The sequence below is a fragment of the Roseomonas gilardii genome, from assembly GCF_001941945.1.
Classification (GTDB): domain Bacteria; phylum Pseudomonadota; class Alphaproteobacteria; order Acetobacterales; family Acetobacteraceae; genus Roseomonas.
In genome coordinates, this window is record NZ_CP015583.1 from 572,517 (window position 1) to 628,967 (window position 56,451).

Here is a 56,451-nt window from a genome sequence, read left to right on the forward strand (position 1 = left end):
AGCACCGGCGTTCCGGGCTGGACGGTTTCGGTGCTCATCGGCTTCCTCCCTGCGCGGCGTGGGGTATCCCTTGAGCGGTCCCCTGAGCTGTCCCCTGGGCCGTCCCTTCCTCGCTTCTGGCGGCGTAGGGCAGGGTCCCGCGCAACTCGGCCACCGTGCCGAGATACTTGCGCGCGGCCGTGACGGCATGTTGCACCGCCTGGTGCATCGGTTCCACGCCCCGCAGCTTGGCGAGCTTGACCAGCAGGGGCAGGTTGACGCCGGCCACCACTTCCACGTCGCCTTCCTCCAGCATGGAGGTGGCGAGGTTGGCGGGGGTGCCGCCATACATGTCGGTCAGCACCACGATGCCGTCGCCCTGCCGCACCTCGGCCACGCGGGCGCGCAGCTCCTCGCGGCGGTTCTCGGCATTGTCCTCCGGCCCGATGCACAGGCAGGCGACGTTCTTCTGCGGGCCCATGACATGCTCCATGGCGAGGCGAAGTTCCTCGGCCAGGCGCCCATGGGTGACCAGTACCATTCCAATCATGGCGAGAACACTCGGGCCTCCGGCCCCGGCGAAGGCGCGGCGGGCTCGACCGTCAGGCGCAGTTCGCGATGCGAAAGATCGACCCGCCATCCCTGGCGGGCCAGATGGGCGGCCAGCCGCTCGGCGGTCAGCACCGAACGGTGCTTGCCGCCCGTGCAGCCGAGCGCGATGGAGAGGTACTTCTTGCCCTCGGCCTGATAGCGCGGCAGCAGCGGGTCCAGCAGCCCGGTCAGGTGGGTCCAGAACGGGGCAAAATCCGGGTCGGCCTCGATGAAGGCCGCCACGGGGGCGTCTCTCCCTGTCATGGGGCGCAATATGGGGTCGTAGTGCGGGTTTCGCAGGAAGCGCAGATCGAAAACCAGATCCGCGTCCCGCGGCAGGCCCTTGGGGAAGCCGAAGGACTTCACCGAGACCGACATGCCCGGCGCCCGGTCGGGGCGGAAGCGGGCCTCCACCATCCGCCGGAGGTCGGGCAGGGGCAGGCCGGTGGTGTCCACCACCCAGTCCGCTGCGTCGCGCAGGGGGGCCAGCAGCTCCGCCTCCCGCGCGATGCCCTCGGCGGCGCTGCCCTCGGGGGCCAGGGGGTGGCGCCGCCGCGTCTCGGAATAGCGGTGCATCAGCGTGTCGGCATCGGCGGCGGCGAAGACGATCTGCAGGTCCATGTCCGGCCGGTGGCGCAGGGCCTGCAGCCCGGCGGACAGGATATGGGCGTCGAAGCCGCGGCTGCGCGTGTCCACGCCCACCGCCAGGGGGGGACTGCCGGGAGTCTCGCCGCCATCGGTGAGCAGGCTGCCCAGCACGGAGAGGGGCGGGTTGTCCACGGTTTCGTGACCCAGATCCTCCAGCACGCGGAGGATGGAGGCCTTGCCGGCTCCGGACAGGCCGGTGACGATGACGACCGGACGCGGGACGCTCATGCGGCCCCGGGAGACGGCGGGGGGGCGAAGGCCCCGGCATGGCAGGACAGCAGGCCCCGGGCGGCGAGCAGGCCGAGTTCCACCTTGCGGGGCGCCGAGGCGTCGAAGGGATGCAGCGCCACCAGGGGCACCGCGCCGCCGGGCGGGACGGCCGCGGCGGAGGGGCCGGCCGGCCTCCAGAGCTGCGGGAGCGGCAGCCGCGGCACCCGCGGGCGCGGGACGCAGGCCACCGCGAGGGCGACCGTCACCTGGTCCAATGTTTCGAAGCCTTCCAGCACACCCAGCCCACGAACCTCCAGCATGCCCTTCAGGGCGGGCGGCGCCTGGGCGAGCAGGGCACCGTCATGGTGACGCAGCAGAACCTGGTCGTCGGCGACCAGCTTCCATCCTTCCCGGTCCAGGAGCCGCAGGAGAAGGTCCGACTTCCCGGCCCCGGGCGGGCCGAGCAGGAGGACCCCCATACTCCGGTAGGCGGCGCAGCCGCCGTGCTGGAGCCGCCACTCCCCGTTCTCGTCCATCTGGAGGCCGATCATGGCGAAAAGGACAGGCGGCGAAAAGGGCCTCGCGGCCGGCCCGCCCCCGGCGCCCTTTGGCCTCCCCTGCGGCGGCCGGGAAGCGGCGAGGGAATGGGAGGGTTTCCGGGACGGGCGGGGCGGCTTGCCGGCCGTCACGGCGCGGCCTAAAGCCCGCCTGGAATGGACGCGCTGATCAGCGGCTTCGAGGCCTGGATCCGGGAGAACGCCGCCTGGGCGCCCTGGGTCGCCATGCTGCTGGCCTTTTCCGAATCGTTGCCGGTGATCAGCCTCCTGGTGCCGTCCACCGCCCTGCTGCTGGGAATGGGCCTGCTGATCGGCAATGGCACGCTGCCGGCCTGGCCGGTCCTGCTGGGCATCGTGGTGGGCGGCGTGGCGGGCGATGCCGTGGGCTTCTGGGCCTTCCGCTGGCAGGGACGGCGCCTGCTGCGCCGCTGGCTGCCGCGTCGCCAGTGGCGGAACTATGCCAGCGCGGTGCTGTTCTTTCGGCGCTGGGGCTGGATGGCGGTCTTCGCCAGCCGCTTCGTGGGTCCGGCCCGGGCCTTCGCTTCCGCCATCGCCGGCCTGTCGGGGATGCGGCAGAGCCATTTCCAGGCCGCCAACCTGTGTTCCGCCATCGTCTGGGCGCCGCTGCTGGTGATGCCGGGCTATCTGCTGGATGCGCTGGGCGCCCTTTTCCTGCGGCCGGGCGGCTGGGTCATCCTGCTGCTGGTCGCCGTGCCGGCGATCGGGGGCTGGAGCCTGTTGCGGCGGCGCTGAGGCCCGTGGGCGGCGTTTCCAGGGCTGGGCCGGGATGCGGGTGCCGCGCGGGACGATGCTGTGTTGAAATGGTCTCGGCCGGCAGAATTCCCGCATGAAGTGTCCAGGCGGCATTGAACTCCTTTCTGGCGTGTGCGCGTCTTCGCGGCGCCCGAAGCCTGTTCCGTGTCCCGCTTTCTCGTCTTCCTCATCCTTCTGCTCGCCGCCACAGCCACCGCCGAGGAAGTGCCTGCCACCGGTGGGGATTTCGGCGGGGTGGGGCTGCTGGAAACACGCAATGCGCGCTTCCGGGAGGACGGGGTCCTGGAGGCGGGGACGTCGCTGCGGGCGGACCGTCGCTTCTGGTTCCTGGGTTTCCAGGCGCTGCCTTTCCTGGAAACCACCTTCCGCCTGAGCGAGCGGCTGAACGGCACGACGGGGCAGGGCACCACCACGGACCGCTCCTTCGACCTGAAGCTGCGGCTGCTGCGGGAAAGCGCCTGGCTGCCGGCCGTGGCGGTCGGCCTGCAGGACATGATCGGCACGGGGATCTATGGCGGCGAGTATCTCGTCGCTTCCAAGCGCTGGCATGGCTGGGACTTCAGCCTCGGCCTCGGCTGGGGGAGGCTGGGCTCCGCCGGGGGGATACGCAACCCGCTACGGCGGATCTCCAGCCGGTTCGACGAGCGGGAGCGCGAAGTCGGGCGCGGCGGCACGCTGCGCACGGATTTCTTCCAGGGCGCGGATGTCGCGCCCTTCGGCGGCGTCGAATACAGCCTGCCGCCCCTGCCCACGCCCTGGGGCGACGTGGAGGGGCTGCGGGCCAAGCTGGAATGGTCGGGCGACGAGCTACGGGACGAGCGCGGCGGCTATCCCGGCCGGACCAGCGGGCTGCGCGGCCGGGCCCGCTCGCAACTGAACGGCGGGCTGCAATGGTCCAACGAATGGCTGGATGCGGGGCTGGCCTTCGTGAACGGGACCGACCTGCTGGCGCGGCTTTCCCTGCGCCTCGACCCGAACCGGATGCCGGAGATTCCGCTCCCTGCGCCGCCGCCGGTGCCGGGCCGCGCCGCGCAGGCCGGAGGGGACGGGGCGCTGGCCTCGCGGGTCTTCGCCGCCCTGAGCGCGGCGGGCTTCCAGCCCAGGGTCTTCGCGCTGGAGGATGGGGAAGCGCGGATCGCCGTGTCGGGCGGGCGCTTCCGCACCCTGCCGCAGGTGCTGGCGCGGATCGTCCGGGCCACCGAGGGGCTGCTCCCGCCGGAGGTGCGGGTGCTGCGCCTGTCCTGGTGGCTGGGCGGGGCGGAGGTTGCCCGGGCGCTGGCGCCGCGCGACATCCTGGCCGATGCGGCGCGCGGCCGCGTCAGCCCGGAGGAAGCCTTCGCCGCCGTGACCCTGCTGCCCGCGACCGGCGATCCCTGGCCCGGCGAGAGCCGCGCCCCGCCGCAGCGGCTTTCCTATGGGCTGGAGCCGAGGCTGGGGCTGATCCTGGGCGATCCCACCCGCAGCCTGCGCTGGCAGGCGGCGATCGCCGGGACGGCGCGGCTGGATCTGGGGGCGGGCTTCGCCCTCGCCGGATCGGTGCAGCAGCGCCTTCTCGGCAATATCGGCGGCGGACTGCCTTCCGACAGCCGGTTGCCGCATGTGCGGAGCGACTACGCCCGCTATGCCAGGGAGGGAGAGACCTCCATCCCGTCGCTCTATGCCGAGCGGATCTGGAACCTCGCCCCCGATGTCTTCGCGCGGGCCACGGCCGGATGGCTGGAGCCGATGTTCGGCGGCGTTTCCGGCGAGGTGCTGTACCGCCCGCACGAACGGTCCTGGGCGGTGGGGCTGGACCTGAACTGGGTGCGACAGCGCGACTATGACGGGATGCTGGGCTTCCGGAACTACGCTGTCGTGACCGGCCAGGCCTCGCTCTATGCCGACCTGCCGGTCTGGAACCTCTACGGCGTGCTGCGGGCCGGGCGCTACCTGGCCGGGGACTGGGGTGGCACGGTCGAGCTGGGGCGGCGCTTCGCCAACGGCATCGAGGTCGGCGGCTTCGCCACCTTCACCAACGTCTCCTTCGCGAAGTTCGGCGAGGGCTCCTTCGACAAGGGCATCTATGTCCGCATCCCCTTCGACCTCTTCGGAGCGCAGACGCGCAGCACCGCCCAGACGGTGATCCGCCCGGTGCAGCGCGACGGCGGGCAGAGGCTGATGGTGGACAATCCCCTCTGGGGGCTGACCCGCGACGGGCGGGACGAGGCGTTCGAGCGGAGCATCGGCGGCTTCGCGCGCTGAACCGCCGCGACGGGCCCGGCCTTTCGGCGATCCGGGGCGTTGCAGTGCCAGCACAGCCTGGAGAAGCGGGTCTTCCCCGGGAGCGATCTTCGGGGAAAGCGGAATGGCCGACGAGCAGCCGGGCGGGATGACGGAGTCCGAGCAGGAGAGCGCGGAGGAGCTGGCGGCGCCCCGCTCCCGCGTCATCCATGAGGTGATCCGGCGGCAGGGCGAGGAGGAGCTGGCCCGGCCCGTCGGCTCGCTCTTCTGGTCCGGCATCGCGGGCGGGCTGGCGATCACGACCTCGGTCTTCGCCGAGGGTGCCCTGCGCCACAAGCTCCCCGCCGGGATGCCCGGGCGGGAGGCGATCTCCGATCTCGGCTACAGCCTGGGCTTCCTGATGGTGGTCCTCGGGCGCATGCAGCTTTTCACGGAGCAGACGATCGTCACCGTCCTGCCCGCCATGGCGGCGCCGGGCTGGAGGCGTCTCGGCCTCGCGGCCCGGCTCTGGGCCGTGGTCTTCGCCGCCAACATGGTGGGAACCTGCGTCGCGGCGGCGGTCAGCCTGTGGCTGCCGCTGGCGGAACCGCCGGTGCTGGCCTCGATGGTCGAGATCTCGTCGGAACTCCTGCGCAAGACACCGCTCGACATCCTGCGGCAAGGCATCCCGGCGGGTTTCCTGATCGCGTCCGTGGCCTGGATCCGGGGAGGCATCAGCAGCGGCGATTTCTGGGTCGTGCTCGCGCTGACCTATGCCATCGCCCTGGGCGGCTTCACCCATGTGGTGGCCGGCAGCGCCGAGGCCTTCCTCCTGCTCTTCGCGGGGCAGGCCGGGCTGGGTCAGGTGCTGGGCGGCATCATCCTGCCTGCCCTGCTTGGCAACATCATCGGCGGGACAGGCCTCTTCGCGCTCCTCGCCCATGCCCAGGTCAGGCAGGAAATCTGATCCGGCCGGTGGTTCGCTTGCGGGTCTGGCGTCGCTCTGTCCCGGGGGGACAAGGCTCCGCCTTTTCCCCCCGGACCCCCCTTATCCGCCAGGACCCTGCGGGCCCTGGACCCCATTCGTTGGTTCCGGGCGACGCCGGACCGCGCCGGAGAGCATCGCTCTCCGGCGACTGCGGGCGCCGCCAGTGCGGACAGGGTGATTTGCTTCTTCGGGAACCCCGTCGATCCACCTGCTCACAGGGATGGGGCCGCAGGCTGACGGCCGCCACCGGAACCAACGAAAGCCTGGGGTCCGGGGACCGGCTTCGGTCCCCGGCGGAGAGGGTGTGGGAGAGGCGGCGCCTCTCCCACGGCGGGCGGCCACGCAGCGCACTCCCCGCACCAGGGGGCAAAGCGCTTGCGGAAAGGCCTGCGGTCCGGGAGCATCGGGGCGGTCAAGGAGAGGGGGCTGCGGCGATGCGGCGTGTGCTGGAAAGGCGGATCGACCAGGCCCTGGGGCGCGAGAAGGCCGATCTGGCGATCAGGGACGCCCGGATTCTCGACCTGGTGACGGGGACGGTCCGGCGGGGCGACATCGCCATCTGCGGCGACCGGATCGTGGGGACGCGCGAGAGCTATGAGGGCGTGCGGGAGATCGACGCGGCCGGGCGCTTCGCCGTGCCGGGCTTCGTGGACAGCCATGTCCATTGCGAGAGCACGCTGGTCACGCCCGGGGAGTTCGACCGCTGCGTGCTGCCGCGCGGCACCACTACGGCGATCTGCGACCCGCACGAGATCTGCAACGTGCTGGGCGAGGAGGGGCTGCGCTACTTCCTCGATGCCTCGCTGGCCACGGTGATGGACCTGCGGGTGCAACTGTCCTCCTGCGTGCCGGCGACGGGGCTGGAGACGGCGGGGGCGCGGCTCGACGCGCCGGAGCTGGTGCGGCACCGCGACCATCCGCAGGTGATCGGCCTCGCCGAGTTCATGAACGTACCCGGCGTGCTGAACAAGGACCCCGTCTGCCTCGACAAGCTGGCGGCCTTCGCCGATGGGCATATCGACGGGCATTCGCCGCTACTCTCCGGCAGGGCGCTGAACGCCTATCTCTCCTGCGGCATCCGCAACTGCCACGAGACGACAAGCTACGAGGAGGGGCTGGAGAAGCTTTCCAAGGGCATGCAGGTGCTGATCCGGGAGGGCACCGTCTCCAAGGACGTGACCGCGCTCGCGCCGCTGATCGGGGAGTTCACCTCGCCCTTCCTCGGCCTTTGCACCGACGACCGCAACCCGCTTGACATCTTCGAGCAGGGGCACATGGACTATCTCGTGCGCCGGGCCATCGCGCTCGGCGCGCCGGTGGCGGCGACCTATCGCGCGGCGAGCTGGTCGGCGGCGCGCGGCTTCGGGCTGCGCGACCGCGGGCTGATCGCGCCGGGCTACCTCGCCGACATCCTGCTGCTGGAGGATCTGGAAAGCTGCGCCGTCAGCCTCGTGCTGCGCAAGGGCGTGCCGGTGACGGCGGAGAGCTTCGCGGGGCGCGCCCTGCCGGCGCCGCCGGGCGGCAATTCCGTGCGCCTTGCCCCGGTGGGGCCGGAGGTGTTCCGGGTTCCGGAGAGCGCGGCGGGGTTGCCGGCGATCGGCATCATCCCGGGCAAGATCATCACCGCGCGGATCGACGATGCGCGGCCCCTGGTGCGGGACGGGCTGTGCGAGGCCGATCCGGCCAGCGACCTGTTGAAGGTCTGCGTGCTGGAGCGCCACGGGCGCAACGGCAATGTCGGGCGCGGCTTCGTGCGCGGCTTCGGCCTGCGCGGCGGGGCACTGGCCTCCTCGGTCGGGCATGACAGCCACAACATCTGCGTGGTGGGCGCCAGCGATGCCGACATGGCCGTGGCGGTGAACCGGCTGATCGCCCTGGGCGGCGGCTTCGTGGCGGTGCGCGACGGGGCCGTGCTGGCGGAACTCGCCCTGCCGCTGGCCGGGCTGATGAGCCTCGATCCCTTCGAGACGGTGCGGCATGCGCTGCACGGGCTGCGCGACACGGTGCAGGGGATGGGCTGCGCGCTGGAGGAGCCCTTCCTGCAGCTTGCTTTCCTGTCCCTGCCGGTGATCCCGCACCTGAAGATCACCGATCGCGGGCTGGTGGACGTGGACCGGTTCGCGCTGATCGGCTGAGGCGCGGCGGCAACAGCGAGGCGCGGCCGGCCGATATTGCACGCGGAGCCCCTTGGCGCGAAACAGGGGCGGCTGGAACGAGGAGCTTCGCGACATGCGCGTCACCGTGCTGGGGGCCGGGGTCATCGGCGTCGCCACTGCCTATTGGCTGCTGGAGGCCGGGCACGAGGTCACGGTGGTGGAGCGCCGCGAGGCCGCCGGGGTGGAGACGAGCTGGGGCAACGGCGCCATCATCCATGTCAGCTCCGTCCAGCCCTGGGCGGCGCCGGGCGTGCCGATGAAGGTGCTGCGCTGGCTGGGGCAGGAGGATGCGCCGATGCTGCTGCGCCCCTCCGCCCTGCCGCGCATGTGGCGCTGGGGGCTGGGCTTCATGATGGCGGCCCGCCCGGCCCGCTATCAGGACACCTGCGTCGCCAACCTGGAGCTGGCATTGCAGAGCGCGCGCTGCATGGCGGAGATCCGGGCCCGCACCGGCGTGGCCTATGACTATGCCGGGCATTGCGTCGTGAAAACCTTCGCCGATGCCGCGACGCTGGAGGCGGCGGCGCGGGCGCACGAGGCGCTGGCGCCCTTCGGCCTGGAGACGGAGCGGCTGGACCGGGCCGCCTGTGTGGCGCGGGAACCGGCGCTGGGGCCGGTGGCGGAGCGCATCGCCGGCGGCCTGTACTTCCCGCAGGACGAGATCGGCGACTGCAACAAGTTCAGCCAGGGGCTGGCCGCCTGGTGCGCGGCGCGCGGCGCCCGCTTCCACTACGGCACCACGGCGGAGGAGCTGGTGCTGCGCGGCGGGCGCGTGGCGGCTGTGCGGACCAGTGCCGATGGGGGCAAGGGGGAGATCGCGAGCGACGCGGTGGTGGTGGCGCTGGCCAGCCAGAGCCCGATCTTCCTGCGCCGCCACGGCATCGCCCTGCCGGTCTATCCGGTGAAGGGCCTCTCGGTCACCGTGCCGCGCCGCGCCTGGCCGGAGGGGCCGCGCAACGCCATCCTCGACGACATGCGGAAATTCGCCCTGACGCCGCTGGGCGACCGCTACCGCATCGTGGGCTCGGCCGAGGTCGCCGATTACGACACGACGCCCTCCCCCCGGCGGATCGGGGCGCTGATGCGCGGCGTGGCGGAACTCTTCCCGGCGATGGCCGGCACGGAGACGGCGGAGGGCGCGGTGCAATGGGCCGGGCTGCGGCCCATGGTGCCGGACGGGCGGCCCCGCATCGGCCCGACGCGCATCCCCGGCCTGTTCCTGAACACCGGCCATGGCCATACCGGCTGGACCATGGCGGCCGGTTCCGGCCAGCGGCTGGCGGCCCTGATCGAGCGGCCGGAGCGCGTGCCCGTCGCGGCCTGAGCGCGGAAGCGCCGCGCCCTATGGGGCGGCGCCGTCCCCGCTGTCGCCCCAGGGCGCGGCGGCGCGTTCGGACAGGTTCACATAGGTGTCCTCGTGGCGATCGACATGGACCATCAGGCCCATGGCCCGCGCTGCGAGGATGAACATGCCTTCCCCCACATAGCAGTCGCCCGACGGGTCCATGGCCTTGTGGAAGCGCTCCGCGACATGCTTCCAGCCATAGGTGGAGCGCCGGCGGTTGATGCGGCGGCTGGGGGGCGCCTGCTCGATGAAGCGGGCGGCCCGGAGGAGCTGGGCGACGCAGCGGGGGGAGGTCATCTCGGCACGGCGGGCGGCGTGCCGGGCGGTCGCATCGCGGTCGATCACCCGGTCGATCGGGCGGATGATGCCCTTCCAGCTCAGGAAAGGATCGGCTTCCCGCCCCTCGGCGATCACGGCCAGGGGGTCGGCCTCGAGATCGGTCAGGGTCCGCGGGCAGGCCACCACGCATCCCGTCTCCCGCCCTTGTTCCTGTTCCGGGCCGGCCGATGGCCTTTGGCGCGTGAGCTCTTCCATCCGGGGAACCTCTAAGGGTTCCAGTGGGCCGCGACCGGGGGCGAGGTCAAGCGGCAGGATGTCCGCCTGCCATCGCCGGAGGTCGGGCCTCGCCCCGTGCCCCGCCCCACGCGATGGCGCATGGGGCTTCCGCCGTCACGCATCCTCCTCGATGGCGGCCTGGGCGATCTGCCGGGCGCCGCCGTTGACATGGGCCGCGACGGTGTGGCCCACGGCCACCGCCCCGATGCAGAGCAGCAGGGAGGCCACGATGTTGATCGACGCGCGGAGCACGGCGCCGCTCCTCAGCAGGTCCAGCGTCTGGAGGCTGAAGGAGGAGAAGGTGGTGAAGCCGCCGCAGAGTCCGATCATCACGAAGAGGCGGATGTTCTCCGACACCGGGAAGCGGCCATGGGCCAGGGTCAGCGTGCCGAAGAAGCCGATGACGAAGGAGCCGGCGACGTTGATGAGGATGGTGCCCCAGGGCAGGTCGCGGCTGATCGGCAGCGCCAGCACGGAAACGGCATAGCGCGCCAGGGTGCCGAGGGCGCCGCCGATCATGACCAGAAGGCAGGTGGTGAATGACATGCTCGCTCCTTGCTTGCAGGGCGAGCGAAGGAACCCGCCCAGCGGCAGGCGTGGTCCGGACGCACTCCTACCGCATTCCGTGGTTGCGGTAGGAGTCATCAGCCCGTCCGGGCGGTTTCGGGGGAACCCCATCCCCATCGGGAACAGGGATAGGCCCGTGGAATGCCGAAGGCAACGGGCCCATCCGGGCGGGCTGGGGAAAGGCTCAGGGAGGGCCGGGACGGACCGCTCCGGAGGCTTGCGGCGTCCCTTCCGGTGATCCCTCCGCCCCGTCTTCCGGCGGCGGGGGCGGGGTCTGGCGGGGGCGGAGCATGATGACGCTGCGGATGTGGTAGCGCATCTCCGCCGCGGCGATGTCCGCTTCCCGGCGCCGCATGGCATCGAGGATGCGGCAGTGTTCGGCGACCACGCGTCCGGCCCAGTGGGGACGGCTGCCCTCCATCGCGCGCACCAGCGTCGCCTTGTCGTGCAGCATCTCCATCTGCCGCAGCAGCGCGGCATTGCCCGCGCCCTGGCCGATGCGGAGGTGGAAGGCGCCGTCGAGGGCGTGGAAGGCATCGAGGTCGCCCCGGGCGAAGGCCGTCTCCTGCTCGGCGATCAGCCTTTCCAGCACCGTGGTGCAGCCCGGCTCGCGCGCCACGGCGAGGCCGACCGCCATGCATTCCAGGGCCTCGCGCAGCTCGCAGAAGTCGCGGATCTCGGCTTCCGTCATGCGGATGACGCGGTAGAACCGGCCGAAGCGCTCCACCAGCCCGTCATGCAGCAGGCCCTGCAAGGCTTCCCGGACCGGCGTGCGGCTGACGCCGAAGCGCTGGCCCAGCGCCACCTCCTGCAACTGCGTGCCGGGGGCGAGGCGCAGCGAGACGATCTCCGCCTTCATGGCGGCATAGAGGTCGGGGCTGCGCGCCATGCCGGTGTCGGTCAGGAGGGTGGCCATCTCGTCCACGCCCGCGTCTCCTTGGATGCGCCGGGGTTGAGTATGCCGAAATTTGCGGCTTTGTGGATCAAAGCACCGGCACTTCCGGAACGCTGAGGCATTCTTGCGGCGAAAATCACCCTTGCAAAGCCCGAATATCGTGGATGTATACTGAACGACGAAATCCTTCGCCGATCCATCCGACGGGAACCAGCATCATGACCGAGGCTTCGCCTGGCGCCGGGCTTTCCCGGCGCGCTCTCCTCGCCGCGGGTGGCTTCGGGGCCCTGGCGCTGGGCGGGTTCCCGCGGATCGGCATGGCCGCGCCCGGCACCCTGCGGGCGGCCATTTCCGGCTATGGCGTCGTCAACACGCTGGACCCGGCGAAGGCGGCGCTGATCCCGGAATTCTACGTGATCTGGGCCCTGTATAACGGGTTGCTGAAGCTCGACGCGCAGATGCGGCCGGTGCCGGACCTGGCGGAGAGCTTCCGGACCACCGAGGACGGCGCGCTGGAATTCCGCCTGCGCCAGGGCGTGAAGTTCCATGACGGCGGCATGCTGACCTCGGACGACGTGAAGTTCACGCTGGAACGCCTGCTCGACGAGAAGACGCAGTCGCCCAACCGCAGCAAGGTGTCCGCGGTCAGCGCCATCGAGGTGCCGGACCTGCTGACGGTGCGGCTGCGCACCGACCAGCCCTTCGCGCCGCTGCTGACCTTCCTGTCCAATGCGCGCACCGGCACGCAGATCCTCTCGCGCGCCGCGGTGTCCGCCGATCCGGAAGGGTTCGGGCGCAAGCCGGTCGGCACGGGCGCCTTCTCCCTGCGCGCCTGGGAGCCGAACCAGGCGCTGAAGCTGGCCGCCTTCCCCGGCTATTTCGGCGGCGCGCCGAAGCTGTCCGAGGTCGAGATCCCGCTGATCGCCGAGGAAAGCAGCGGCGTCACCGCCCTGCTGGGCCGTCAGGTGGACCTGACCAGCACCGCGCCCTTCGCCGACATCCCGAACCTGCAGAAGCGCACCGACATCAAGGTGCTGAAGCAGCCGGGGCTCAACACGCGCTTCCTTTGCCTGAACAACCGCAAGCCGCCTTTCGACGACGTGCATTTCCGCCGCGCCGTCTCGCTGGCCATCAACCGCGACGTGCTGGTGCGCGTGGTGCTGTTCGGCGAGGGCGTCGCGACGCCGGGGCTGATCCCGCCCTCCCTGACGGAATCCTACGACCCGAAGCCGAAGCCGCTCTCCTCCTTCAACGCGCAGCGCGCCAAGGAGGAGCTGGCGAAGTCGAAATACGGGCCGGGCACCGAGGGCACGATCATCACCTGGGGCTCCGGCTGGTGGAAGCGCATCGGCGAGGTCGTGGCGGCGCAGGTGAACCAGGTGCTGGGCACGAAACTCACCGTCGAGGTCAACGAGGCCAATACCGTCTTCTCCCGCATCCGCGCCGGCGACTACCAGGCGGGCACCTGGGGCTGGCTCGGGATGATCGATCCGGACGAGTATTCCTACGATCTGCTGCACAGCGAGGGCTGGCGCAACTTCACCGGCTACAGGAACCCGAAGCTCGACGAGATCCTGGTGCGCGCCCGGCGGGAGCTCGACCCCGCGAAGCGCGGCGTGCTGTACCGGGAAAGCGAGGATCTCTGGATCGAGGACATGCCGGTGATCCCGCTCTTCTGCTCCAACATCCACAACCTGCTCGCGGCCAATGTTTCCGGCTTCACGCAGCTGCCCTATTCCAGTTTCGGGGACCAGTTCGCCGGCATGACGGTCGGATAGGGAATTGGGCGCCACCCACCTGCGGCGGGCCGGCCGCCGCGCCGGCATCCTGCTGCTGACCGTGCTGGCGGGGGCGCTGCTGGTCTTCCTGGCCATGAAGGCGGTGCCGGGCGATCCTGCCCTGGCCGCGCTGGGCGAGAATGCGCGGCCGGAACTGGTGGAAGCCTTCCGCCGGACGCACGGGCTGGACCGGCCGGTCTGGTGGCAGTTCGCCTCCTGGCTGGGCGGCGCGGCGCTGGGCGATTTCGGCCGCTCCCTGACGCTCGCGGGCGGCGTGCCGGTCGGATCGCTGATCGCCAGCCGCCTGCCGGTCACCGCCTTCGTCGGCCTCTACGCGCTGCTGCTGGCGGTGGCGATCTCGCTGGTGACCGGCACGGTGGCGGCCTTGCAGCGGGGCCGGGCCCTGGACACGGCGATGACCTCCTTCGCGGTGCTGGGCGTCTCCATGCCGGATTTCTGGCTGGGCTATGTGCTGGTCTTCTTCCTGGCGCTGAACTTCCCGATCTTCCCCTCCTACGGCTTCGTCTCGCCGGTGGAATCCCTGGGCGGCGCGCTGCTCTCCGGCTTTCTGCCGGCGCTGGCCATCGCCGCGCCCATGGCCGCCGTCTTCTCGCGCGTGCTGCGGGCCTCGCTGCTGGAGGTGATGCACCGGCCCTTCGTGCAGGTCTCGCGCTCGCTCGGCTTCTCCGGCCCCTTCGTCTTCTTCCACGCCGTGCTGCGCAACGCGCTGATCCCCTATGTCACGGTGATCGGGTTGCAGGTGCGCTACCTGCTCGGCGGGGTGGTGGTGATCGAGCGCGTCTTCGGCATCCCGGGCCTCGGCTCGCTGATGGTGGATGGCGCCTTCGGGCGGGACTATCCGGTGATCCAGGCCTGCGCGCTCACCTTCCTGGTCGTGGTGCTGCTCACCAACCTGCTGGTGGACCTCGTCTGCACCCGCCTCGACCCGCGGGCGCGTGCCTGATGGGGGAAATCCTGCGCAGCCGCACCCTGGCCCTCGGGCTGCTGATCACGCTGGTGGTGGTGCTCGGCATCGCCATCGGGCCGATGGTCACGCCCTTCCCGGCGGAGGAGATGGATTTCGTCAACGTGCTGACGCCGCCGGATGCGACGCACTGGCTCGGCACGGATTCCTATGGCCGCGACGTGCTCTCGCGCATCCTCTCGGGCGGCCGCATCTCCTTCCTGGTCAGCTTCGCCGGCGTGCTGGGCGGTGCCGCGATCGGGACGGCCATCGGCATGACCGCCGCCTGGCGTGGCGGGCGGTGGGAGACGCTGTTGATGGCCGGATGCGACCTGCTCTTCGCCTTTCCCAGCTTCGTGCTGGCGCTGTTCATGATGGTGGTGCTGGGCTTCGGCACGCAGAACGTGATCCTGGCCATCGGCCTCACCTACCTGCCGATCTTCGCGCGCCTCGCCCGCAACCTGACGCGCACGCTGATGCCGGAACCCTATGTGCAGGCGGCGCGGCTGATGGGGCAGGGGCCGGCGCGCATCCTGGTGCGGGAGATCCTGCCCAACATCCTCTCGCCGCTGATGGTGCAGGTGAGCGTCGGCGTGGCCTTCGGCATCGTGATCGAGGCCGGGCTCTCCTTTCTGGGCCTCGGCGTGCAGCCGCCGACCCCCTCGCTGGGCGTGATCCTCGCGGATGGGCGGGAATACTTCCAGAGCGCGCCCTGGGTGCTGACCCTGACCGGGCTGGTGGTTTCCGTGGCGCTGCTGGGGCTGAACCTGCTGGGCGACGGGCTGCGCGACCTCGCCGATCCGCGCCTGCGCCGGGCGGCCGGGCCATGAGCGCCGCGATGCGGGAACACCCCGTGCCGCCGCCCGAGGCCGCCGCCGCCCGCCCGCTGCTGGAGGTCCGCAACCTGCGCATCCAGGCCGGGCCGGTCTCCGTGGTGCGGAGCGTGGACCTTGTGCTGCATCCCGGCGAGACGCTGGGCATCATCGGCGAGTCCGGCTCCGGCAAGACCATCACCGGCCTGTCCCTGCTGCGCCTGCTGCCCGAAGGGCTGCGCGCCGAGGCGGATGTGCTGGTCTGGCGCGACCGCGACCTGACCGGCCTGTCGGACCGGGAGTTCCGCCCCTATCGCGGACGGGAGCTGGCCATGGTCTTCCAGGACCCGGTCGGCTCCTTCAACCCCGCCAAGACGATCGGCTGGCACCTGCGCACCGCGCTCGCCCGCCGCGACGAGGGGCGGAAGCCGGAGCCCTGGCATCCGCGCGCCGTGTCGCTGCTGGAGGGTGTCGGCATCCCGCGCCCGGAGGCGGTGCTGGAGCGCTATCCGCACCAGCTTTCGGGCGGCATGCTGCAACGGGCGCTGATCGCCATGGTGGTGGCGCTGGAGCCCGGCCTCATCGTGGCCGACGAGCCCACCACCAATCTCGACAACATCGTCGAGCAGCAGATCCTGACGCTGTTCCGCGACCTGCGGCACCGCCTCGCCGCCGCCTTCGTCTTCATCACCCACGATATCGGCATCGCCGGGCAGATCAGCGACCGGCTGGCGGTGATGTATGCCGGGGAGATCGTGGAGACCGGCCCGGCGGCGCAGATCCTGGCCGCGCCGCGCCATCCCTATACGCGCGGCCTGATCGCCACCGCCCATGCCCTGGCGGCGCGGGCGGAACGGCTGGCCGAGATTCCCGGGCAGTTGCCGCCGCCCGGGGCACGGCCGGAGGGCTGTGTCTTCCGCCCGCGCTGCGCCTGGGCGCGGGAGGGCTGCGAGGCCGTCCAGCCCCTGCGCACCGTCGCGCCGGGGCGCCAGATCCGGTGCCTGCTCGATGCCTGAACCCATGCCGGGCGAGCCCCTGCTGCGTGTCGAGGACCTGGTCGTCCGCTTCCCGGACCCGCACCGCCCCGGCGGCGTGCTGATGGCGCTGGACGGCATCAGCCTGGATCTCGCGCCCGGCGAGATCCTGGGGCTGGTGGGCGAATCCGGCAGCGGCAAGACCACGCTCGGCAAGACGGTGCTGCGCCTGTACGAGCCGCAGGGCGGCCGCATCCTCCTGCACGGGCGGGACATCGCCCATGCCACGGAATCCGAGCTGCGCCCGCACCGCCGCGCCATGCAGATGGTCTTCCAGGACCCGCTCTCCTCCTTCAACCCGCGCCACACGGTGGGCGAGGCCATCGCCACGCCGCTGCGCCTGCACCGGCTCTGCCCGAGGGCGGAGGTCTCCGCCCACGTCGCGGCGATCCTGGACGAGGTCGGCCTACCGGCGGGCTTCGCCGCCCGCTTCCCGCACCAGATGTCGGGCGGGCAGTTGCAGCGCGCGGCGATCGGCCGCGCCCTGGCCCTCTCGCCCGAGTTGATCGTGGCGGACGAGGCGGTGTCCAAGCTCGACGTCTCCGTGCGGGCGCAGGTGCTGAACCTGCTGCGCGCGGTGCAGGCGCGCAGCAACCTCGCCATGCTCTTCATCACCCATGACCTGCATGTGGCGCGCTTCCTGTGCCACCGGATCGCGGTGATGCATTTCGGCAGGCTGCTGGAGATCGGACCGACCGAGCAGGTCTTCACCCAGCCCCGCCACGACTATACACGCGCGCTGATCGGCACCCTGCATGGCGTGCCGGAACGCGGCGCCGCCTGAGGAGATCCGCCATGCCCGCCCGCAAGATGATCAGCATGGGCCTGTCGATGCGCTATCTCGGCTACCATGCCGCGGCCTGGCGCCACCCGCAGGTCGATCCGGGCGGGGCCTCGGACTTCTCCCACTTCCTGAACGTCGCACGGCTCGCCGAGGCCGCGAAGTTCGACATGGTCTTCCTGGCCGACGGCATCGGCATCCGCGCGAAGGACGAGCCGCCGGGCTCGCTGTGCCGCTCCGCGCAGACGGCGGAGCTGGAGCCGCTGACCCTGCTTTCCGCGCTGGCGCCGATGACCACGCATATCGGCCTCGTCGCCACGGCCTCCACCACCTACAACGAGCCGTACCACATCGCCCGGAAATACGCCTCGCTGGACCGGATCAGCGGCGGCCGCGCGGGCTGGAACATCGTCACCTCCTGGTCGGATGCGGAGGCGCAGAACTTCAACCGCGACCAGCACCTGGACTACGGCACGCGCTACGAGCGCGCCGCCGAGTTCGTCGAGGTGGTGAAGGGGCTCTGGGATTCCTGGGATGCCGATGCGCTGGTCCGCGACAAGGAGAGCGGCGTCTTCTTCGACACGGCGAAGCTGCATGTGCTGAACCACCAGGGCAAGCACTTCAAGGTGAAGGGGCCGCTCAGCGTGGCGCGCAGCCCGCAGGCGCGTCCCGTCCTGGTCCAGGCCGGGGCCTCCGAGGCGGGCATGGAGATCGGGGCGGAGAGCGCCGAGGTCATCTATGCCGTGCCGCACGAGATCGACACCGGCCGCAGCTACTACCGCGACCTCAAGGAGCGCGCCGCGCGCAAGGGGCGGGACCCGGAGGGGATGAAGATCCTCCCGGGCATCACCCCCTTCATCGGGGCGACCGAGGCCGAGGCGCGCGAGAAATACGACCTGCTGAACGCGCTGGTCGCGCCGGAGCTGGGGCTATCCTACCTCTATGGCCAGATGGGCGACCTGTCCGCCTATCCGCTGGACGGCCCGGTGCCGGAGCCGAACGACCCCAAGGTCCGCAGCATCGCGAAGAACCTGCTGAAGCTGGCGCAGCGCGACAACCTCACCATCCGCCAGCTCTACACCACCATCGCGGCGGGCTTCGGCTCGCGCATCCTGATCGGCACGGCGCGGCAGATCGCCGACGAGATGGAGGCCTGGGTGGAGGCGGAGGCGGCGGACGGCTTCAACATCTGCCCGGCCGCCCTGCCGGTGGGGCTGGAGGATTTCGCGGCGCAGGTGGTGCCGGAACTGCAGCGGCGCGGGATGTTCCGCACGGAATACGCCGCCCGCACCCTGCGCGGGAACCTGGGCGTGCCCGTGCCGGCGAGCCGCCATGGCGGGGCGGTCGTCCCGGAGCGCTGAGCCGGGCCTTTTACCTGCCGCCGTCCCGGGGGGAGCGTCGTCGCTCCGGGACGGCGGCGGGCCAGCCGGTCAGAGGATGCTCTGGCCGGTCTTCTTCCAGTCGGCCATGAAGCCTTCCAGGCCCTTGTCGGTCAGCGGGTGCTTGACCAGGGCGCGGATGACGCTGGGCGGCAGGGTGGCGACATGGGCGCCGAGCTTGGCGCACTGGAGCAGGTGGACCGGGTGGCGGACGGAGGCGGCCAGGACCTCGGTCTTGAGGTGCGGGTAGGCCTTGTAGATCTGCATGATGTCGGCGATCAGCTGCATCCCGTCCTGGCCGGTGTCGTCGAGGCGGCCGATGAAGGGGCTGACGAAGGTGGCGCCGGCCTTCGCCGCCAGCAGGGCCTGCACGGCGGAGAAGCACAGGGTCACGTTGACCATGACGCCGTCGTTCACCATATGTTTGCAGGCGCGCAGACCGGCTTCGGTGAGCGGCAGCTTGATGACGACGTTGGACGCGATCTTCCGGAGGACCTCGCCCTCCCGCATCATGCCGTCATAATCCAGCGCCGTGACCTCGGCCGAGACGGGGCCGGGGGTGATGTCGCAGATCTCGGCGATGATGTCGCGCATCGGCCGGTTGGCCTTGGCGATCAGGGAAGGGTTGGTGGTGACACCGTCGAGCAGGCCGGTTTCGGCCAGGGAGCGGATCTCGGAGACATCCGCGGTGTCGACGAAGAATTTCATGGGTCACGATCCCGTTCTGGTTGTGCAGGCATAGCCCATGGCGGCCCCCCGCAGAAAGCCTGACCAGCATAGGCCGGTTGGACCCGTCCGCCCACGTGTGAAGGTGCTGCTGCCCCTGCCGCTGGACGGTGCCTATGACTATGGGGTGCCGGAGGGCATGGCCGTACCCCCGCCCGGCAGTTTCGTGGAGGTGCCCTTCGGTGGGCGGGAGCTGCGCGGCGTGGTCTGGGACGGGGCACCGGACCCGACGCTGTCGGAAGGCAAGCTGAAGAACCTGCTCGGCACGTTGATCGTGCCGCCGATGACCGGCAGCCTGCGGCGGTTCGTGGACTGGGTGGCCGCCTATACGATGGCGCCGCCCGGCGCGGTGCTGCGCATGGCGATGAGCGTGCCCTCGGCGCTCGACCCGCCGGGGCAGCAGGCGGGGTGGCGGCTGTCCGCGGCGGGGGAGGCGGCGCGGAACGGGGCGCCCGGCTACCGGCTGACCGAGGGGCGGCGGCGGATCCTGGACGTGCTGCTGCCGGGCGAGATCCGTTCGGGCGCCGAGATCGCGGACGAGGCGGGGACCTCGGCCGCCGTGCTGCGGGGGCTGGCGGATCACGGGCTGGTGGAGCCGGCGCTGATGCCGCGCCCGGTGGCCTTTCCCGCGCCCGACCCGGCGCATCCCGGCCCGTCGCTGATGCCGGAGCAGGAGGAGGCGGCCGCCTCGCTGCGGGAGCTGGTGGATTCGCGGCAGTTCGGCGTGACGCTGCTGGCCGGGGTGACGGGCTCGGGCAAGACCGAGGTCTATCTGGACGCGGTGGCGGAGACCCTGCGGCAGGGGCGGCAGGCGCTGGTGCTGCTGCCGGAGATCGCGCTCTCCACCCAGTGGCTGGAGCGGTTCGAGGCGCGCTTCGGCTGCGAGCCGGCGATGTGGCATTCGGAGCTGGGCGGGCGGCGGCGGCGCAACACCTGGCGCGCGGTGGCGGAGGGCGAGGCGAAGGTGCTGGTGGGCGCGCGCTCGGCGCTGTTCCTGCCCTTTCCCGATCTCGGCCTGATCATCGTGGACGAGGAGCACGAGACCGCCTTCAAGCAGGAGGAGGGCGTGATCTACCACGCCCGCGACATGGCGGTGGTGCGGGCGCGCTTCGCCCAGGCGGGCTGCGTGCTGGTCTCCGCCACGCCCTCGCTGGAAACGCTGACCAATGCGGAGACGGGGCGCTACACGGCCCTGAACCTGCCGCGCCGGCACGGGGCGGCGGGGCTGCCCGAGGTCACGGTGCTGGATCTGCGGAAGACGCCGCCGGAACGGGGGCGCTTCATCGCGCCGCCGCTGGTGGCGGCGGTGAACGAGACCCTGGCGCGGGGCGAGCAGGCGATGCTCTTCCTGAACCGCCGCGGCTATGCGCCGCTGACCCTGTGCCGGACCTGCGGCCATCGGATGCGCTGCCCCAACTGCACCGCCTGGCTGGTGGAGCACCGGGCGCAGCGACGGCTGCAATGCCACCACTGCGGCCATACTGAGCCGACCCCGCAATTCTGCCCGGAATGCGGGGCGGAAGGCAGCCTGACCGCCATCGGACCGGGGGTGGAGCGGGTGCAGGAGGAGGCGGCGCTGCTCTTTCCCGAGGCGCGGCGGCTGGTGATGGCCTCGGACACCATCCCCGGCCCGGCCGCCGCCGCCGAGGCGGCGCGGCAGATCGCCGAGCGCGAGGTGGACCTCGTGATCGGCACGCAGATCGTGGCCAAGGGCTGGCACTTCCCGCACCTGACCCTGGTGGGGGTGGTGGATGCCGATCTGGGGCTGGCCGGAGGCGACCTGCGGGCCGCGGAGCGGACGGTGCAGCTTCTCCACCAGGTCTCCGGACGCGCCGGGCGGGCGGAAAGCCCGGGGCGGGTGATGCTGCAATCCTGGGTGCCGGACCATCCGGTGATGATGGCCCTCGTTTCCGGCGACCTGGAGAGTTTCATGGCCGAGGAGGCCGCCGCCCGCCGCCCCGGCGGCTGGCCACCCTTCGGACGGCTGGCGGCGCTGATCGTCAGTTCCGAGGATGAGCGGGCGGCGGACCGCGTGGCGCGCGACTTGGGCCTTTCCGCCCCGGGCGGCGAGGGGGTGCAGGTGCTGGGTCCGGCCCCGGCGCCGCTCGCCCTGTTGCGCGGACGGCATCGGCGGCGGCTGCTGCTGAAGGCACGGCGCGACGTGGCGGTGCAGCCGCTGCTCTGGGACTGGCTGGGGCGGGTCGAGGTGCCGGCCTCGGTGCGAATCCAGGTGGATGTGGACCCGGTGAGCTTTCTCTGAGCGGAAATGCCGCCGGGGGCCTGAACCCGCCCGCGCCGGAGGGATTTGCGGTTGAAGCGGCGTGCCGCGTTGCGATATGTGGTCCCGCACGCGGGCAGCGGTGTCCGGGATCGAGGCGGCTTGGCCCTGGCCTGCCGGCGCGGCCCTTCCTGACGGGCGCTTCCGGCTTTCCCGGTGGGTCCCGTCCCTCCGATATGCGTCTCCACCGAACCGCCTGGCCGTGCCGGGCGGGTCAGAGCAGGCCCCCGGCCCGGCATGTTGGGGTCCCCACATCCCAGGAGGTTTCGGCGCGCGCCCGGCGCGTGCCTGACTTTCGCGAACCAGCGGAGTGATCCAATGGCCGACACGCGCAACCTTCCCGCCGATGCACCGGGGGCGAAGGGCCCTGGCAACGCCTCCGCAGTACCCTTTGCCCTGGCCATCACCCTGTCGATGGCCGTGGTGGGCTTCCTGTGCGGCTACGGCACCGGGGCCGTTTCCGGCGACCCGTCATGGATCGCGGCGGAAGCCGGCCCGGACCACCGGATGCGGGGTGCGGTGGCCGCCCTCCTTTCTCTGCTGGCCCTGAGCGGCGCCTTCGGCACCGGTTGGGTGTGGGGGCGGATGACGGGGCGGCGCGGCGTGGCGGAGGATGGTGGGGAGGTTCCGGCTGAGGACGAGGCCAACGCCCCTGGCCTGTCCGGCCCGGCGGCCCCCTGGGGCCGGGCCGGTTCGGGCGTTCCCGCAGTGGCCCTGGGTGGCAGCGGCCTTTCGCTTCCGCCCCGTCACTGAGGGCGCATCGCCGGGGACGCGTCACCGGGGAAGGATAGGGAGGCCCGGCGGCCGCCCTGGTTCCTTCCGGCCATCGGGAAAGGCGCCCCCGGGCGAGCCCCCGGGGACGCTGGCTTCCGTTCAGACGTCGATGGGGAAGGTGCCGCGCCAGTCGCGGATCGTCTCGTGCGGGGTATCCTTCTCGCGCTCTTCGGGCGGGAGGTCCTCGATCGGGTCCACGACCGGGCCGGTCACGCCCGTATGGGAGGCGGGATCGGAAGCGGGAAAGCTCTCCTCGACCGTCTCGTCCAGCTTCTCCTCCCTCTCCCGCCGGGACGGGTCCTTCTCGGTTCCGCTCATGGCGCATGCTCCTCGGGTTATGGGGCCATGCGAATCAATCGCCGCAATGGGCGAGAAGTTACACGCGGGAAAGTTGCGCTGCCGGATTCGCGATTCCGGCCGCGGCGCCCGGCCGGAAGGGGGCCGGAACGGGGCGCGGGCGGTTTCCCCTGGCCCGAAAGACGCCACGGCGACATCATGGTGTCGCAAAGCGGGGTCAGAACCCCCCGGAAACGCCCTCGCCCAGTTGCCGCAACGGCTTGCCATATGTTAAGGCGCCCGCGCTGCAAGAGGGTTTCCCTCGGCGCGCGCCCGGCTTCTCGGCCGTGGCTCAACTCACGATACGGGAACTCACGTGGCCTCTGACGCGACCACCGTCTCGCCCGACGCGCCCCGCGCTACCGGACTCGCGCAACGCTACGCGCAGGCGCTCCTGGACCTTGCCCGGGAACGCCGCTCGGTGGACCAGGTCGCGGCGGATATGGAAGCCCTCCAGGCGCTGTGGCGCGACGACGCGCCGTTCCGCGCCTTCGTCTCGGACCCCCGGCTGGACGCCGCGCAGCAACGCAAGGGCGCCTTCGCGGTGCTGGAGCGCGCCGGCGTCTCCGGGGACGTCCGCAACCTCGTCGGGGTGCTGGTGAACAACCGCCGCCTCGCCCAGCTGCCGGAAGTGGCCGCCGCCTTCGCCCTGCTGCTCGCCGAGAGCCGGGGCCAGCAGACGGCCGAGGTCACGACCGCCCATCCGCTGAACGACACCCAGCGGAACCAGATCGCGGCCCGCCTGACCGAGGCGGGCTATTCCAACGTCCGGCTGGTCGAGCGCCTCGACCCGTCCATCCTCGGTGGGATGATCCTCAAGATCGGCTCCCGCCTCTACGACACATCCATCAAGTCCAGGCTGCAGCGCCTGAGCTACGCCATGAAGGGGGCCGCCTGAACATGGACATCCGTCCCGCCGAGATCTCCGAGATCCTCAAGAAGCAGATCGCCGGCTTCGATTCCGAGGCGAACGTTTCCGAGGTCGGCACCGTGCTGACCATCGGCGACGGCATCGCCCGGGTCTATGGCCTGCAGAACGTCATGGCCGGCGAGCTGGTGGAGTTCCCCGGCGCCGGCGTGAAGGGCATGGCCCTGAACCTCGAATCCGACAATGTCGGCATCGTGGTGCTGGGCGATGACAGCGCGATCCGCGAAGGCGACACCGTTTCCCGCACCGGCACCATCGTGGACGTGCCGGTGGGCAAGGGCCTGCTGGGCCGCGTGGTCGATGGCCTGGGCAATCCCATCGACGGCAAGGGTCCGATCCAGTTCACCGAGCGCCGGCTGGCCGAGGTGAAGGCGCCGGGCATCATCCCGCGCAAGTCGGTGCACGAGCCGATGCAGACGGGCATCAAGGCCATCGACGCCCTGATCCCGATCGGCCGCGGCCAGCGCGAGCTGGTGATCGGTGACCGCCAGACCGGCAAGTCCGCCGTGCTGATCGACACCATCCTGAACCAGAAGCCGGTCAACCAGAGCACCGACGAGAGCAAGAAGCTCTACTGCATCTACGTCGCGATCGGGCAGAAGCGCTCCACCGTGGCGCAGCTCGTGCGCACGCTGGAGGAGCAGGGCGCGATGGAGTATTCCATCGTGGTCGCCGCCACCGCCTCCGACCCGGCTCCGCTGCAGTTCCTGGCGCCCTACTCCGCCTGCGCCATGGGCGAGTATTTCCGCGACAACGGCATGCATGCGCTGATCATCTATGATGATCTGTCGAAGCAGGCCGTGGCCTATCGCCAGATGTCGCTGCTGCTGCGCCGTCCGCCGGGACGCGAGGCCTATCCGGGCGACGTGTTCTACCTGCACTCGCGCCTGCTTGAGCGCGCCGCGAAGATGAACGACGATTTCGGCGCGGGCTCGCTGACCGCCCTGCCGGTCATCGAGACGCAGGCGGGCGACGTGTCGGCCTATATCCCGACCAATGTGATCTCGATCACCGACGGCCAGATCTTCCTGGAGACCGAGCTGTTCTACAAGGGCATCCGCCCGGCCGTGAATGTCGGCCTGTCGGTGTCCCGCGTGGGCTCGGCGGCGCAGATCAAGGCGATGAAGCAGGTGGCGGGCAAGATCAAGCTCGACCTCGCCCAGTACCGTGAGATGGCGGCCTTCTCGCAGTTCGCCTCGGACCTCGACGCCTCCACCCAGGCCCTGCTGGCCCGTGGCGCGCGCCTGACCGAGCTGCTGAAGCAGCCGCAGTTCTCGCCGATGCCGGTGGAGGAGCAGGTGGTGTCGATCTTCGCCGGCACGCGCGGCTACCTGGACCGGATCGAGGTGAACAAGGTCACCAGCTTCGAGGCGCGGATGCTGTCCGAGCTGAAGGCGGCGCAGCCCGGTATCCTGGAGGCCATCCGCACGGAAGGCGCGATCTCCAAGGAGACCGAGAACAAGCTGACGGCCTTCCTCGACGGCTTCGCCAAGTCCTTCTCCTGACGCGCCTGTAAGAGGAGGAAGCAAGGCCGATGGCGAATCTCAAGGCCCTGCGGGCGCGCATCGCGTCGGTGAAGTCGACCCGTAAGATCACGCAGGCCATGAAGATGGTCGCCGCGGCCAAGCTGCGCCGCGCGCAGCAGCAGGCCGAGGCGGCGCGCCCCTATGCCGAGCGGATGGAGCGCATGCTGTCCTCCCTCGGCGGGGCGGTGGCGGGCAGCCCCGACGCGCCGAAGATGCTGGTGGGCACCGGGCGCGAACAGGTGCACCTGCTGATCGTGGTGACGGGCGAGCGTGGCCTAGCCGGTGCCTTCAACACCAATGCGGGGCGCTTCGCGCGCAACCGCATCCGGGAGCTGGAGGCCAAGGGCAAGACCGTGAAAGTGATCACGGTCGGCCGCAAGGGCGCCACCTATCTGCGCCGCGACTTCGGCAGCCGCTTCGTCGAGGAGGTCTCCTATGCCCAGGTCAAACGCCTGAGCTTCGAGCAGGCCGACGCGGTGGCGGCGAAGGTGACGGCGATGCTGGAGGCCGGCGAGTTCGATGTGTGCTCGCTGATCTACAATCGCTTCCAGTCGGTGATCGCCCAGGTCCCGTCCGAGCAGCAGCTGATCCCGGCCAAGGTCCCGGCGCCCCAGGGCGGCGAGGCCGTGGCGGCGAGCAGCGACGGTGCGCTCTACGAGTTCGAGCCGGGCGAGGAGGAGCTGCTGGAGCAGCTCCTGCCGAAGAACCTGTCCATCCAGGTCTATCGTGCGCTGCTGGAATCCGCCGCCGGCTTCTACGGCGCGCAGATGAACGCGATGGACAACGCCACGCGCAACGCGGGCGACATGATCAACAAGCTGACGCTGAGCTACAACCGCACGCGTCAGGCCAACATCACCACGGAGCTGATCGAGATCATCTCCGGCGCCTCGGCCGTCTGATGCGGTCGCGAAGCGTGAATCGCATCAGCTGAAAAGCCTTGGGGAAAGCAGGACATGAAGAACAACGTCGGTAAGGTCACCCAGGTGCTGGGCGCCGTGGTGGACGTGCAGTTCCCCTCGGAGCTGCCCTATATCCTGAACGCGCTGACCACCAAGGTCGGCGACCGCACCCTGGTGCTGGAAGTCGCCCAGGAACTGGGCGAGCGCACGGTGCGCTGCATCGCCATGGACACCACGGACGGCCTCGTCCGCGGCACCGAGGTGGTGGACACGGGCAAGGGCATCGTGGTGCCGGTCGGCGAGGGCACGCTGGGCCGCATCCTGAACGTGATCGGCGAGCCGATCGACGAGCGGGGCCCGGTGCCGCACCAGAAGTCCTATCCGATCCACCGCGAGGCCCCGGCCTTCTCCGAGCAGGCGACGGCGGCCGAGATCCTGGTGACGGGCATCAAGGTCATCGACCTGCTGGCGCCCTATTCCAAGGGTGGCAAGATTGGCCTGTTCGGCGGCGCCGGCGTGGGCAAGACGGTCACCATCCAGGAGCTGATCAACAACATCGCCAAGGGCCATGGCGGCGTGTCGGTCTTCGCCGGCGTGGGCGAGCGCACCCGCGAGGGCAACGACCTCTATCACGAGATGATCGACGCGGGCGTCATCAAGCTCAACGAGGGCAACACCGACGGCTCCAAGGTGGCGCTGGTCTATGGCCAGATGAACGAGCCGCCGGGCGCGCGTGCCCGCGTGGCGCTGTCGGGCCTGTCCATGGCGGAGTATTTCCGCGATGAGCAGGGCCAGGACGTGCTCTTCTTCATCGACAACATCTTCCGCTTCACCCAGGCGGGCGCCGAGGTCTCGGCGCTGCTGGGCCGCATCCCCTCCGCGGTGGGCTACCAGCCGACGCTGGCCACCGACATGGGGCAGCTGCAGGAGCGGATCACCTCGACCAAGAAGGGCTCGATCACCTCGGTGCAGGCCATCTACGTGCCGGCCGACGACCTGACCGACCCGGCGCCGGCCACGTCCTTCGCCCACCTGGACGCGACGACGGTGCTGAACCGCTCGATCGCCGAGCTGGGCATCTTCCCGGCCGTGGACCCGCTGGACTCCACCTCCCGCGCGCTCGATCCGCGCGTGGTGGGCGAGGAGCACTACCGCGTCGCCCGCGAGGTGCAGCGCGTGCTGCAGACCTACAAGTCCCTGCAGGACATCATCGCCATCCTGGGCATGGACGAGCTGTCGGAGGAGGACAAGCTGATCGTGGCGCGCGCGCGCAAGATCCAGCGCTTCCTGAGCCAGCCCTTCCACGTGGCCGAGGTCTTCACCGGCACGCCGGGCGTGTTCGTGAAGCTGGAGGACACGATCCGCTCCTTCGCCGGCATCGTGGAAGGCAAGTACGACCACCTGCCGGAGGCCGCCTTCTACATGGTCGGCACCATCGAGGAAGCCGTGAAGAAGGCCGAGGGCCTGAAGCAGGCGGCCTGATCCCATGGCCGACACCTTCAACCTCGAACTGGTGAGCCCGGAGAAGCTCCTGCTCTCCCGCCCGGTGGAGATGGTCACCATCCCCGCCTGGGAGGGCGAGATGGGCATCCTGCCGAAGCACGCCCCGATGATCGTCGCCCTGCGGGGCGGTCTCATCAAGGTGCGCGAAGGCGGTCGGGACACGGAAAGCCTCTTCGTGGCCGGCGGCTTCGCGGAGATCACGCCGGACCGCGTGACGGTGCTGGCCGACGAGGCCACTCCGGTCGCGGAACTGTCGCGCGCCGAGGCGGAGAGCCGCCTGACACAGGCCGAGGCGGAGCTGAATGCCGCCGCGGCCGAGAGCGAAGCGCTGCGCGAGAAGGCCTATGGCCGCGTTCTCGCCGCCCGCGCCATGCGGGACGCCGCCACCGCGGCCTGAATCCTGCCGGCAGGGAGGCTCCCTTGAAGGAAGCCTCCCTGCCCCCGGGGCCCCGGACGGCCCCTGTCGCCCACGGGAGCGCATCCCGTTCCGGAAATGGATGTTCTGCCGGACCCCCGTGACCCTGGTGGAGATGCCGGGCATCACGCTGGAGGACCTGCGCGACGGGACCCATCCCACCGATGCCGGCTACGCCAAGATCGCGCAGTACTGGTACGGCGCGATCTTGGCGCAGTACGCCGATACGGGCGGTACGCCGGGCGGCACCGCCCATGCCATCGCCGGAACCATCCAGTCGCTCACCGGCGGGGGCGCCAATGGCCTGTTGATCGGCAACAGCGGCGCCAATCGTCTTGAGGGCGGTGGCGGCAATGACCGGCTGGAGGGCGGCGGCGGCGCCGATGTGCTGGTCGGCGGGGCCGGGGCGGACCAGTTCGTCATCCAGGCGGCGGCGGGCAGCGTCACCATCGCCGACTACAACCCGACCCAGGGTGATGTCCTGCGCTTCGAGGGGATCGGTGGGCTGGCCCGCTTCTCCGACCTGGCGGCGCATGCCAGCGTCAGCAACGGGGACACGGTGATCGACCTGACAGGGCTGAATGCGCCTTCCGTTCGGCTCGTGGGATTCACCGGCAGCCTGACGGCGGCCAGCGCGGCGGTCGTACCCCTGCTATCCGAAGCTGTGGCCCCGGCGCATACGCTGACGCTGCGAATGTCCGAGGCGGCCTGGCAGGGCGACGCGCAGTTCACCGTGTCGCTGGACGGGACACAGCTCGGCGGCGTCTATACCGCCACGGTCTCCCATGCCGCGGGGGCGGTGCAGGATTTCGCCTTCGGAGGTGATTACGCGACCGGCGCGCACACGGTGTCGATCCGTTTCCTGAACGACACCTATGGTGGCACACCGCAGACCGACCGGGACCTGTATGTGGATGCGATCCTGATGGATGGCGTCCAGCAGACCAAGGCTGCGACGGCCATCACCTGGAACCATACGGTGGACTTCGCCGTCACGGTCGCGGACCACGCCGCCCTGGCCTGAGGCGCCACGCCCCGTTCACGATGCCGCTGGCTGGCGCCGGATCGGAGCCTGCATGCTTGTGTGGCGGGCGGGGACGGATACAACCCTGAGAGGCGATCGCGATCATGGATTCGCGCCTGCCATGGGGCCTGTTCCGCCCTGGCCTGCCATCATCCGAGATTGCACGGGGCTCCCATGAGGCGTTGGCCTATCGATCCGAGGGGGCGAGGCTGCCCCGTTCCGGCAGGTCTTTCCCACCGCCGGGGCGTCCTTGCCGCGGCGCTGGCGGGGGCAGGCGTGGTGGCGGCCCCGGTGAGTGCGTCGCTCGCCCAGAAACCCGACCCAGGATTGGGCGAGATCGCCCGGTCGCGGGGCTTCGGCTATGGCGCCGCCGCACAGTCCACGATGCTGCGCGACAATCCGGATTATGCCCGCGCCTATCGCACCGAATGCGCCCTGCTGGTGCCGGAATACGAGGGCAAGTGGGGCACGGTGCAGCCCCAGGAAGGGAAGTTCGACTTCGGCCCGCTCGATGCGATGAGCGCCTGGGCGCAGCGGGAAGGCCAGGTGATGCGCGGCCACGCGCTGATCTGGCATCAGGCCATGCCCGACTGGCTGGTGAAGGCGCTGAGCGAGGGGCCGCAGCGGGCGCGTGCCGTGATGGAGGCGCATTTCACCGCCGTGCTGGAGCATACGCGCGGGACCATGCGGGACTGGGACGTGGTGAACGAGGTGCTCGCCGATCCGCCGGGCAGCGACACGCCACAGGCCACGGGGGATCTGCGCGACACACCCTGGCTGCGGGCGCTGGGCCCGTCCTATATCGAGCTGGCACTGCGGCTGGCGCGGGAGCGCGACCCGACGCTGCGGATCACCCTGAACGAGTACGGGGTGGAGGAAGAGGCGCCGCACTGTCTGGAGAAGCGGCGCCGGCTTCTGACCCTGGTGCGGCAACTCCGCCGCGCGGGTGCGCCGCTGGATGTGGTGGGGATGCAGGCGCATCTCCAGATGGACCGGCCCTTCAGCGCCCCGTCCTTCACGGCCTTCTGCAGGGAACTGGCCGGGGAGGGGGTACAGCTCCTCGTCACCGAACTGGATGTGCGGGAATCGTGGAAGGTGCCCGATGGCTATCCCGCGCGGGACGCCCTGGTCGCGGCTCGGGTGAAGGAATTCGCCGGGGCGGCACTGGCCGGGGGGGTGAAGACCATCCTGACCTGGGGGCTGATCGACCGCTATTCCTGGCTGGTCTCCGACCCCGGCGTGGCGCGCAAGGACGGGCTGAAGCATCGCGGCCTTCCACTGGACTGGGAAGGGAGCCGCAAGCCTTTCTGGAACGCGCTGGCGGAAGCATTCCAGGGAGCGTAGCGCCCCGGTTCGCGACGTTCCGCCGGTTTTCGTTACGGTTCGATTCCAGATTCCGGGCCGGTTTCCCGGTCTGGCCCGCCGGGGAGAGGCGCCGCCTCTCCCGGACCCTCTCCGCTGGGGACCGAAGCCGGTCCCCAGACCCCGGGCTTTCGTGGGCGCCTGTGGATGCCGTCGGCTTGGCGCGTGATCCCTGAGCGCAGGTGGATCGGCGGGGCTCCCGAAAAAGAAGAGCACCTTGTCCGCGCTGGTGGCATCGGCGGTCGCCGGAGAGCTTGGCTCTCCGGCGCGATCCGGCGTCAGCGAGGGCCGGCGAATGGGGTCCAGGGAGCGAAGCGTCCTGGCGGATAGGGGGTCCGGGGGACAAGGCGGAGCCTTTCCCCCCGGGATGGGGCAACGCCAGCCCAGGATCAGCCAGCGAAGCGGGCGAAGGCGCTGGTCAGGGCCTCGTAGATCGGGCGCTTGAAGGGGACGGCGAGACCGGGGAGTTCCTCCAGCCTGGCCCAGCGCCAGGCGTCGAACTCCTGATGGGCATCGGCGTCCAGGCGGATGTCGGAATCCTGGCCGGTGAAGCGCAGGGCGAACCAGCGCTGTTCCTGTCCGCGCCAGCGGCCGCCCCAGATCTTGCCGATCAGGTGTTCCGGCAGATCGTAGCGCAGCCACTCATCATGCTCGGCCAGGATCTCGGCCTTGTCGGTGCCGATCTCCTCGGCCAGTTCGCGCAGCACGGCCTGGCGCGGCTCCTCGCCCTCGTCCAGCCCGCCCTGGGGGAGCTGCCAGGCGCCGGCCGCCGCTTCCCCATGCGGCTGGTCCGCCCGGCGCGCCACCAGCACCCGCCCCTGGGCATTGAAGAGCACGGCGCCGACATTGGGGCGGTAGGGCAGGTCGCTCATCGCGCGGCGGTTTCCTTCTGCGGGATCTCGGGGCGGCGGAGGATAGCGGTGACCGGCGCCAGCACGATCCCCCGCTGTTCCAGCCCCGTCGCCCAGCTTGTAATACGGTCCAGCAGCACGGGCGAGGCATCGCCCGCCACGCCGAGGGCCGATCCCCATTCCTTGGCGACGCGTTCGAGCTCCTGCAGGCGGCGCTCCACGCCCTCCCGCGTCGCGGGCTCGTCGATCACCACATCGGCGGTGCGGCCCCAGGCGCGGTTGCTGTTGGTCGCTTCGGGCCTCGGGTCGAGATAGAGCAGGCCGCGGTCGCGCAGCACGTCCTGCACCCCGGCCAGTAGTTCCGGTGCCTGGGCGAAGCGTTCGCCGCGCATGCCGCCCAGGGCGCCGACCGCGCCGACATAGCCCTGCAGCCGGGTCAGCACCCAGCGCAGCCGCTCCGCGTTCTCGGCGGCCGGAAGCGTCGTGAGGAGGGCGCGGGGCCCCGGATCGTTGGAGGGATAGCCGGCCGGTTCCATGGGCATGGCCACCAGCATCTCCATCCCCCGGGCGCGGGCGCGGTTCAGCAGGGGCTGAAGGTTCTGGGCATAGGGGCTGAAGGCGAGGCCGGTCGTGGGCGGCAGGCGGCGGATGGCCTCGTCGCTCAGCCCCGCATGCAGGCCCAGGCCGCCGACCACGATGGCGATGCGCGGCCGCTTCTCGGCACGCGGGAAGGCGCGGCCATAGGCGCGGATCGAGGTCCGGCCATCCGGCGCCACGCGGGGCAGGGCGCCCAGGTGGGTGGCCTCCAGCAGTTGCGGGTCGGGCGGCGGGATCGGACCCGGCTGCCCCTGGTTCTGCTGGGAGGCCGGGTCCTGAAGGTCGGTCAGCGTGGCGGCCGGCGGGGCGGAGGCGGCCTGGGCGCCCGCCACGAGGGCGGCCGGCGCATCCGGAGCGGAGCCCGTGGCGGGGGTGGAGGGCTGCGGGGCGGCCTCCCGGTTCGCCTCCAGGGAGGCTTCCTGCGGCGGCGGCGGGCCGAGATAGGCGAGCGTGCCCAGGCCCAGCAGGGTGGCGGTCAGGACGAGGCCCCAGAAGCGTCTCAGCCAGGTCCAGCCATCGCTCCATTCGCTGGCTTCCGGGCCGCCAGCCACCGCCTCGCGCATGGTTTCCGTCCGTTCGCCCTCGCCCGGAAGGCCAGGATGCCGTGAGACATCCGGGCCGGTCCGGGGCAGATTTTTGGCTTTCCACGGCGGATCATCTGCCGCGGTCTCTCTTTTTGAGAGTATCCTCAACAATGAGGGCATTTCCAGGCAAGTCCGCCGGTTTCCAGAATTTTATGGAACGCGTGTCGTTTATGCCCGGTAAACGACCCCGTCGAGACAGCCGGAAGTTGCAAGAATGGCAGCCCTTGTGGGCACGCCGGGGCAATAGCGCACCGTCGCCGGGGCGGCGGGTTGCGGACGGATCATGAGGGCGAAAAGGCGTCGCGGACCTGGCCCCGGCCCTGCCCGGCCGGTCGGGCGGGGTGCCCGATCCTGCCGGCCTGCCCCGTCCGTGGACGGAGCCATGTCAGCGCGTCAGCGGCTGGCGCGCCGCTGCGCCGGGGCCTGCTGCGGTGCCGTGGCCATGCCGCGCACCAGGACCAGGGCCTGCTGGAGCTGGAAATCCGTCTCCGGCTTGGTCGGGTCGAAGGCGGGGGCGCCCTCGGGCGGCGTGTGCTGGATGCGGTCGAGCAGGCTCTGAGGCAGGTTCAGCGGCGGCAGGGGCACGACCGGGGTGGCAGCGGAGCCGTCGGGGTGCTTGAGCGCGTGGCGGAGATCGGCCTCGCGGTCCCGCTGGGCAGCGTCCACGCGCTGGCCGAGCACCTCCACATCCGGCTCGATCCCGGTGGCCTGGATGGAGCGGCCGGAGGGGGTGTAGTAGCGCGCCGTGGTCAGCCGGATGGCACCGTTGCCCGGCAGCGGCATGACCGTCTGCACCGAGCCCTTGCCGAAGGACTTCACGCCCAGCACCACGGCGCGGCGGTGATCCTGCAGCGCGCCGGCCACGATCTCGCTGGCCGAGGCGGAGCCGCCATTGATCAGCACCACGACCGGCAGGCCGTTGGTGATGTCGCCGGCGCGGGCGTTCCAGCGCTGCGCGTCCTCGGGGCGGCGGCCGCGGGTGGAAACGATCTCGCCCTGGTCGATCAGGTCGTCGCTGACCTGGATCGCCTGGTCGAGCAGCCCGCCGGGGTTGTTGCGCAGGTCGAGGATCAGGCCCTTGAGCCCGTTCGGTGCCTGGGTCTTGAGCTGCTGGAAGGTCTTGCGCAGGCCGGGATCGGTCTGCTCGTTGAAGGAGGTGAGGCGGATATAGGCGATGTCGTTGCCTTCGAGCCGGGCGCGGACCACCTGCGGGCGGATCACCTCCCGGGTCAGGCTCAGGTCGATCGGCGTGGTCACGCCTTCCCGCCGGATGGTCAGGCGGATGGAGGAGCCGCGCTCGCCGCGCATCTGCTCCACCGCGTCCTGCAGGCTCATGCCCTGGACGGAAGTGCCGTTGAGGTTGGTGATCAGGTCGCCGGGCTTGATGCCGGCGCGCTGGGCGGGCGTGTCGTCGATCGGGGAGATGACCTTGACGTAGCCGCCCTCCTGCGTGACCTCGATGCCGAGGCCGCCGAACTCGCCGCGCGTCTGCACCTGCATGTCGCGGAAGTTCTTCGCGTTCATGTAGGAGCTGTGCGGGTCGAGCCCCTGCAGCATGCCGTTGATGGCGTTCTCGATCGCGTCGCGGTCGTTGACGGGATCGACATAGTCGGCCCGCACCCGCTCGAACACGTCGCCGAAGAGGTTGAGAAGCCGGTAGGTGTCGGCCCGGCCGGAATCCTGCGCGAGCGCCGGCACCACCGTCGAAGTCACCACGGGTCCCGCGACGGCCCCCGCGACAAAGGCCACCGCCACACCCGTTGCTGTCCGGAACTTGCGCCGCATCCGCCCGAGGCTCCCCGAGACAAGGAAAAAATCAGAGAAGGCGCCCGCTATCCCGTGCGGCCATTGCCGGCCAGCCAGGGACGCGGGTCCACCGCCTGTCCCCTGCGCCGGAGTTCGACGTAGAGGCTGGGACGCCCGGAAGAGGGACGCCCCATCTGCCCGACCGCCTCGCCCGCCGAGACTTTCTGCCCCACCCCGGCGTCCAGGCGATCGAGACCAGACAGGACCACATGGTATCCGTCACCGCAATCCATGATCAACAGCAGGCCATAGGAACGAAATGTATCAGCGAAGGCCACCTGCCCGGAGCAGGGGCTGACGACGCGGGCGCCGGGGGGCGTGGACCAGGTCTGGCCGGTGGTGCCGTCGGCGCCGAACTGGGAGATGACGCGGCCGGCCACCGGCAGGGCGCGGCCACGCCCGCGGGGGATGGCGGGGGCGGAGGGCAGGGCGGCGACCTGCTCCTCGTCCTCCCGGTTGCGGCGGGCGGCGCGGCGGGCATCCTCCCGGGCGGCCGCCGCGGCCTGACGGGTGGCCTCCTCCCGGGCGGCTTCCTCGCGGGCGGCCTTCTCCTTCGCCTCGCGCTCGGCCCGGGCGGCGGCCTCGCGCTCCAGCCGGGCGACGGCGCCGCGCAGGTTGCCGGCCCGGGAGGCGAGGCCGGCGGCACGCTGCGCCGCCCGTTCCTCCGCCTGATCGGCCTGCCCGCGCGCGGCATGGGCCTCGGACAGGCTGGCCTCCACCGCCCGGCTGGCGGCGCGGGCGCGGTCGCGGGCCTGGGCGAGACCTTCACGCCGGGCGGCGGCGCGGGCCAGGGCCTGCCCGGTTTCCTCGCGGGCAATGCGGTAGGCGGTCGCTTCCTCGGACAGGCGCCGCCCGAGGCCGCGCAGCACCAGGGCGCCGCGCAGCGCCTCCTCCGGCGGCACGGGCAGGGCGAGCAGCGTCTCGGCCGGCCAGGCGGACATGCGGCGCATCGCGGGCAGGAGCGGCGCCAGCCGGGCCGACTGTTCCCGCAGCGAGGCCTCGGCGGCGGCCACGTCCGCCTGGGCGGCGTCGAGCTGGCTCTGCGCCTCGTCCAGCGCATCCTCGGCCGCGACGGCGCGGCGGCCCAGCTCGGCCCGCTCGGCGGAGAGGCGTTCCTCGTATTCCCGGGCTTCGCGGGAGGCGCGGGCGGCGGCCTCGGCGACGTCCTTCGCCTGCGCCGCCTCCTGTTCAGCCCGGTGCAGGTCCTCGCGGGCGGGTGGGCGCTCGGCCGGCTTGCGGGGCGCGGCGGCGAGGAGCGTGGCGGAGGCGGGCGCCATCAGCAGCGCCAGGGTAGCGGCACGGGTGGCGGCGCGGGCGGCAACCCGCAGCCGGGCCTTCCAGCGGGGCGGGAAAGCGGCCGGGAAGGCGAAAGGAGCGGCCACCGGCATGGCCGCCCGCCGGCCGCCGCCGGGCGGGGCCGGCGGCAGGGGCTCGGGTGGCGCCGGCAATCAGCCCCCGGCCCGGGTCGGTGGCTGGATCAGCGACTGGCCGGTCATCGCCTCCGGCTGCTTCAGCCCGAGGAGCTGCAGCAGGGTCGGCGCCAGGTCGGCCAGCCGGCCCTGGCGCAGCGTGCAGCCCTGCGGGCCGCCGAGCAGGATGACCGGCACCGGGTTGGTGGTGTGGGCGGTGTGTGGCCCGCCCGTGGCGGGGTCGCGCATCAGCTCGGCATTGCCGTGGTCGGCGGTGACGAGCAGGGCGCCGCCCATGTCGCGGATGGCCGAGACGATGCGGGCGAGGCCGGCATCGGCGGCCTCGCAGGCCTTGATGGCGGCGGCGAGGCTGCCCGTATGGCCCACCATGTCGGCATTGGCGAAGTTCAGCAGGATCATGTCGTACTGGCCGGAACGGATCGCGGCCTCGGCCTTCGCGGCCAGCTCCGGCTCCGACATCTCCGGCTGGAGGTCATAGGTGGCGACCTTGGGGGAGGGGACCATGACGCGGTCCTCGCCGGGGAAGGGCTCCTCCTCGCCGCCGTTCATGAAATAGGTGACGTGCGGGTACTTCTCCGTCTCGGCCATGCGGAGCTGCTTCATGCCGGCGGCGGAGACCACGGCGCCCAGGATGTCCTTCATCGACTGCGGCAGGAAGAGCGTGGCGAGGAAACGGTCGAGGTCGGTGGAGTACTGCGTCATGCCGGCGGCGCCGGCCAGCTTCGGCAGGTGCGGGCGGGGAAAGCCGGTGAAGTCCGGATCGAGGATGACGTCCAGGATCTCCCGCACCCGGTCGGCGCGGAAGTTGAAGCAGAGGAGGCCGTCGCCGTCCTTCATCCCCGCATAGCCGCCGATCACGGTAGGGGGGATGAACTCGTCGGTGGTGTTGCCCGCATGGGCGGCGGCGATGGCGGCGGCGGCGGAATCCGCCTTCGGCCCTTCGCCCAGCACCATGGCGTTCCAGGCCTTCTGCACCCGGTCCCAGCGCTTGTCCCGGTCCATGGCGAAATAGCGCCCCGAGACGGAGGCGATGCGGGCGCCCGGCGGCAGTTCCGGCTCGAAGCGCTGGAGGAAATCTACCGAGCCGAGCGGGGTGGTGTCACGGCCATCGGTCCAGACATGCAGCGCGACGGGGATGCCGGCGGCGGCGAAGACCCTGGCCAGCGCGAGGCCGTGGTCCTGGTGGCTGTGCACGCCGCCGGGGGAGAGCAGGCCGCAGAGCTGGAGGGTGCCACCGCTGGCCTTGAGCTTCGCGATCAGGTCGGTGACGGCGGGCAGGGTGGCGATGGAGCCGTCCTCGACCGCCCTGGTGATGCGCGGCAGGTCCTGCATCACGACGCGGCCGGCGCCGATGTTCAGATGGCCGACCTCGGAATTGCCCATCTGCCCGTCCGGCAGGCCGACATCATGGCCCGAGGTCCGCAGGAAGCTGTGCGGGCAATGGGCCCAGAGCTCGTCGAAGCAGGGGGTATGGGCCTGGCGGACCGCGTTGTCGGCGACTTCCTCGCGCCACCCCCAGCCGTCGAGGATCACCAGCATCGCGGGCTTCGGATGGGACATCGGGGCGCTCCTTCCGGTCAGGTTCCGGGGCGAAGGCTTAGAGCAGATCGCGCGCGAACGGTATCCGGGGCAGCGGAAGTTTGGCCCTGGCGGGCGGCAGGGCCGCGCCTCGCCCTGCGGTCCGGCCCGCGTCGGCCACGGGCCGGCTGTGGCGGGGAAGCGGAAGGCGGGCCTTCCGCCGGCCGGACGGGGGAGCGGGCAGGCCGGCTATTTGAGCTGGCTGTCCTTGCTGCCACGGCGGTTGATGCCGATCTGCACCGGGCGGCGGTCGAGCGCCGACTGGCAGGCGATGCAGGTGCGCACGCCGGGCAGGGCGCGGCGGCGCGCTTCGAGGATCGGCTCGTCGCATTCGACGCAATGCGCCGGTCCCTCGCCCTTCGGGATATGGGCGCGGGCGCGCAGCACGCCGTCCGTCACGGTGTCGTCGATCTGGTCCTGGACCGCCCCGTCCGGGGCCCAGCCGCTGGCCATCGGAAATCCTCCTTCGTATGCCCCGGAAATTGGGGGGGAAATGCCTGTTTCCAAGGGGATATGGGCACGGCCTCAGATCTCCGAAGCCTCGGCCGGAACGAGAGGGCGGCCGAAGGCCTCGGCCGCCTCGGCCAGCATGCGCGCCTCCTGCCCGGCATAGCGGGCGGAGAAGTGGAAGGGCTCCAGCCGGCGGACCCGGGCGGCGCGGGCGATCTCCCCGGCGGCGCGGGTGGTGAGGTGGCCGCGCCGGGCGGCCAGGGCGGCGTCCTCGGCGGCGAAGGCGGATTCCAGGAAGAGCAGGTCGGCCTCCCGCGCCAGCCGGGTGACGGTCGCCCGGTTCTCCGGCGTGTCGCCGAGATCGGTGCAATAGCCGATGCGCTGGCCGGGGGTGACGGTGGCGGCCTGACGCAGCAGGCTCAAAGGGAGGGTGCGGGGTTCCTGGCCGCGGGCGAGGATGGGGATCGGATGGTCGTCCGGTGCGTCCTCCTGGATGGCGCGCTTCAGGCCGTTCAGCCAGGGGCCGGTCGGCAGGCCCAGCGCGTCCAGCCGCTCGCGCCACAGATTCACGTGGGACACTTCGCGCAGCAGGTAGCCGAGGCAGGGGGCGCCGTGGTGCGAGAGCAGGGCGGCGCGGATCTCCAGCCGGGGCAGGCGCAGGACGGTGCCATCTTCCGCCACGCCCGCCTCGCTCGGTTCGGCGGCGAAGCCGGTGGACAGGCGGAAGCGCGTGCGGCGCCAGAGCAGCCCGCCGGCGCCGGGGCCGGGATTGGCGGCGACCTCGGTGACCTCGAAGGCCAGATCAGCGGCGTAGAGGCCGGCGAGGTCCCAGCTATAGCCCTGGAGCTTGTGGCCGATGCGGGCGGCGATGCCCTCCGGCCCGACCAGGGCGAAGCGCTTCTCCCGCCCGACGAGGTGGCGGAGCAGCGTGTCGAAGCCGATCAGGTGGTCCATATGGGCATGGGTGACCAGCGCCGCCTCCAGCCGCAGCAGGCGGCGGGGGGAGAGCACGTGCAGGTCGCCCAGGTCGAAGATCAGTGCCCGGCGCTCGAAGGGCAGCTCGACATAGAGGGCGGGGTCGCCGAAGCGGCCGTTCACCAGGAAGGCATGCAGGGCAGGGCGCATCGGTGGCGGCGGGCGTATCAAGACCGCGCGGGCAAGGGAAGCCGGTTTGCGGCGGCGGCCGGTTCCGGCAGCGGGAGGCGGTGGCGCATCCTCCACCGCCCCGGTGGCGTTGCCGGGGGATGCGGAGATGTCGCCAGGAGGATGGGTCCAGGAATGGGCCTTGGGGCAGACCGAGGGGCGGACCTGTGGATGCAATCCGGGGATTCGACCTGGGATGTGCCCGTGCATGAGCTCCGGGCGGCCCGCCTCTCCGGTGGCCGGCCATGACGGGGAGGCACGGCGAGCCGCCGGGACGGCCCGGCCGGCGGGGCGGCGGTGCCTGGCTGCGGCTCTGGCCCCTGGCGCTGCTGCTGGCCGGAGGCGTCCTGGCCTATGCGCTGGGGCTGGGGCAGTACCTCAGCCTGGGAGCGCTGGCGGAGTACCGGGAGGCGCTGGCGGTCTTCATCGAGACACGGCCCCTGCAGGCGGTTCTGATCTACGTGGCGGCCTATGCGCTCTGCACGGCCTGCCTGGTGCCGGGCACCATCCTGACGCTGGCGGGGGGCTTCCTGTTCGGGCGGTGGCTGGGCACCGGGTTGGCGGTGACGGCGGCGACGCTGGGCGGGTCGCTGCTCTTCCTGATCGTGCGCTCGGCGCTGGAGCCGCTGGTCCACCGCCAGATCGGCCCGCTGGTGGAGCGGCTGCGGCCGGCGCTGGAACAGGACGGGTTCTGGTATCTCCTGTCGCTGCGCTTCATGCCGGTGGTGCCCTTCTGGCTGGGCAATGTCGCCCCGGCCATGGTGGGGATGCGGCTGCCGGTCTTCGCCGCCGCCACGGCGCTGGGCATCCTGCCGGCCACGCTGGTCTATGCCTGGATCGGGGCCGGACTGGCGCAGGTCTTCGCGCGCGGTGGGTCGCCCGACCTGTCCGCCGTGCTGTCGCCGCTGGTGGGGCTGCCCTTCCTGGTCCTGGCGGGGCTGGGGCTGCTCACCGGCTGGTGGCGGGCCCGGCGTGGCGGCGACAGGACCGCTGCCAGGGAAGGGGAGGGGAGGACGGGCGCACGCCGGGGGTGGCGGATCAGGCCACGGCGGCGCGGTTCCCGGCCCTGAGGGAAAGGCCGGGGCGGCTGGCCGGGCCTCTGTATCCTGCCGGCAAGGCCGCCTGGCCAAGGAAGGCAGCGAGGAGGGCGGAACGGGCGGGGACTGCCCCTCCCGGGGCGGTGTCAGCCGGGATACGGCGCGAAAAAATGATGCTGCGCCGCGTGGGTTCGCTCCGGTTGCACCGTATCAGGGATGACGCAACCGACCGGTCCCCCTATTCCACCCATGCCCAGCCTCACCCTTTCCGGCCGGATCGAGTCCTCCCTGAGATATTCCCCGTTCCGCCAAGCCGGGTCCGTCGCGAGGGACCAGATCGCCGAGGTTCCGGTCCAGGAGCGGGACCGTAGGACCGCGACGGACGAGACCCTGATCGCCTGGGCGGCGGCGGGGGACCGGCTGGCCTTCGACCATCTCTGCACCCGGCAGTTGCCGCTGCTCTACAGCGCGGCGCTGCGCGTCACCGGCCGCCCGGCCGAGGCCGAGGAGGTGGCGCAGGAGGCGATGCTGCGGGCCTGGCGGGACGCGGCGCGCTTCGATCCCCGCAAGGCGAAGCTGTCCACCTGGCTCTACCGGATCGCCGTGAACCTCGCGATCGACCGCGCCCGGCGCCCGGGCGAGTATCGCGGCACCGCCCCCCTGGAGGAGGCGCTGTGGCAGGCGGACCCGGAGCCGGACCCGGAGGCGGCGCTGGCGGCGCGGCAGGACCGGGCGGCGGTGGCGGCCGCGCTGCGGGAACTGCCGCCCCGGCAGCGGGCGGCGCTGGCACTGGCCTATGACCAGGGCCTGAGCGGAGCCGAGGCCGCGGCGGCGCTGGACGTGACCCCGCGGGCGCTGGAAGGTCTGCTGCGGCGTGGGCGGCTGTTCCTGCTGGCGCGGCTGCGGCGTGGAAAGGAGTGACGGCGATGGAGCTTCGCGATTTCCGCCGACGGCTCGAAATCCATGGAGCCGGGCTCGCGCGCTGGCCGGAGGGTGAGGCCGTGGCGGCCCGGGCGCTGCTGGCCGGTTCCGCCGAGGCTCGGGGGATACTGGCCGAGGCGCTGCGCCTGGATGCGGCGCTGGACGCCACGCCGGGCGGTGCCGCCCTGCCGCCCGACCCGGAGGCCCTGGCCCGGATGCGCGCCGCGGTGGCGGCGCGGGTGGCGCGGATGCCGGCCCCGGCCCTCCAGCCCATAGGGGCGGACGGGCGGCTGCGGGCCTGGGTTCGCCCGCTGCTGCCGGCCGGATGCGGCGCGCTGGCCATGCTGACCGTCTGCGCCGTCTGGCTGGCGATCTCGCCGCCCAGCCTCAGCCTGCCGGGCTCCTCCGGCCTGGACGACGACAACGCCCTGATCTCCGCCACCCAGGTCCTGGCCCTGCTGGATACCGATTCCTGACGATGCGCCTTTCCGTCCCTGTCCTGCTGCGGGCCGCCTTCGGCGCGTCGCTGGCGCTCAACCTCGTGCTCGGCGGGCTGCTGCTGTTCCGCGATCCGGGCGGCGGCGGGCCGCCGGACCCGCGCCGGCTGATCGCCCATATGGAGCGCCTGCTGCAGCCGGGGGACCGCGAGGTCTTCCATGCGCGCATGGAGGCGGGCCGGGAGGCACGCGACGCCGCCCGGCGGCGGCTGCGCGAATCCTTCGCCGATGTGCAGGCCAGCATCGGGCGCGAGCCCTTCGATCCGGCAGCGTTGCAGGCGGCGCTGGCCGCCGCGCGGACCGACGGGGCGGCGTTCAGCCAGAGTTTCGACACGAACCTGGTGCAGGCGATGAGCGCGATCTCGCCGGAAGGGCGGCGCCGGATCGCCGAGGACATGCCCCCCGGTCGCCCCCAGGGGCGACGCGGACGGGGCGGCGACGGCCATGGGCCAGGAGATCGGCCAGGGGATCGGCCAGGGGACCGGGACGATTGAGTGATACCGCTGAGACCAGGGGCATGGCTGTGCGGCCTGCCCAGGGCGTTTCGTGCCCTGCCTCTCGCCATGGCGGGCGCCGGGCGCTGCTGCTGCTCGCCTGTTCCGCCGCCGCGCTGGCCGCCTGCGGGCCGCGGCCGGAGCCGGTGAGCTCCGGCCTCGCCATGCCCGGCCGTTTCCGCGAGGCGGCCGAGACGCCGGCCGTCTGGCCCGATCCGGACTGGTGGAAGGGCTTCGGCTCGCCCGAGCTGGACCGGCTGATGGAGGCCGCGGCGGCAGGGAACTTCGATCTGGCGGCCGCCGAGGCGCAGGTGCGGCAGGCCGATGCGCAGCTTCGGATCACCGGGGCCTCGCTGCTGCCGACGCTGGATGCCAGCGGGGACGCCAACCAGGCGCGATCCGGCGGCTATGGGCGCACGAGCGGCACCACGCGCTCGGTCAAGAGCCTGTCCCTGGCGGCGAGCTACGAGATCGACTTCTGGGGCAAGAACCGCAACGCCACCGAGGCGGCGCGGCAGACCGCGATCGCGCGGCGCTTCAATGTCGGCACGGTCATGATGACCACCCAGGCCTCGCTCGCCGAGACCTACTTCACGGTGCTGGAGGGGCAGGAGGAGCTGCGGACGCAGCTCGACAACCTCGATGCCGCGAACCGGGTGCTGGCGGTGATCCGCGCCCAGGTGGCGGCGGGCACGGCCACGGGGCTGGACCTGGCGCAGCAGGAGACGGTGGTGGCGCAGCAGGAGGCGGCGGTGCCGCCACTGCGCCAGACCATCGGACAGAACATCAACGCCATCGCCACGCTGATCGGGCAGACGCCGGAGAGCTTCAAGGTGACCGGCGGGCGGCTGGACCAGCTTCGCGTGCCGGTGGCGGCGCCGGGCCTGCCGGCGGAGGTGCTGGCGCGGCGGCCGGACGTGTATCTGGCGGAGGCCAACCTCGCCGCGGCCAATGCCGACGTGGCGGCGGCGCGGGCGGCGCTGCTGCCCTCGGTGACGCTGACGGCGCAGGGCGGGTTCCAGACGCTGAACCTGGGCAGTCTGGTGACGCCGGAGGCGGCCTTCTTCACCCTCGCCGCCTCGATCACGCAGAGCCTCTTCGACGGCGGCGCCCTGCGCGGACAGGTCGCGCTGAGCCGGGCGCAGGCGGAGGAGCTGGTGGTGGAGTATCGCCGCGCCATCGTCGCCGCGCTGGTGGATGTGGAGAACGCGCTGATCGCCTTCCGTGAATCGGCGGATCGTGTGACACGGCAGGCGAATGCGGCTGCAAAGGCGCAGCAGGCCTACAATATCTCCGAGGCGCAGCTCCGCGCCGGGACCATCGACCTGATCACCCTGATCAACACGCAGCAGACGCTGTTCTCCGCCCGCACCAGCTTGGTGCAGGCGCGGCTCGCCTATTTCCAGGCCGCGGTGGGCGTGTTCCGCGCCCTGGGCGGCGGCTGGCGCTGAGACGAAAGATCCCCATGACACGGTCATCCTTCTCCCGCCTCGTGGTGCTGATCGTCCTGCTCGCCGGGCTGGGCGGCGGCGGCTACTGGGCCTGGAAGCATTATCTCGGCGGCGGGGCGCAGGACGGCACGACGGCGGCCCGGAGCGGCGGGCCCGCCGGCGGCCCGGGCGGGGCGCGGCGGCGCGGGCCGGGCGGCCCCGGCGGTGGCGTGCCCGTGCCGGTCACGGCGGCGGCGGCGGAGGTGAAGGACCTGCCGCTGACCCTGGACGCGCTGGGCACGGTGACGCCGCTGAACACCATCACCGTGCGCTCCCAGGTTTCCGGCACGCTGGTCGAGGTGGCTTTCAAGGAAGGGCAGGAGGTGCGCAAGGGCGACCTCCTCGCCCGCATCGACGACCGCACCTATGTCGCGGCGCTGGAGCAGGCCAAGGCGAAGAAGGCCTATGACCAGGCGCAGCTCGCCAATGCGAAGGTGGACCTCCAGCGCTACCAGGGGCTGCTCGCGGCCAATGGCGTGACGCGGCAGCAGGTGGACACGCAGCGCGCCCAGGTGGCGATGTACGAGGCCCAGGTGGCGCAGGACCAGGCCGCCATCGACAGCGCCCAGACGCAGGTGGACTTCACCGTGATCCGCGCCCCGATCGACGGGCGGGTGGGGCTGCGGCAGGTCGATCCGGGGAACCTCGTGCAGACCTCGGACAGCAGCGGGCTGGTGACGCTGACCCAGATGCGGCCGATCACCGCCATCTTCACCATCCCGCAGCAGGAGCTGGGGCGGCTGCTGCGCGCCCAGACGGCGGGCAAGGTGCCCGTTCGGACCATCGCGGCGGGCGACGACCCGGCGGCGGCGGGGACGCTGCTGACCGTGGACAACCAGGTGGACAGCGCCACCGGCACGGTGAAGGCGCGGGCCGTGTTCCCGAACGAGGACAGCCACCTCTGGCCCGGTGCCTTCGTGAACCTGCGCATCGGCATCGAGACGGTGCCGGACGCCACGGTGGTGCCGCTGGTGTCCGTGCAGCAGGGGCCGGACGGCTCCTTCGTCTTCGTGGTGGGCGGCGACAGCAAGGTGGAGCAGCGCCCGGTGCAGCTCGGCGCGGTGACGCTGACGGAGGCGGTGATCCGCCAGGGGCTGAAACCCGGCGAGCGGGTGGTGACCTCGGGCGCGCTGCGGCTCAACCCGGGGGCCACCGTCTCGGTGGTGGACCCGGCCGCGCCGGCGCGGGAGGCCCCGGCGGTGCCCACCGCCTCGCGCCAGGGCCGCCGGCAGGCGGAGGCGGGGAGCCAGGGCGGAAGCCGGACGGGGTCCCCGGCGGGAGCCAGCAATTGAACATCGCCGCGCCCTTCATCGCCCGGCCGGTGGCGACCACGCTGCTGGCCATCGCGGTGCTGCTGGGGGGCATCCTGGGCTATCTGCGCCTGCCGGTCTCCTCACTGCCGGAGGTGGACTTCCCGACCATCGAGGTCAGCACGCAGCTTCCCGGCGCCTCGCCGGACACGGTGGCGCTGCTGGTCTCGGCGCCGCTGGAGCGGCAGTTCGCGCAGATCTCCGGCCTGACGGCGATGACCGCCGTCTCGGGGCCGGGGGTGAACCGGATCACGCTGCAGTTCCGGCTCGACAAGAGCATGGACACGGCCTCCCAGGACGTGCAGGCGGCGCTGGACGCGGCGCGGGGGACGCTGCCTTCCACGCTCCCCTATCCGCCGACCTACAGCAAGGTGAACCCGGCGGACCCGGCGATCATCACCCTGGCGCTGACCTCCGACACCCTGCCCATCGCGCGGCTGAGCGACACGGCGGACACGATCCTGGCGCAGAAGCTGGCGCAGGTGAGCGGGGTGGGGCGGGTCAGCGTGCAGGGCAACATGCGCCCCGCGGTGCGGCTGCGCGTCGATCCGCAGCGCCTCGCCGCCTATGGCATCGGGCTGGAGACGGTGCGCACCGCCATCTCCAACGCCAACCAGAACTCGCCCAAGGGCACGCTGGACGGGGCGCGGCAGGCGGCCAGCATCCTGGCCAACGACCAGATCACCACGCCGGCGGAATTCGGCGACGTCATCATCGCCTGGAAGTCCGGCGCGCCGGTGCGGCTCCGCGATGTCGGCACCTCCGTCGAGGCGCTGGAGAACGACCGCAACGGTGCCTGGTTCAACGGCCGCCCCGCCATCCTGATCGACGTGCAGCGCCAGCCGGGCGCCAATATCGTGGAGACGGTGAGCCGCATCCAGGCGCTGATGCCGGAGCTCTCGGCCACCGTCCCGGCGGGGGCGCGGCTCGCGGTCGTGTCCGACCGGACGGAGACGATCCGCGCCTCGGTGCACGAGGTGCAGCTGACCCTGGTGCTGGCCGTGGCGCTGGTGGTGGGGGTGATCTACCTCTTCCTCGGCAGCGGGCGGGCGACGCTGGTGCCGGCGGTGTCGCTGCCGCTGTCGATCATCGGCACCTTCGGCGTCATGGCGATGATGGGCTACTCGCTCGACAACCTGTCGCTGATGGCGCTGACCATCGCCACCGGCTTCGTGGTGGACGATGCGATCGTGATGATCGAGAACATCGTGCGGCTGATCGAGGAGGGAAAGAAGCCGCTGGACGCCGCCTATGAGGGGGCGCGGCAGATCGCCTTCACCATCGTCTCGCTGACCGTCTCGCTGATCGCGGTGTTCATCCCCCTGCTCTTCATGGAGGGCGTGGTCGGGCGGCTGTTCCGCGAGTTCGCCGAGACGCTGACCGCCGCCGTGCTGGTTTCCATGGTCATCTCGCTGACCCTGACGCCGATGATGTGCGCCCTGGTGCTGCGGCCCCATGCCAGGCCGGGGCTGGTGGCGCGCTGGGTGGAGAGCGGCTTCGAGCGGATGCGGCGCGGCTATGGCCGCATGCTCGCCGTCACGCTGCGGCACCAGGGGCTGACGCTGCTGGTGGCGCTGGGCACGGTGCTGCTGACCGGCTGGCTCTATATGGTGATCCCCAAGGGCTTTTTGCCGGCGCAGGACAACGGGCTGATCCAGATCACCACCGAGGCGCCGCAGGATGCCTCCTATGCCCGCGTGGCGGCCTTGCAGCAGCGGCTGGCCGAGGTGGTGCGGCAGGACCCGGCGGTCTCCTCCGTCGCGGTCACTGCCGGGGCGGGGGCGACCAACCCGGCGCAGAACACCGGCCGCATCATCGCCGTGCTGCGCCCGCGCGACGAGCGCGACGCGACGGCGCAGCAGGTGATCGCGCGGCTGCAGCCGCGGCTCGACGCGGTGCCGGGCGGCATCGCCTATCCGGTGGCGGTGCAGGACATCCAGATCGGCGCGCGGCTTTCCACCACGCAGTACCAGTACACGATGACCGATTCCGACGCGCAGCGCCTGGGCCTCTGGGCCCCGCGCGTGGTGGACCGGTTCCGCCGGATCCCCGGCCTGCGCGACGTGGCGAGCGACCAGCGCGACGACGGCGTGCGCATCGCCATCCAGGTGGACCGCGACAAGGCTTCCCGCCTCGGCGTCAGCATGGCGAACGTGGCCAATGCGCTCTACGACAATTTCGGGCAGCGGCAGATCTCCACCATCTATGGCCAGAGCAACCAGTACCGGGTGGTGATGGAGGCCTCCGATCCGGTCCGCAGCGATCCGAACATGATCGGCCAGATCCGCGTCACCGGCAGCAGCACGAGCACCGGCACGACGGATTCCGGCACCACCACGACGACCAGCGCGGAGGTGCCGCTGGCGGAGATCGCGACCTTCACCCGCACGCGCGCGCCGCTGCTGGTGACGCGGGAGAACCAGTTCCCCGCGGTGACGATCAGCTTCAACCTGGAGGAAGGCGCCTCGCTCGGCCAGGCGGTGGATGCGATCCATGCCGCCGAGGCCGAGATCGGCCTGCCGGACACCGTGCAGGGCAGCTTCGGCGGCGATGTGGCGGAGTTCAACACCTCGCTGGCCGGGCAGCCCTGGCTGATCCTGGCGGCGATCATCGTGATCTACATCACCCTGGGCGTGCTCTACGAGAGCCTGATCCACCCGGTCACCATCCTTTCCACCCTGCCTTCCGCCGGCATCGGCGCACTGCTGGCGCTGGAGCTCTGGGGGCTCGACCTGTCCGTGGTGGGGCTGATCGGCATCATCCTGCTGATGGGCATCGTGAAGAAGAACGGCATCATGGTCATCGACTTCGCGCTGGAGGCGCAGCGCGAGCGGGGGCTGTCGCCGCATGACGCTGTGGTGGAGGCCTGCCTGCTGCGCTTCCGCCCGATCATGATGACCACCGCCGCGGCGCTGCTCGGCGCGCTGCCGCTGGTGCTGTCCACGGGCATCGGGGCGGAGCTGCGGCTGCCGCTGGGCGTCTCCATCGTCGGCGGGCTGCTGCTGAGCCAGCTCATCACCCTCTTCACCACCCCGGCGGTCTATCTGGGGATGGAGCGGCTGCGGGCCATGGTGGCGCGCTGGCGCGGCGTGGACGGGACCTCCCCGGCGCCGGCGGAGTAGCGGGGCGGTGTTCTCGATCTCCGCCCCCTTCATCCGGCGGCCCATCGCCACCTTCCTGCTGGCGGTGGGGATGATGCTGGCGGGCGTCGTGGCCTTCGTGAAGCTGCCGGTCTCCGCCATGCCGCGCGTGGACCTGCCCACCATCTTCGTGCAGGTGAGCCAGCCCGGCGCCAACCCGGAGACGCTGGCGGCGACCGTGATCGCGCCACTGGAACGGCAGATCGGCGCGGTGGCGGGGATCACGGAGATGACCTCCTTCTCCTCCACCGGCACGGGCAACATCATCATCCAGTTCGACATCAGCCGGACGCAGGAAAGCGCCGCGCGCGACGTGCAGGCCGCCGTGAACGCAGCGCGGCAGGACCTGCCCTCCGGCCTGCCCAACCCGCCCTCGGTGCGCAAGATCAACCCGGCGGATGCGCCGGTGATGATCCTGGCGCTGACCTCGGACACGCTGACGCAGAGCGCGCTCTACGACGTGGCGGACAGCATCGTGGCACAGCGCCTGTCGCAGGTGGACGGCGTGGCGCAGGTGCAGGTGGGCGGGGCCGACCAGCCGGCGGTGCGCGTCGCGGTGAACCCGGATGCCGTCGCGGCGGCGGGCGTGTCGCTGGAGGACGTCCGCACCGCGATCAGCAACGCCAACGTCACCCAGGCCAACGGGCTGATCGACGGGCCGGAGCAGGCGGCCTCGATCGGGCTGAACAGCCGGCTGCTCCGGGCGCGGGACTTCCAGACGCTGATCGTCAAGGCGACGGACAAGGGCGTGGTGCGGCTTTCCGCCATCGCGCGGGTCACCGACGGCAGCCGCAACCGGCGGCAGGCGGGCTTCTTCGACAGCCGGCCCTCGGTGCTGCTGCAGGTGTACAAGCAGGCCGACGCCAACGTGCTGGAGGTGGTGGACGGCGTGCGGGCCATGGAGCCGCAACTGCTGGGCTGGGTGCCGGGCGGCGTGCAGGTCAACGTGCAGAGCGACCGCTCCGGCACCATCCGCGCCAGCGTGGAGGAGGTGGAGTTCACCCTGCTGCTCTCCATCGGCCTGGTGATCGGGGTGGTGGCGGTCTTCCTGCGGCGGCTCTCCTCGATCCTGGCGGCCAGCGCGGCGGTGCCGCTGTCCCTGCTGGCCACGCTGGTGGTGATGTGGTTCCTCGGCTATTCGCTGAACAACTTCTCGCTGATGGCGCTGACCATCGCGGTGGGCTTCGTGGTGGACGATGCCATCGTGATGATCGAGAACGTCTCCCGCCTGCGCGAGCGCGGGATGGGGCCGGTCGAGGCGGCGCTGGAAGGAGCGCGGGAGATCGGCTTCACCATCGTCTCCATCACCGTCTCGCTGGTGGCGGTCTTCCTGCCGCTGCTGGCCATGGGCGGCGTGGTCGGGCGCATCTTCCGGGAGTTCTCGGTGACGCTCGCGGTGGCGGTGCTGGTCTCGGGCGTGCTGTCGCTGACGCTGACGCCGATGATCACGGCGCATTTCGGCGGTGCCGGGCCGGAACACCCGCCGGGCCTCCTGGCGCGGGGCTTCGAGCGGGCGCTGGATGCCCTGATCGGCTTCTATCTGCGCACGCTGCGCGTGGTGCTGCATTTCCGGCGCACCGCGCTGCTGGCCACGATCGGCTTCGTGGCACTGACCATCTGGCTCTACATGGTCGTGCCCAAGAGCTTCTTTCCGGAGCAGGACACCGGCCTGATCCAGGGCTCCAGCCAGGCCGCGCCCGATACCTCCTTCGACCGGATGCTGGGGCTGCAGCAGCGGGTTGGCGAGATCATCGCGGCGGACCCGGCGGTGGCCAGCATCGGCACCACCATCGGCTCCGGCTTCAACGGCGGCACCAATTCCGGCTCCATCTTCATCCAGCTCAAGCCGCGCGAGGAGCGCAACGTCACCGCCGCCCAGGTGATCGACCGGCTGCGTGCGCCGCTCAGCCGCATCCCCGGCGTGAACGTCTTCATGCGGTCGCAGCAGGACCTTTTCATCGGCGGCCGTGGCGGCAACGCACAGTATTCCTACGTGATGCTGGGCACGGATATCGGGGAGCTGCGCGACTGGACCGAGAACATGGTCCGCAAGCTGCGCACCGTGCCGGGCATCACCGACGTGTCCTCGGACCAGGAAAGCGCGGGGCTGGTGGAACGGCTGATCATCGACCGCGACGCCGCGGCGCGCCTGGGCGTGGGGGTGGAGGACATCAGCTCCGCCTTCAACAACGCCTTCGCGCAGCGGCAGGTCTCCACCATCTACATGTCCCGCAACCAGTACCGCGTGGTGCTGGAAATCACCCCCTCCCTGCAGCAGAGCGCAACACAGTTCGACCGCGTCTTCGTGCCCGGGCGTGACGGGCCGGTGCCGCTGCTGTCCGTGGCGAAGGTGCGGCGGGAAACGGCGCCGCTGCGCGTGACGCATCGCAGCCAGTTCCCGGCCACCACCATCACCTTCAACCTCGCCGAAGGCATCTCGCTGAGCCAGGCGCAGGCGCTGGTGGCCCAGGCGGAGCGGGAGATCATGCTGCCCGCCGGCATCCGCACCCAGTATGGCGGCAATGCCGCCGCCTTCCAGGATTTCGAGAGCTCGCAGCCGTTGCTGATCCTGGCGGCGCTGGTCTCGATCTATATTGTGCTGGGCGTGCTCTACGAGAGCTACATCCATCCGCTGACGATCCTCTCCACCCTGCCCACGGCGGGGCTGGGCGCGCTGCTGGCACTGCTGGTCACCGGGACCTCCTTCAGCGTCGTGGCGCTGATCGGCGTGATCCTGCTGATGGGCATCGTGAAGAAGAACGCGATCATGCTGGTGGATTTCGCGCTGTCGCATGAGCGGGAGGAGGGCGCGTCGAGCGAGGAATCCATCCTGGCCGCCTGCCGCGACCGCTTCCGCCCGATCCTGATGACGACGCTGGCCGCGCTGTTCGGCGCGCTGCCGCTGGCGCTGGGCAGCGGGGTCGGGGCGGAGCTGCGGCAGCCGCTCGGCATCTCCATCATCGGCGGGCTGATCCTGTCGCAGCTGCTCACGCTCTACACCACGCCGGTGATCTACCTGGCGCTGGACCGCTGGCGGCTGCGTGGGCGACGCGATCCGGGGCCAGCGCGGCTGCATCCGGCGGAGTAGCGTCCGGGGACGGGCCCATAGGGCGCGCCGTCCTCTCCGCACAGGGCTGGGCTGCGCCATGCGGGACTAGGCCGGTTTTCCGGATGGGGCGCATGATCGTTTGACAGGGCGCGGCGATTTCCGGCCCCCTGTCACGCGGATCATTGCTTCGTGAGACCTGCCATGCCCGGACGCCCTCCGTACCATCCGATCGCCTGCCGCCGCGGAGGGCGCCAGCCATGAGGATCTGCGTCCTGGGGGCCGGCATCGCCGGCCTGGCGGCGGCCTATCACCTCGGGCGGGACGGGCACGAGGTTACGGTGCTGGACCGCGAGGCCGGGCCGGGGCTGGGCACCAGCAAGGCGAATGGAGGTCAGCTCAGCTACTCCTATGTCGCGCCCCTGGCGGCGCCGGGCGTGGCGCGCAAGGGCATGCACTGGATCCTCGACGGCGAGGCGCCGCTGCGGCTGAAGCCGCAGGCCGATCCCCGGCTCTGGCGCTGGCTGAAGGCCTTCCTGCGGGCCTCGCGGCGCGAGGTGTACGAGCAGGGCACGCGGGAGATGCTGGCGCTCGCCTATCACAGCCGCGGCGTGCTCGATGCGATGATGGCACGCGATCCGCTGGATTTCTCCTGGCGGCAGAACGGCAAGCTGGTGGTGTTCCGCGACGAGGGCGACCTGCGCGGCGCGGCCTCGCTGGTGGCCTACCAGGCGCGGTACGGCGCGAAGCAGCAGGTGCTGGATGCCCGCGAATGCCTGGCGCTGGAGCCCGCGCTGCGCGACACGGCGGAGAAGCTGGCGGGCGGCGTCTTCACGCCGGACGAGGCGGTGGGCGACGCGCACGGATTCTGCGAGGCGCTACGCGGCGTGCTGCGGGGCTGGCCGAACATCCGCTTCCGCTTCAACCATCCGGTGACGGCGCTGCGCCTGCGGAACGGCGCGGTGGTCGCGGCGGAAAGCCCGGCGGGGCTGGTGGAGGCAGATGCCTTCGTCCTGTCCTCCGGCATCGGGGCGCTGTCGCTGGCCGAGCCGCTGGGGCTGATGCTGCCGCTCTATCCGCTCAAGGGCTACAGCCTGACCGTGCCGACGCGGGCAGGGGACCTGCCGCCGGAGATCAGCATCACCGACGCGCACCACAAGGTGGTCTATGCGCTGCTGGACCGGGCGGCGAAGAGCGCCGAGGGGCGGCTGCGCGTGGCGGGAATGGTGGATCTCGTCGGCTTCGCCACGGATCTGGTGCAGCGCCGGCTCGATACGCTGACGCGGCAGGCGCGGGAGGTCTTCCCCGCCGCCGCCGACTGGCCGCGCGCGCAGCCCTGGGCTGGCCTGCGCCCCGCAACGCCGGACTGGAAGCCGATCCTGGGGCCGAGCGGGATCGACGGGCTTTGGCTCAACCTCGGCCATGGCGGTCTGGGCTTCACCATCGGCTGCGGCACGGGCGAGTTGCTGGCGTCGATGATCGTGGGGCGTGAGACGGGAATTCCGGCGGAGCCCTATGCCCTGGGGCGGGTGGCGCGGGCTGTGGGCGTGGCGGCATGATACTGGCCGTGAAAAAGCTCCGACTTTCGTGGCCCCGTTCCCCTGATTGTCCGGTACCGGTCCGCATGGTTGTCTCGCACAGATCAGCCATAGGTGCGTCCTGCGCTGGATCAGGTGATCAGGCGCCCTGCGCCTGTCCTTTGCCATAGTCGAACTTGGGCATGAGGTAGCCGAGCTGGCTGATGCCGGTGAGTGCCACGAGCTGCTCCGGCACATCCCACAGGGAACCTTCCAGCGCGCTCTTCCAGACGAAGAGCGCGATGAGGAGCACTGTCCAGAACAGCATCTGCGCCCTCGATATGGAAAGCTCTGCGGGCTTGTCGTAGGGAAAATTGCGGATGAGGTCCGATAGGCTTGGCTTTGCCGGTAGTGACGGTCGCTGGTTCGGGGCAGGTGGCGGCCCGTCCGAAGCTAGGTAACTCATGCCGCCGGTCACCAAGGAAAGGCCCATAAGGACGACCAGGGTGTTGGGCACCGACGGAACCTCGACCCGGATGAGGCCGTAGAAGAAGACCGCCGCGCCGATCGCAAGCGTCCAGAGGGCGAGTTGGACCTTGGAGAGCGAAAGATGACCATCGGTGGAACAGAGCAGGTAGAAAAGCGCCTCGTCGGCGGCCGGGGCCACGGGGCCGGGCGCCCTGGGCCTGCGGAGAAGATCGCGCGCAATCCTGCGAGCCCAGCCGGGCGGTCTGGCCATGGCGAAGATGAGAGCGACCAGCGACAGGATCACCGTCAGCGTCCAGAACCAAGCCTGCACGGGCTGGCCTATATTGACTCGAGGGCCGATCGCCTGGACCGGTGGGTCGGCCGCTTCCGCTTCTGTGGCGTTTTCCTTGGCGTTCCAGCGAAGGACAGGCTCGACCCGGCGCATCGGCTTGTACCATTCGATCGGATAGGGCCGCAGGTCAAACAGGAGTACCGTGCCGCAACGGGTGATGCTCTGCCCTTCGGCTTTCACCGTCGCGATCTGGTTGGGCACGACGAGAAGGGGCTTCAGCGGCATGTCTTCGCCAGACAGGGCTTCCGTGATGGCATGAGGCGCACGGAGCAGGAGGTGGGGCGCATTGGCCAAGGTCACCCTGGTGTCCACAAAGACCTGGAACGGCGCCGAGGTGAGTTGCCCATCCTTCAGGCTCATCGAGATGCCGTTCCGGGTTTCCGTGGCCGTGCACTGGGACCGCGCGGAAGACGGCAGAAGCAGAGCGAATGCCAAGCCGAGGAGTAGGAGCCAAGTTCGCCATGCGGACGAATGCCTGGCTATGAACCGGGCGTTGGAGAGAATGCGCATTCGAAGGAGCCCTGTTGCCGGACCCGGCACAGGGAAATCTAGCACCCAGGCGATGGCGGGGCAGCTATTAGTTTTGATATAGGAACAAATAGACTGGCTCAGCCAGGGGCGGGCTCAGGTGGTCAGCCCCGGGACTCGGCCTCCGCCATCCGCTCGCGGCGGGAGAGAAGGTGCGTGCGAGATGTCCCGGCCAGGACGCCCTGCACCGGCTACATCATCCGCCACAGCTCAGCGGCGGGACTTGCCGCGCTCGATCTCGCGCTCCAGGGCGCTGCGCTCGGTCTGGCCGGAGCGGCGGGCGATCTCGCGCACGATGGCGGGGGAAACGCGGTGGCGCTTGGCCAGATAGGCGATGGTGTCCTCCAGGCCCTCCGGCGGGGCTGCCGGTTCCGCGGCGGGTTTGGGCTTCGGCTTGGTCTGCTGGGACACGGGACTGCACCTGGAAGAGAGGAAGAGGGGAAGACCGGGTGGAATGTCAGGCCGGCATGGCGTTCCGGCCGAGGACGCTGGTCGGGCTCAGGCGCATCTCGCTTTCGCGCACGACACGTTCCTGGCCGTCCTGGCCCTGACGGACGCGATACTCGCGGTCCGGCGAATCGTTCGGCAGGAGGCGGGTGATGGTGTAGCGGCCCCGGGCCTCATGCGGATTGAAAAGATGGGGAACCAGTTCGACCTCGTCGCCGATCTGGAAACGGTGGTTCGCCATGGGTTTTCCTTCCAGGCTGCGAAGCCTGTCGTGGATGTCCGGTGCCCCCCTCGTGGGGGCGATCCGGTATCCGGACGGGCCGTGCCCGCCGGTTCCAGGGAGGGGAAAACCCCTCCCCGGCACGTCATGCCGCGCGGATATTGCCGGCGGAGACGCGGCCCTGCTGGCCCTGGACGAGCTCGTATTCGAGCTTGTCGCCCTCGCGGGGCTCCTGGATGCCGGCGCGCTGCACGTCGGAGATATGAAGGAACACATCCTTCGAGCCGTCATCCGGCTGGATGAAGCCGAAGCCCTTGGTGCTGTTGAACCACTTGACGGTGCCTGAGGCCATGATGGGATTTCCGCTTCCAACGGAGGCCGGGGCGCGACATGCGCACCGGATCGGCTTCGAGGGGAGCGGACACCGAGCTCAACGCTCGGAGGAGCAAGGAGAACAGGCCGGCACGACGAGACTGACGCGAGGAACATGGGCTCGCGGAACGGGTTTTGCAAGTGACGGCTGCGCCGGTGCGCCATGCGCCCGAAGGGTATGCCACGGGGGCATGCCGCCATGGGAGCCGGGCTCAGGCGATCTCCCGGATCAGCTTGGCGCGCAGTGCGCGGGCGAAGTCGGCCCGGGATTCCGCGGTCATGACGAAGGCGCCAGGGCCGGCGATGACGGTGGCCTCATAGGTCTGGCGCAGGCCGGGGCGGCCGCCCTCGATGGCCAAGGCGTTGATCACGATGCCCCGGGCCTCGGCCTCCCGCCGCGCCTCCTCGATGGGGCGCAGGCTGCGCATGTCGGGCGCGTCCCCGGACACGTCGATCACCTGCTCATCCACCCGCCACGGCGCGGCGGCGAGCAGGCGCGCGGAATGCTCCACGGCGTCGCCGATGGCGTTCCAGGATTGCGGCGAACGGGGCGCGGCCATCACGGCGCCGGCCATGTCCCGGGCAGCGGCGGCGCCGTCGATGCGATGCCAGTCCACCACCGTGGCCGCCCCGCCCGGGGCGCCCCATTCCACCACGGCGATGCCGATGGCGCCGAGCGGGCCGGAATTGATCGCCGCCAGCACATCGGGATGGGTGATGGCCTGGGCGCAGCCCTCGCGCTGGAGGCGGAACTCGTCGGCATCGATGCTGCCGGAAGCGTCGATGGCCAGGACCAGCAGCAGGTCGATCACCCGCCCCTCGGCCCGCGCGGGCGTGGCGCCGGCCAGGGGGGAGAGGGCAGCGGGCAGGAGCAAGGCTTCGCGGCGGCGCCACTGGGGGCGGCGTGGGGGTGAGAGATGGTCCGCCATGCCGGGCGCCTCCTGTCCGGATCGGGAGGAGCGTTCGGGCTGGGGGCGGGGATGTCAAATGGATTTGCCGTGGCGGGCCCCCGCCATCCAGCCGGCCGCCGGGGGGCTGCCCCCCGGCGGCCGGCACGGCGTCAGGCCGCCGGAGCGGGCTCCGCATTGGTGCGCGTCAGGCGCGTGAGCATGGCGGCGATCAGCGGCATGCCGATGCGGTTCGGGTCCGTCATCAGCGATTCCGGGTGGAACTGCACCGCCGCGATGGGCAGGCGCTTGTGTTCCACGGCCATGACGACGCCGTCCTCGGTCTCGGCGGTGACGGCGATCTCCTCCGGCAGCACGAGGCGGCGGGCGTGCAGGGAGTGGTATCGCCCCACAGCGAACTCTTCCGGCAGGTCCTGGAGGAAGCGGCTGTCCTTGCGGTGGATCAGCGAGGGCTTGCCGTGCATGGGCCGCTCCAGAACGTCCAGCGCACCGCCGAAATGCTCGACGATGCCCTGCAGGCCGAGACAGACGCCGAAGGCGGGCAGCCTGCGTTCCACCAGCAGGTCCAGCGTCTCGGTCATCGCGAAATCCGAGGGGCGGCCCGGGCCGGGGGACAGCACCACGAGGTCGATGCCGTCGGCGCCCTCGCGCAGCCGCTCCCGCGCCAGTTCGGGGCGCATCGTCGTGACCTCGGCCCCGGCGGCGCGGAAATAGCTGGCCAGAGTGTGCACGAAGCTGTCCTCGTGATCGACCAGCAGGACGCGCGGGCTGTGGCCCAGCAGTTCGGCCGGGGCCGGGCGCTGCGGCGGGGCCGGGGGCGTGGCGCCCTTGATGGCGGCGAACATGGCGCTGGCCTTCAGGCGGCACTCGGCCTCCTCCGCCGCCGGATCGCTGTCATGCAACAGCGTGGCGCCCGCGCGCACCTCGGCCACGCCGTCCTTCAGGCGGATGGTGCGCAGCGTCAGGCCGGTGTTCATGTTGCCGTCGAAGGTGGTGCGCCCGATGGCGCCGCCATACCAGCGGCGGGCGGAACGCTCCTCGTTCTCGACATGGCGGATCGCCCAGGTCTTGGGCGCGCCCGTCACCGTCACCGCCCAGGCATGGGAGAGGAAGCCGTCCAGCGCGTCCATCTCCGGCAGCAGCTCGCCCTCCACATGGTCCACCGTGTGGATCAGGCGGGAATACATCTCGATCTGGCGGCGGCCGATGACCTTGACGCTGCCGGGCACGCAGACGCGCGACTTGTCGTTGCGGTCCACATCCGTGCACATGGTCAGCT

Annotated in this window: 51 protein-coding genes and 1 riboswitch (2 of these 52 running past the window's edge); of the genes, 29 read left to right on the top strand and 22 right to left on the bottom strand. The window is 71.2% G+C overall.

Annotation, left to right across the window (positions count from 1 at the left end; all coding sequences use genetic code 11):
- The 4 genes in view from RGI145_RS02495 to RGI145_RS02510 are tightly spaced (each overlapping or abutting the next) and all read right to left on the bottom strand, a layout consistent with a single transcriptional unit that may run on beyond the window.
- On the bottom strand, positions 1-38 hold the 5' end (the start) of the coding sequence (locus RGI145_RS02495) for an HPr family phosphocarrier protein (RefSeq protein WP_027282707.1). It extends 262 nt beyond the left edge of the window; 38 of the gene's 300 nt are visible here — the first part of the coding sequence; it begins with the start codon at positions 36-38; its stop codon lies beyond the left edge, outside the window.
- Positions 35-529, bottom strand: coding sequence for a PTS sugar transporter subunit IIA (locus RGI145_RS02500; RefSeq protein WP_075797099.1), 495 nt, complete (start codon positions 527-529; stop codon positions 35-37). The genes RGI145_RS02495 and RGI145_RS02500 overlap by 4 nt, the downstream gene beginning before the upstream one ends.
- Positions 526-1,446 (bottom strand): RNase adapter RapZ, encoded by a 921-nt coding sequence (gene rapZ, locus RGI145_RS02505; RefSeq protein WP_075797100.1) that lies wholly within the window; start codon positions 1,444-1,446, stop codon positions 526-528. Before rapZ ends, RGI145_RS02500 begins: the two co-directional genes overlap by 4 nt.
- The gene (locus tag RGI145_RS02510; protein ID WP_075799767.1) at positions 1,443-1,964 is read right to left on the bottom strand and encodes an HPr kinase/phosphorylase; all 522 of its coding nucleotides are present in this window, start codon (positions 1,962-1,964) and stop codon (positions 1,443-1,445) included. Before RGI145_RS02510 ends, rapZ begins: the two co-directional genes overlap by 4 nt.
- A gap of 177 nt (positions 1,965-2,141) precedes the next feature.
- Between RGI145_RS02510 and RGI145_RS02515 the strand changes: the two genes are divergently transcribed.
- From RGI145_RS02515 to RGI145_RS02535, 5 genes are all read left to right on the top strand, one after another.
- Positions 2,142-2,738, top strand: coding sequence for a DedA family protein (locus RGI145_RS02515; protein WP_027282705.1), 597 nt, complete (start codon positions 2,142-2,144; stop codon positions 2,736-2,738).
- Positions 2,739-2,903: 165 nt separating this feature from the next.
- Positions 2,904-5,000: a YjbH domain-containing protein gene (locus RGI145_RS02520; RefSeq protein WP_237183174.1), complete on the top strand. Its 2,097-nt coding sequence runs from the start codon at positions 2,904-2,906 to the stop codon at positions 4,998-5,000.
- Positions 5,001-5,103: 103 nt separating this feature from the next.
- A complete protein-coding gene (locus tag RGI145_RS02525; protein WP_075797102.1) occupies positions 5,104-5,925 on the top strand; it encodes a formate/nitrite transporter family protein in 822 nt (273 codons plus the stop codon).
- 455 nt (positions 5,926-6,380) lie between these two features.
- Positions 6,381-8,081 (top strand): adenine deaminase, encoded by a 1,701-nt coding sequence (ade, locus tag RGI145_RS02530; RefSeq protein WP_208863913.1) that lies wholly within the window; start codon positions 6,381-6,383, stop codon positions 8,079-8,081.
- Positions 8,082-8,133: 52 nt separating this feature from the next.
- Positions 8,134-9,426 (top strand): D-amino acid dehydrogenase, encoded by a 1,293-nt coding sequence (locus RGI145_RS02535; RefSeq protein ID WP_237183175.1) that lies wholly within the window; start codon positions 8,134-8,136, stop codon positions 9,424-9,426.
- Between the two features lie 18 nt (positions 9,427-9,444).
- On the opposite strand, the gene RGI145_RS02540 is transcribed toward RGI145_RS02535, so the two are convergent.
- The 3 genes from RGI145_RS02540 to RGI145_RS02550 all read right to left on the bottom strand — a co-directional run bounded on the left by RGI145_RS02540 (position 9,445) and on the right by RGI145_RS02550 (position 11,485).
- Positions 9,445-9,912, bottom strand: a complete 468-nt coding sequence (locus tag RGI145_RS02540; protein WP_075797104.1) for a hypothetical protein — start codon at positions 9,910-9,912, stop codon at positions 9,445-9,447.
- Positions 9,913-10,116: 204 nt separating this feature from the next.
- On the bottom strand, positions 10,117-10,548 hold the full coding sequence (gene crcB, locus RGI145_RS02545; RefSeq protein WP_075797105.1) for a fluoride efflux transporter CrcB: 432 nt from the start codon (positions 10,546-10,548) through the stop codon (positions 10,117-10,119).
- Positions 10,549-10,630: 82 nt separating this feature from the next.
- Positions 10,631-10,693, bottom strand: a riboswitch (Fluoride riboswitch).
- A gap of 60 nt (positions 10,694-10,753) precedes the next feature.
- Positions 10,754-11,485, bottom strand: coding sequence for a GntR family transcriptional regulator (locus RGI145_RS02550; protein ID WP_237183265.1), 732 nt, complete (start codon positions 11,483-11,485; stop codon positions 10,754-10,756).
- A 197-nt stretch (positions 11,486-11,682) separates the two neighbouring features.
- On the opposite strand from RGI145_RS02550, the gene RGI145_RS02555 reads away from it, so the two are divergent.
- The 6 genes from RGI145_RS02555 to RGI145_RS02580 are packed head-to-tail and all read left to right on the top strand — an operon-like array spanning position 11,683 to position 18,194.
- Complete coding sequence (locus RGI145_RS02555; protein ID WP_075797107.1) at positions 11,683-13,242, top strand: ABC transporter substrate-binding protein; 1,560 nt, start codon at positions 11,683-11,685, stop codon at positions 13,240-13,242.
- 4 nt (positions 13,243-13,246) lie between these two features.
- Positions 13,247-14,206 carry an ABC transporter permease gene (locus tag RGI145_RS02560; protein WP_083670312.1) on the top strand — a complete coding sequence of 320 codons (960 nt, stop codon included), beginning with the start codon at positions 13,247-13,249 and terminating at the stop codon, positions 14,204-14,206.
- Positions 14,206-15,036, top strand: coding sequence for an ABC transporter permease (locus tag RGI145_RS02565; RefSeq protein ID WP_075797108.1), 831 nt, complete (start codon positions 14,206-14,208; stop codon positions 15,034-15,036). The genes RGI145_RS02560 and RGI145_RS02565 overlap by 1 nt, the downstream gene beginning before the upstream one ends.
- Positions 15,033-16,034 carry an ABC transporter ATP-binding protein gene (locus RGI145_RS02570; protein ID WP_075797109.1) on the top strand — a complete coding sequence of 334 codons (1,002 nt, stop codon included), beginning with the start codon at positions 15,033-15,035 and terminating at the stop codon, positions 16,032-16,034. Before RGI145_RS02565 ends, RGI145_RS02570 begins: the two co-directional genes overlap by 4 nt.
- On the top strand, positions 16,027-16,836 hold the full coding sequence (locus tag RGI145_RS02575) for an ATP-binding cassette domain-containing protein (protein ID WP_237183176.1): 810 nt from the start codon (positions 16,027-16,029) through the stop codon (positions 16,834-16,836). Before RGI145_RS02570 ends, RGI145_RS02575 begins: the two co-directional genes overlap by 8 nt.
- An 11-nt stretch (positions 16,837-16,847) precedes the next feature.
- Positions 16,848-18,194, top strand: a complete 1,347-nt coding sequence (locus RGI145_RS02580; protein ID WP_075797111.1) for an LLM class flavin-dependent oxidoreductase — start codon at positions 16,848-16,850, stop codon at positions 18,192-18,194.
- 69 nt (positions 18,195-18,263) lie between these two features.
- Here RGI145_RS02580 and fsa read toward each other — a convergent pair whose 3' ends face one another.
- The gene (gene fsa / locus RGI145_RS02585; RefSeq protein WP_075797112.1) at positions 18,264-18,920 is read right to left on the bottom strand and encodes a fructose-6-phosphate aldolase; all 657 of its coding nucleotides are present in this window, start codon (positions 18,918-18,920) and stop codon (positions 18,264-18,266) included.
- A gap of 37 nt (positions 18,921-18,957) precedes the next feature.
- On the opposite strand from fsa, the gene RGI145_RS02590 reads away from it, so the two are divergent.
- Positions 18,958-21,198 (top strand): primosomal protein N', encoded by a 2,241-nt coding sequence (locus tag RGI145_RS02590; RefSeq protein WP_075797113.1) that lies wholly within the window; start codon positions 18,958-18,960, stop codon positions 21,196-21,198.
- Between the two features lie 336 nt (positions 21,199-21,534).
- On the top strand, positions 21,535-21,969 hold the full coding sequence (locus RGI145_RS02595) for a hypothetical protein (RefSeq protein ID WP_075797114.1): 435 nt from the start codon (positions 21,535-21,537) through the stop codon (positions 21,967-21,969).
- Positions 21,970-22,089: 120 nt separating this feature from the next.
- On the opposite strand, the gene RGI145_RS02600 is transcribed toward RGI145_RS02595, so the two are convergent.
- A complete protein-coding gene (locus RGI145_RS02600) occupies positions 22,090-22,308 on the bottom strand; it encodes a hypothetical protein (protein ID WP_037226139.1) in 219 nt (72 codons plus the stop codon).
- Between the two features lie 334 nt (positions 22,309-22,642).
- Between RGI145_RS02600 and RGI145_RS02605 the strand changes: the two genes are divergently transcribed.
- The 7 genes from RGI145_RS02605 to RGI145_RS02635 all read left to right on the top strand — a co-directional run bounded on the left by RGI145_RS02605 (position 22,643) and on the right by RGI145_RS02635 (position 29,968).
- Entirely contained in the window at positions 22,643-23,224 is a 582-nt protein-coding gene (locus tag RGI145_RS02605; RefSeq protein ID WP_075797115.1) for a F0F1 ATP synthase subunit delta, read from the top strand.
- Between the two features lie 2 nt (positions 23,225-23,226).
- The gene (gene atpA / locus RGI145_RS02610) at positions 23,227-24,759 is read left to right on the top strand and encodes a F0F1 ATP synthase subunit alpha (protein ID WP_075797116.1); all 1,533 of its coding nucleotides are present in this window, start codon (positions 23,227-23,229) and stop codon (positions 24,757-24,759) included.
- 29 nt (positions 24,760-24,788) lie between these two features.
- On the top strand, positions 24,789-25,682 hold the full coding sequence (locus RGI145_RS02615) for a F0F1 ATP synthase subunit gamma (RefSeq protein WP_075797117.1): 894 nt from the start codon (positions 24,789-24,791) through the stop codon (positions 25,680-25,682).
- Positions 25,683-25,736: 54 nt separating this feature from the next.
- Positions 25,737-27,164 carry a F0F1 ATP synthase subunit beta gene (atpD, locus tag RGI145_RS02620; protein WP_075797118.1) on the top strand — a complete coding sequence of 476 codons (1,428 nt, stop codon included), beginning with the start codon at positions 25,737-25,739 and terminating at the stop codon, positions 27,162-27,164.
- Between the two features lie 4 nt (positions 27,165-27,168).
- Positions 27,169-27,582 (top strand): ATP synthase F1 subunit epsilon, encoded by a 414-nt coding sequence (gene atpC, locus RGI145_RS02625; protein WP_075797119.1) that lies wholly within the window; start codon positions 27,169-27,171, stop codon positions 27,580-27,582.
- A 100-nt stretch (positions 27,583-27,682) separates the two neighbouring features.
- On the top strand, positions 27,683-28,624 hold the full coding sequence (locus RGI145_RS26100; RefSeq protein WP_075797120.1) for a carbohydrate-binding domain-containing protein: 942 nt from the start codon (positions 27,683-27,685) through the stop codon (positions 28,622-28,624).
- A gap of 327 nt (positions 28,625-28,951) precedes the next feature.
- Positions 28,952-29,968: an endo-1,4-beta-xylanase gene (locus tag RGI145_RS02635; RefSeq protein ID WP_237183177.1), complete on the top strand. Its 1,017-nt coding sequence runs from the start codon at positions 28,952-28,954 to the stop codon at positions 29,966-29,968.
- 407 nt (positions 29,969-30,375) lie between these two features.
- On the opposite strand, the gene RGI145_RS02640 is transcribed toward RGI145_RS02635, so the two are convergent.
- The 7 genes from RGI145_RS02640 to RGI145_RS02670 form a co-directional block, all read right to left on the bottom strand.
- The gene (locus RGI145_RS02640; RefSeq protein ID WP_075797121.1) at positions 30,376-30,858 is read right to left on the bottom strand and encodes an RNA pyrophosphohydrolase; all 483 of its coding nucleotides are present in this window, start codon (positions 30,856-30,858) and stop codon (positions 30,376-30,378) included.
- The gene (locus tag RGI145_RS02645) at positions 30,855-31,997 is read right to left on the bottom strand and encodes a divergent polysaccharide deacetylase family protein (RefSeq protein WP_075797122.1); all 1,143 of its coding nucleotides are present in this window, start codon (positions 31,995-31,997) and stop codon (positions 30,855-30,857) included. The genes RGI145_RS02640 and RGI145_RS02645 overlap by 4 nt, the downstream gene beginning before the upstream one ends.
- A 414-nt stretch (positions 31,998-32,411) precedes the next feature.
- Complete coding sequence (locus RGI145_RS02650; protein ID WP_075797123.1) at positions 32,412-33,803, bottom strand: S41 family peptidase; 1,392 nt, start codon at positions 33,801-33,803, stop codon at positions 32,412-32,414.
- A gap of 47 nt (positions 33,804-33,850) precedes the next feature.
- Positions 33,851-35,212: a murein hydrolase activator EnvC family protein gene (locus RGI145_RS02655; RefSeq protein ID WP_156878409.1), complete on the bottom strand. Its 1,362-nt coding sequence runs from the start codon at positions 35,210-35,212 to the stop codon at positions 33,851-33,853.
- A gap of 60 nt (positions 35,213-35,272) precedes the next feature.
- Entirely contained in the window at positions 35,273-36,814 is a 1,542-nt protein-coding gene (gene gpmI / locus RGI145_RS02660; RefSeq protein ID WP_075797125.1) for a 2,3-bisphosphoglycerate-independent phosphoglycerate mutase, read from the bottom strand.
- A gap of 207 nt (positions 36,815-37,021) precedes the next feature.
- Entirely contained in the window at positions 37,022-37,285 is a 264-nt protein-coding gene (locus RGI145_RS02665) for a DksA/TraR family C4-type zinc finger protein (protein ID WP_075797126.1), read from the bottom strand.
- A gap of 72 nt (positions 37,286-37,357) precedes the next feature.
- Positions 37,358-38,407 carry an MBL fold metallo-hydrolase gene (locus RGI145_RS02670; RefSeq protein WP_075797127.1) on the bottom strand — a complete coding sequence of 350 codons (1,050 nt, stop codon included), beginning with the start codon at positions 38,405-38,407 and terminating at the stop codon, positions 37,358-37,360.
- Positions 38,408-38,670: 263 nt separating this feature from the next.
- On the opposite strand from RGI145_RS02670, the gene RGI145_RS02675 reads away from it, so the two are divergent.
- The 9 genes from RGI145_RS02675 (at position 38,671) to RGI145_RS02715 (ending at position 51,919) form a co-directional block, all read left to right on the top strand.
- Positions 38,671-39,495: a TVP38/TMEM64 family protein gene (locus RGI145_RS02675; RefSeq protein ID WP_083670320.1), complete on the top strand. Its 825-nt coding sequence runs from the start codon at positions 38,671-38,673 to the stop codon at positions 39,493-39,495.
- Positions 39,496-39,711: 216 nt separating this feature from the next.
- Positions 39,712-40,383, top strand: coding sequence for a sigma-70 family RNA polymerase sigma factor (locus tag RGI145_RS02680; RefSeq protein ID WP_075797128.1), 672 nt, complete (start codon positions 39,712-39,714; stop codon positions 40,381-40,383).
- A gap of 5 nt (positions 40,384-40,388) precedes the next feature.
- Positions 40,389-40,859 carry a hypothetical protein gene (locus RGI145_RS25370; protein WP_075797129.1) on the top strand — a complete coding sequence of 157 codons (471 nt, stop codon included), beginning with the start codon at positions 40,389-40,391 and terminating at the stop codon, positions 40,857-40,859.
- Positions 40,860-40,861: 2 nt separating this feature from the next.
- Entirely contained in the window at positions 40,862-41,374 is a 513-nt protein-coding gene (locus tag RGI145_RS02690) for a periplasmic heavy metal sensor (protein ID WP_075797130.1), read from the top strand.
- Positions 41,375-41,397: 23 nt separating this feature from the next.
- Complete coding sequence (locus tag RGI145_RS02695) at positions 41,398-42,825, top strand: efflux transporter outer membrane subunit (RefSeq protein WP_075797131.1); 1,428 nt, start codon at positions 41,398-41,400, stop codon at positions 42,823-42,825.
- Between the two features lie 14 nt (positions 42,826-42,839).
- On the top strand, positions 42,840-44,156 hold the full coding sequence (locus RGI145_RS02700) for an efflux RND transporter periplasmic adaptor subunit (RefSeq protein ID WP_156878410.1): 1,317 nt from the start codon (positions 42,840-42,842) through the stop codon (positions 44,154-44,156).
- Positions 44,153-47,296, top strand: a complete 3,144-nt coding sequence (locus RGI145_RS02705) for an efflux RND transporter permease subunit (protein ID WP_075797133.1) — start codon at positions 44,153-44,155, stop codon at positions 47,294-47,296. The genes RGI145_RS02700 and RGI145_RS02705 overlap by 4 nt, the downstream gene beginning before the upstream one ends.
- 7 nt (positions 47,297-47,303) lie before the next feature.
- Complete coding sequence (locus RGI145_RS02710; protein WP_075797134.1) at positions 47,304-50,402, top strand: efflux RND transporter permease subunit; 3,099 nt, start codon at positions 47,304-47,306, stop codon at positions 50,400-50,402.
- 218 nt (positions 50,403-50,620) lie between these two features.
- Complete coding sequence (locus tag RGI145_RS02715; RefSeq protein WP_075797135.1) at positions 50,621-51,919, top strand: D-amino acid dehydrogenase; 1,299 nt, start codon at positions 50,621-50,623, stop codon at positions 51,917-51,919.
- Between the two features lie 118 nt (positions 51,920-52,037).
- Here the strand turns inward: RGI145_RS02715 and RGI145_RS02720 are convergent, their stop codons facing one another.
- The 6 genes from RGI145_RS02720 to RGI145_RS02745 all read right to left on the bottom strand — a co-directional run.
- A complete protein-coding gene (locus RGI145_RS02720; RefSeq protein WP_075797136.1) occupies positions 52,038-53,057 on the bottom strand; it encodes a hypothetical protein in 1,020 nt (339 codons plus the stop codon).
- A gap of 378 nt (positions 53,058-53,435) precedes the next feature.
- A complete protein-coding gene (locus RGI145_RS02725; RefSeq protein ID WP_019461092.1) occupies positions 53,436-53,636 on the bottom strand; it encodes a hypothetical protein in 201 nt (66 codons plus the stop codon).
- A gap of 46 nt (positions 53,637-53,682) precedes the next feature.
- Positions 53,683-53,913: a hypothetical protein gene (locus RGI145_RS02730; protein ID WP_075797137.1), complete on the bottom strand. Its 231-nt coding sequence runs from the start codon at positions 53,911-53,913 to the stop codon at positions 53,683-53,685.
- Positions 53,914-54,037: 124 nt separating this feature from the next.
- A complete protein-coding gene (locus RGI145_RS02735) occupies positions 54,038-54,244 on the bottom strand; it encodes a cold-shock protein (protein WP_075797138.1) in 207 nt (68 codons plus the stop codon).
- Positions 54,245-54,476: 232 nt separating this feature from the next.
- Positions 54,477-55,193, bottom strand: a complete 717-nt coding sequence (locus tag RGI145_RS02740) for a DUF1194 domain-containing protein (RefSeq protein ID WP_075797139.1) — start codon at positions 55,191-55,193, stop codon at positions 54,477-54,479.
- 131 nt (positions 55,194-55,324) lie between these two features.
- A protein-coding gene (locus RGI145_RS02745; protein ID WP_075799772.1) for an anthranilate synthase component I crosses the window boundary here: on the bottom strand, positions 55,325-56,451 show its 3' portion. The gene runs 1,057 nt beyond the window's last position; 1,127 of the gene's 2,184 nt are visible here — the last part of the coding sequence; its start codon lies beyond the right edge, outside the window — the gene reads right to left on this strand; its stop codon occupies positions 55,325-55,327.

Excerpts from the sequence above, each read along its gene's own strand:
- RGI145_RS02500 (WP_075797099.1), bottom strand. The coding sequence starts at position 529 with ATGATTGGAATGGTACTGGTCACCCATGGGCGCCTGGCCGAGGAACTT.
- rapZ (WP_075797100.1), bottom strand. The coding sequence starts at position 1,446 with ATGAGCGTCCCGCGTCCGGTCGTCATCGTCACCGGCCTGTCCGGAGCC.
- RGI145_RS02510 (WP_075799767.1), bottom strand. The coding sequence starts at position 1,964 with ATGGACGAGAACGGGGAGTGGCGGCTCCAGCACGGCGGCTGCGCCGCC.
- RGI145_RS02515 (WP_027282705.1), top strand. The coding sequence starts at position 2,142 with ATGGACGCGCTGATCAGCGGCTTCGAGGCCTGGATCCGGGAGAACGCC.
- RGI145_RS02525 (WP_075797102.1), top strand. The coding sequence starts at position 5,104 with ATGGCCGACGAGCAGCCGGGCGGGATGACGGAGTCCGAGCAGGAGAGC.
- ade (WP_208863913.1), top strand. The coding sequence starts at position 6,381 with ATGCGGCGTGTGCTGGAAAGGCGGATCGACCAGGCCCTGGGGCGCGAG.
- crcB (WP_075797105.1), bottom strand. The coding sequence starts at position 10,548 with ATGTCATTCACCACCTGCCTTCTGGTCATGATCGGCGGCGCCCTCGGC.
- RGI145_RS02550 (WP_237183265.1), bottom strand. The coding sequence starts at position 11,485 with ATGGCCACCCTCCTGACCGACACCGGCATGGCGCGCAGCCCCGACCTC.
- RGI145_RS02555 (WP_075797107.1), top strand. The coding sequence starts at position 11,683 with ATGACCGAGGCTTCGCCTGGCGCCGGGCTTTCCCGGCGCGCTCTCCTC.
- RGI145_RS02565 (WP_075797108.1), top strand. The coding sequence starts at position 14,206 with ATGGGGGAAATCCTGCGCAGCCGCACCCTGGCCCTCGGGCTGCTGATC.
- RGI145_RS02570 (WP_075797109.1), top strand. The coding sequence starts at position 15,033 with ATGAGCGCCGCGATGCGGGAACACCCCGTGCCGCCGCCCGAGGCCGCC.
- RGI145_RS02575 (WP_237183176.1), top strand. The coding sequence starts at position 16,027 with ATGCCTGAACCCATGCCGGGCGAGCCCCTGCTGCGTGTCGAGGACCTG.
- RGI145_RS02580 (WP_075797111.1), top strand. The coding sequence starts at position 16,848 with ATGCCCGCCCGCAAGATGATCAGCATGGGCCTGTCGATGCGCTATCTC.
- fsa (WP_075797112.1), bottom strand. The coding sequence starts at position 18,920 with ATGAAATTCTTCGTCGACACCGCGGATGTCTCCGAGATCCGCTCCCTG.
- RGI145_RS02590 (WP_075797113.1), top strand. The coding sequence starts at position 18,958 with ATGGCGGCCCCCCGCAGAAAGCCTGACCAGCATAGGCCGGTTGGACCC.
- RGI145_RS02595 (WP_075797114.1), top strand. The coding sequence starts at position 21,535 with ATGGCCGACACGCGCAACCTTCCCGCCGATGCACCGGGGGCGAAGGGC.
- RGI145_RS02600 (WP_037226139.1), bottom strand. The coding sequence starts at position 22,308 with ATGAGCGGAACCGAGAAGGACCCGTCCCGGCGGGAGAGGGAGGAGAAG.
- atpA (WP_075797116.1), top strand. The coding sequence starts at position 23,227 with ATGGACATCCGTCCCGCCGAGATCTCCGAGATCCTCAAGAAGCAGATC.
- RGI145_RS02615 (WP_075797117.1), top strand. The coding sequence starts at position 24,789 with ATGGCGAATCTCAAGGCCCTGCGGGCGCGCATCGCGTCGGTGAAGTCG.
- atpD (WP_075797118.1), top strand. The coding sequence starts at position 25,737 with ATGAAGAACAACGTCGGTAAGGTCACCCAGGTGCTGGGCGCCGTGGTG.
- atpC (WP_075797119.1), top strand. The coding sequence starts at position 27,169 with ATGGCCGACACCTTCAACCTCGAACTGGTGAGCCCGGAGAAGCTCCTG.
- RGI145_RS26100 (WP_075797120.1), top strand. The coding sequence starts at position 27,683 with ATGTTCTGCCGGACCCCCGTGACCCTGGTGGAGATGCCGGGCATCACG.
- RGI145_RS02640 (WP_075797121.1), bottom strand. The coding sequence starts at position 30,858 with ATGAGCGACCTGCCCTACCGCCCCAATGTCGGCGCCGTGCTCTTCAAT.
- RGI145_RS02645 (WP_075797122.1), bottom strand. The coding sequence starts at position 31,997 with ATGCGCGAGGCGGTGGCTGGCGGCCCGGAAGCCAGCGAATGGAGCGAT.
- RGI145_RS02650 (WP_075797123.1), bottom strand. The coding sequence starts at position 33,803 with ATGCGGCGCAAGTTCCGGACAGCAACGGGTGTGGCGGTGGCCTTTGTC.
- RGI145_RS02655 (WP_156878409.1), bottom strand. The coding sequence starts at position 35,212 with ATGCCGGTGGCCGCTCCTTTCGCCTTCCCGGCCGCTTTCCCGCCCCGC.
- gpmI (WP_075797125.1), bottom strand. The coding sequence starts at position 36,814 with ATGTCCCATCCGAAGCCCGCGATGCTGGTGATCCTCGACGGCTGGGGG.
- RGI145_RS02665 (WP_075797126.1), bottom strand. The coding sequence starts at position 37,285 with ATGGCCAGCGGCTGGGCCCCGGACGGGGCGGTCCAGGACCAGATCGAC.
- RGI145_RS02670 (WP_075797127.1), bottom strand. The coding sequence starts at position 38,407 with ATGCGCCCTGCCCTGCATGCCTTCCTGGTGAACGGCCGCTTCGGCGAC.
- RGI145_RS02675 (WP_083670320.1), top strand. The coding sequence starts at position 38,671 with ATGACGGGGAGGCACGGCGAGCCGCCGGGACGGCCCGGCCGGCGGGGC.
- RGI145_RS02680 (WP_075797128.1), top strand. The coding sequence starts at position 39,712 with ATGCCCAGCCTCACCCTTTCCGGCCGGATCGAGTCCTCCCTGAGATAT.
- RGI145_RS25370 (WP_075797129.1), top strand. The coding sequence starts at position 40,389 with ATGGAGCTTCGCGATTTCCGCCGACGGCTCGAAATCCATGGAGCCGGG.
- RGI145_RS02690 (WP_075797130.1), top strand. The coding sequence starts at position 40,862 with ATGCGCCTTTCCGTCCCTGTCCTGCTGCGGGCCGCCTTCGGCGCGTCG.
- RGI145_RS02695 (WP_075797131.1), top strand. The coding sequence starts at position 41,398 with ATGGCTGTGCGGCCTGCCCAGGGCGTTTCGTGCCCTGCCTCTCGCCAT.
- RGI145_RS02700 (WP_156878410.1), top strand. The coding sequence starts at position 42,840 with ATGACACGGTCATCCTTCTCCCGCCTCGTGGTGCTGATCGTCCTGCTC.
- RGI145_RS02715 (WP_075797135.1), top strand. The coding sequence starts at position 50,621 with ATGAGGATCTGCGTCCTGGGGGCCGGCATCGCCGGCCTGGCGGCGGCC.
- RGI145_RS02720 (WP_075797136.1), bottom strand. The coding sequence starts at position 53,057 with ATGAGCCTGAAGGATGGGCAACTCACCTCGGCGCCGTTCCAGGTCTTT.
- RGI145_RS02730 (WP_075797137.1), bottom strand. The coding sequence starts at position 53,913 with ATGGCGAACCACCGTTTCCAGATCGGCGACGAGGTCGAACTGGTTCCC.
- RGI145_RS02735 (WP_075797138.1), bottom strand. The coding sequence starts at position 54,244 with ATGGCCTCAGGCACCGTCAAGTGGTTCAACAGCACCAAGGGCTTCGGC.
- RGI145_RS02740 (WP_075797139.1), bottom strand. The coding sequence starts at position 55,193 with ATGGCGGACCATCTCTCACCCCCACGCCGCCCCCAGTGGCGCCGCCGC.